Annotated in this window: 42 protein-coding genes and 1 pseudogene (1 of these 43 cut by a window edge); 16 read left to right on the top strand and 27 right to left on the bottom strand. The window is 73.5% G+C overall.

Annotation, left to right across the window (positions count from 1 at the left end; genetic code table 11):
• The 9 genes from ACFWTC_RS24325 to sbnA all read right to left on the bottom strand — a co-directional run.
• Positions 1-300 carry the 5' end (the start) of a hypothetical protein gene (locus tag ACFWTC_RS24325; protein WP_384028410.1) on the bottom strand. Its footprint begins 879 nt before the window's first position, so only the first 300 of its 1,179 coding nucleotides appear in the window; it begins with the start codon at positions 298-300; the stop codon falls past the left edge of the window.
• A gap of 49 nt (positions 301-349) precedes the next feature.
• Positions 350-2,608: a pyridoxal-phosphate dependent enzyme gene (locus ACFWTC_RS24320; RefSeq protein WP_384028409.1), complete on the bottom strand. Its 2,259-nt coding sequence runs from the start codon at positions 2,606-2,608 to the stop codon at positions 350-352.
• A gap of 2 nt (positions 2,609-2,610) precedes the next feature.
• Positions 2,611-3,561, bottom strand: a complete 951-nt coding sequence (locus tag ACFWTC_RS24315) for a kinase (RefSeq protein WP_384028407.1) — start codon at positions 3,559-3,561, stop codon at positions 2,611-2,613.
• Positions 3,558-5,105: an argininosuccinate lyase gene (locus ACFWTC_RS24310; RefSeq protein ID WP_383922919.1), complete on the bottom strand. Its 1,548-nt coding sequence runs from the start codon at positions 5,103-5,105 to the stop codon at positions 3,558-3,560. The genes ACFWTC_RS24315 and ACFWTC_RS24310 overlap by 4 nt, the downstream gene beginning before the upstream one ends.
• A 106-nt stretch (positions 5,106-5,211) precedes the next feature.
• Positions 5,212-11,745, bottom strand: a complete 6,534-nt coding sequence (locus tag ACFWTC_RS24305) for an amino acid adenylation domain-containing protein (protein WP_384028405.1) — start codon at positions 11,743-11,745, stop codon at positions 5,212-5,214.
• Between the two features lie 119 nt (positions 11,746-11,864).
• Positions 11,865-12,752 carry an AzlC family ABC transporter permease gene (locus tag ACFWTC_RS24300; protein ID WP_383922914.1) on the bottom strand — a complete coding sequence of 296 codons (888 nt, stop codon included), beginning with the start codon at positions 12,750-12,752 and terminating at the stop codon, positions 11,865-11,867.
• Between the two features lie 37 nt (positions 12,753-12,789).
• On the bottom strand, positions 12,790-13,104 hold the full coding sequence (locus tag ACFWTC_RS24295; RefSeq protein ID WP_383922911.1) for an AzlD domain-containing protein: 315 nt from the start codon (positions 13,102-13,104) through the stop codon (positions 12,790-12,792).
• A 16-nt stretch (positions 13,105-13,120) separates the two neighbouring features.
• Positions 13,121-16,249, bottom strand: a complete 3,129-nt coding sequence (locus tag ACFWTC_RS24290; RefSeq protein ID WP_383922909.1) for an amino acid adenylation domain-containing protein — start codon at positions 16,247-16,249, stop codon at positions 13,121-13,123.
• Between the two features lie 10 nt (positions 16,250-16,259).
• Positions 16,260-17,288, bottom strand: a complete 1,029-nt coding sequence (gene sbnA, locus ACFWTC_RS24285; RefSeq protein WP_383922907.1) for a 2,3-diaminopropionate biosynthesis protein SbnA — start codon at positions 17,286-17,288, stop codon at positions 16,260-16,262.
• 892 nt (positions 17,289-18,180) lie between these two features.
• Here sbnA and ACFWTC_RS24280 point away from each other — a divergent pair.
• Both ACFWTC_RS24280 and ACFWTC_RS24275 read left to right on the top strand, forming a co-directional pair.
• Entirely contained in the window at positions 18,181-18,486 is a 306-nt protein-coding gene (locus tag ACFWTC_RS24280; protein ID WP_383922904.1) for a DUF2087 domain-containing protein, read from the top strand.
• A gap of 257 nt (positions 18,487-18,743) precedes the next feature.
• A complete protein-coding gene (locus tag ACFWTC_RS24275) occupies positions 18,744-20,627 on the top strand; it encodes a PAS domain S-box protein (RefSeq protein WP_383922901.1) in 1,884 nt (627 codons plus the stop codon).
• 48 nt (positions 20,628-20,675) lie between these two features.
• On the opposite strand, the gene ACFWTC_RS24270 is transcribed toward ACFWTC_RS24275, so the two are convergent.
• The 5 genes from ACFWTC_RS24270 to ACFWTC_RS24250 all read right to left on the bottom strand — a co-directional run bounded on the left by ACFWTC_RS24270 (position 20,676) and on the right by ACFWTC_RS24250 (position 26,838).
• Positions 20,676-22,106: a dihydrolipoyl dehydrogenase family protein gene (locus tag ACFWTC_RS24270; RefSeq protein ID WP_383922899.1), complete on the bottom strand. Its 1,431-nt coding sequence runs from the start codon at positions 22,104-22,106 to the stop codon at positions 20,676-20,678.
• Positions 22,107-22,147: 41 nt separating this feature from the next.
• Entirely contained in the window at positions 22,148-22,564 is a 417-nt protein-coding gene (locus ACFWTC_RS24265; RefSeq protein ID WP_383922896.1) for a thioredoxin family protein, read from the bottom strand.
• 84 nt (positions 22,565-22,648) lie between these two features.
• Positions 22,649-24,088, bottom strand: a complete 1,440-nt coding sequence (locus tag ACFWTC_RS24260; protein ID WP_383922894.1) for an aldehyde dehydrogenase family protein — start codon at positions 24,086-24,088, stop codon at positions 22,649-22,651.
• 214 nt (positions 24,089-24,302) lie between these two features.
• A complete protein-coding gene (locus ACFWTC_RS24255) occupies positions 24,303-25,502 on the bottom strand; it encodes a thiolase family protein (RefSeq protein WP_383922891.1) in 1,200 nt (399 codons plus the stop codon).
• Positions 25,503-25,788: 286 nt separating this feature from the next.
• Positions 25,789-26,838 (bottom strand): LacI family DNA-binding transcriptional regulator, encoded by a 1,050-nt coding sequence (locus tag ACFWTC_RS24250; RefSeq protein ID WP_383922888.1) that lies wholly within the window; start codon positions 26,836-26,838, stop codon positions 25,789-25,791.
• Between the two features lie 351 nt (positions 26,839-27,189).
• Between ACFWTC_RS24250 and ACFWTC_RS24245 the strand changes: the two genes are divergently transcribed.
• Positions 27,190-28,434, top strand: coding sequence for an amidase family protein (locus ACFWTC_RS24245; protein WP_384028403.1), 1,245 nt, complete (start codon positions 27,190-27,192; stop codon positions 28,432-28,434).
• Positions 28,435-28,537: 103 nt separating this feature from the next.
• Positions 28,538-29,002: a type II toxin-antitoxin system PemK/MazF family toxin gene (locus ACFWTC_RS24240; protein ID WP_383922882.1), complete on the top strand. Its 465-nt coding sequence runs from the start codon at positions 28,538-28,540 to the stop codon at positions 29,000-29,002.
• Between the two features lie 108 nt (positions 29,003-29,110).
• Here ACFWTC_RS24240 and ACFWTC_RS24235 read toward each other — a convergent pair whose 3' ends face one another.
• Positions 29,111-29,935 (bottom strand): TIGR02452 family protein, encoded by an 825-nt coding sequence (locus ACFWTC_RS24235; RefSeq protein ID WP_383922879.1) that lies wholly within the window; start codon positions 29,933-29,935, stop codon positions 29,111-29,113.
• Positions 29,936-30,041: 106 nt separating this feature from the next.
• Between ACFWTC_RS24235 and egtA the strand changes: the two genes are divergently transcribed.
• From egtA to egtD, 4 genes are read left to right on the top strand one after another with little or no spacing between them, the layout of a single operon-like run.
• Positions 30,042-31,370, top strand: coding sequence for an ergothioneine biosynthesis glutamate--cysteine ligase EgtA (gene egtA / locus ACFWTC_RS24230; RefSeq protein WP_383922876.1), 1,329 nt, complete (start codon positions 30,042-30,044; stop codon positions 31,368-31,370).
• Positions 31,367-32,689, top strand: a complete 1,323-nt coding sequence (gene egtB, locus ACFWTC_RS24225) for an ergothioneine biosynthesis protein EgtB (RefSeq protein WP_383922873.1) — start codon at positions 31,367-31,369, stop codon at positions 32,687-32,689. Before egtA ends, egtB begins: the two co-directional genes overlap by 4 nt.
• Positions 32,689-33,465 (top strand): ergothioneine biosynthesis protein EgtC, encoded by a 777-nt coding sequence (gene egtC, locus ACFWTC_RS24220; protein WP_383922870.1) that lies wholly within the window; start codon positions 32,689-32,691, stop codon positions 33,463-33,465. The genes egtB and egtC overlap by 1 nt, the downstream gene beginning before the upstream one ends.
• Positions 33,462-34,436 (top strand): L-histidine N(alpha)-methyltransferase, encoded by a 975-nt coding sequence (gene egtD / locus ACFWTC_RS24215; RefSeq protein ID WP_383922867.1) that lies wholly within the window; start codon positions 33,462-33,464, stop codon positions 34,434-34,436. Before egtC ends, egtD begins: the two co-directional genes overlap by 4 nt.
• On the opposite strand, the gene ACFWTC_RS24210 is transcribed toward egtD, so the two are convergent.
• The 3 genes from ACFWTC_RS24210 to ACFWTC_RS24200 form a co-directional block, all read right to left on the bottom strand.
• Positions 34,319-35,257, bottom strand: coding sequence for a lysophospholipid acyltransferase family protein (locus ACFWTC_RS24210; protein WP_384028401.1), 939 nt, complete (start codon positions 35,255-35,257; stop codon positions 34,319-34,321). The genes egtD and ACFWTC_RS24210 overlap by 118 nt on opposite strands.
• Positions 35,254-36,111, bottom strand: a complete 858-nt coding sequence (locus ACFWTC_RS24205; protein WP_383922861.1) for a GNAT family N-acetyltransferase — start codon at positions 36,109-36,111, stop codon at positions 35,254-35,256. The genes ACFWTC_RS24210 and ACFWTC_RS24205 overlap by 4 nt, the downstream gene beginning before the upstream one ends.
• Positions 36,112-36,309: 198 nt before the next feature.
• The gene (locus ACFWTC_RS24200; RefSeq protein WP_384028399.1) at positions 36,310-37,572 is read right to left on the bottom strand and encodes an extracellular solute-binding protein; all 1,263 of its coding nucleotides are present in this window, start codon (positions 37,570-37,572) and stop codon (positions 36,310-36,312) included.
• 166 nt (positions 37,573-37,738) lie between these two features.
• Here ACFWTC_RS24200 and ACFWTC_RS24195 point away from each other — a divergent pair, with 166 nt between their 5' ends.
• Positions 37,739-37,954, top strand: a complete 216-nt coding sequence (locus ACFWTC_RS24195; protein WP_383922856.1) for a dodecin — start codon at positions 37,739-37,741, stop codon at positions 37,952-37,954.
• A gap of 189 nt (positions 37,955-38,143) precedes the next feature.
• On the opposite strand, the gene ACFWTC_RS24190 is transcribed toward ACFWTC_RS24195, so the two are convergent.
• Positions 38,144-38,635: a hypothetical protein gene (locus ACFWTC_RS24190; RefSeq protein WP_383922853.1), complete on the bottom strand. Its 492-nt coding sequence runs from the start codon at positions 38,633-38,635 to the stop codon at positions 38,144-38,146.
• Between the two features lie 111 nt (positions 38,636-38,746).
• Between ACFWTC_RS24190 and ACFWTC_RS24185 the strand changes: the two genes are divergently transcribed.
• Positions 38,747-39,736, top strand: coding sequence for an MsnO8 family LLM class oxidoreductase (locus ACFWTC_RS24185; RefSeq protein ID WP_383922850.1), 990 nt, complete (start codon positions 38,747-38,749; stop codon positions 39,734-39,736).
• 10 nt (positions 39,737-39,746) lie between these two features.
• A pseudogene (locus ACFWTC_RS24180) lies at positions 39,747-42,325 on the top strand (ABC transporter).
• Positions 42,326-42,351: 26 nt separating this feature from the next.
• On the opposite strand, the gene ACFWTC_RS24175 reads toward ACFWTC_RS24180, so the two are convergent.
• The 5 genes from ACFWTC_RS24175 to ACFWTC_RS24155 form a co-directional block, all read right to left on the bottom strand.
• Entirely contained in the window at positions 42,352-42,999 is a 648-nt protein-coding gene (locus ACFWTC_RS24175; RefSeq protein ID WP_384028397.1) for a hypothetical protein, read from the bottom strand.
• A 63-nt stretch (positions 43,000-43,062) separates the two neighbouring features.
• Complete coding sequence (locus ACFWTC_RS24170; protein ID WP_384028395.1) at positions 43,063-44,949, bottom strand: stealth conserved region 3 domain-containing protein; 1,887 nt, start codon at positions 44,947-44,949, stop codon at positions 43,063-43,065.
• A gap of 202 nt (positions 44,950-45,151) precedes the next feature.
• A complete protein-coding gene (locus ACFWTC_RS24165; RefSeq protein WP_383922838.1) occupies positions 45,152-45,898 on the bottom strand; it encodes a succinate dehydrogenase/fumarate reductase iron-sulfur subunit in 747 nt (248 codons plus the stop codon).
• Positions 45,895-47,850 carry a fumarate reductase/succinate dehydrogenase flavoprotein subunit gene (locus ACFWTC_RS24160; RefSeq protein ID WP_383922835.1) on the bottom strand — a complete coding sequence of 652 codons (1,956 nt, stop codon included), beginning with the start codon at positions 47,848-47,850 and terminating at the stop codon, positions 45,895-45,897. The genes ACFWTC_RS24165 and ACFWTC_RS24160 overlap by 4 nt, the downstream gene beginning before the upstream one ends.
• Positions 47,851-47,852: 2 nt before the next feature.
• Entirely contained in the window at positions 47,853-48,557 is a 705-nt protein-coding gene (locus tag ACFWTC_RS24155; RefSeq protein WP_383922833.1) for a succinate dehydrogenase, read from the bottom strand.
• Between the two features lie 95 nt (positions 48,558-48,652).
• Between ACFWTC_RS24155 and ACFWTC_RS24150 the strand changes: the two genes are divergently transcribed.
• The gene (locus ACFWTC_RS24150; RefSeq protein WP_384028393.1) at positions 48,653-49,540 is read left to right on the top strand and encodes a LysR family transcriptional regulator; all 888 of its coding nucleotides are present in this window, start codon (positions 48,653-48,655) and stop codon (positions 49,538-49,540) included.
• Positions 49,541-49,583: 43 nt separating this feature from the next.
• On the opposite strand, the gene ACFWTC_RS24145 is transcribed toward ACFWTC_RS24150, so the two are convergent.
• The gene (locus ACFWTC_RS24145) at positions 49,584-50,228 is read right to left on the bottom strand and encodes a TetR/AcrR family transcriptional regulator (RefSeq protein WP_383922828.1); all 645 of its coding nucleotides are present in this window, start codon (positions 50,226-50,228) and stop codon (positions 49,584-49,586) included.
• Positions 50,229-50,384: 156 nt separating this feature from the next.
• Between ACFWTC_RS24145 and ACFWTC_RS24140 the strand changes: the two genes are divergently transcribed.
• Positions 50,385-51,461, top strand: a complete 1,077-nt coding sequence (locus ACFWTC_RS24140) for an FAD-dependent monooxygenase (RefSeq protein ID WP_384028391.1) — start codon at positions 50,385-50,387, stop codon at positions 51,459-51,461.
• A 238-nt stretch (positions 51,462-51,699) separates the two neighbouring features.
• Here the strand turns inward: ACFWTC_RS24140 and ACFWTC_RS24135 are convergent, their stop codons facing one another.
• A complete protein-coding gene (locus ACFWTC_RS24135) occupies positions 51,700-53,865 on the bottom strand; it encodes a putative bifunctional diguanylate cyclase/phosphodiesterase (protein WP_383922942.1) in 2,166 nt (721 codons plus the stop codon).
• Between the two features lie 107 nt (positions 53,866-53,972).
• Positions 53,973-54,803: an SAM-dependent methyltransferase gene (locus ACFWTC_RS24130; protein WP_383922939.1), complete on the bottom strand. Its 831-nt coding sequence runs from the start codon at positions 54,801-54,803 to the stop codon at positions 53,973-53,975.
• A gap of 881 nt (positions 54,804-55,684) precedes the next feature.
• Between ACFWTC_RS24130 and ACFWTC_RS24125 the strand changes: the two genes are divergently transcribed.
• The 3 genes from ACFWTC_RS24125 to ACFWTC_RS24115 all read left to right on the top strand — a co-directional run bounded on the left by ACFWTC_RS24125 (position 55,685) and on the right by ACFWTC_RS24115 (position 57,612).
• Complete coding sequence (locus ACFWTC_RS24125; protein WP_383904245.1) at positions 55,685-55,840, top strand: hypothetical protein; 156 nt, start codon at positions 55,685-55,687, stop codon at positions 55,838-55,840.
• A 37-nt stretch (positions 55,841-55,877) separates the two neighbouring features.
• Positions 55,878-56,648 (top strand): hypothetical protein, encoded by a 771-nt coding sequence (locus tag ACFWTC_RS24120; RefSeq protein ID WP_383922822.1) that lies wholly within the window; start codon positions 55,878-55,880, stop codon positions 56,646-56,648.
• A 226-nt stretch (positions 56,649-56,874) separates the two neighbouring features.
• Complete coding sequence (locus ACFWTC_RS24115; RefSeq protein ID WP_384028389.1) at positions 56,875-57,612, top strand: hypothetical protein; 738 nt, start codon at positions 56,875-56,877, stop codon at positions 57,610-57,612.
• Positions 57,613-57,671: the final 59 nt, after the last annotated feature.

The following is a 57,671-nucleotide window of genomic DNA, read 5'->3' as shown; positions in this document are numbered from 1 at the left end:
CTTGCGCACCGCGTTGACGGTGACGAGCCAGGTGAGCGGCAGGACGGCCGCGGCGTACCAGTCGAGGAACCGGACGGCGTACACGCTGGCGAGGACGGCGGCGGCCAACTGGGCCAGCGTGAGGAACCAGTTGACCAGCGGAGGCGTGATCCAGCGGGGGGCGCGCTGTCCGGGCGCGGCCTTGCCGGAGAAGATCGTGACGAGCTGCTGGGTCCAGTCCGGGAACCGCTCGGCGTAGTCGAGGCGCAGTTGTTCCATGGAAGCCGATATGCGGGCGGGCGAGGGCGTTTCCTGCGGCACGGTGACTCCTTGCGGATCGGTGGGGCCCTGTCTCTGCCACATGGGTGCGTCAGGCCCCTTCGAGGCGTACGGTCAGCAGCCGGCCGGCCTCGTCCAGGCTCTTGACGACGTTCTCCGGCAGGCTTCCCTCGGCGATCACGTATCCCAGCCGGTCGTAGGCGTTCTGCGGGGCCCGGACCGGGCGGCCCGGCGCCGCGGTGAGGTGGACCCGCTCCACGCCCGGTACCTCGGCGGCCTCGGCCGCGCCGTCGACGGCGGCGAGCACTCCGTCGCGGTCGGCCGTCAGGAAGCGGATGCCGGCCGTCGTCTCCCGGGTCCCCTCCAGGTCGGGGGCCAGGCCGCAGGCGGCGCGGAGCTGCTGTTCCAGGAGCTCGACGCCGGTGGCCAGCCGGATCAGCTCCGGGATCATGCCTCCGGCGAGCCGGGGGTTGACCTCGACGATCAGCGGGCCCCGGTCGGACATCCGGACCTCGGTGTGCGTGGGGCCGGTCAGGACGCCCAGTGCGGTGAGGGCGGCCGTCACGGCTGCGCGCAGCGCGGTGGCGTCGTCCTCGGCGAGCGGGGCCGGGAAGACGTGCTGCCGCTCCACGAAGTGGGGTCCGCCCGAGACCGTCTTGGCGGTGATGCCTGCGCACACGGGCACGCCGTCCGTGCTGAACATCTCGACGCTGTACTCGGGCCCCTCGACGTACTCCTCGACGAGGACGGTGCGGGCCGTCGGCAGCCCGCGGACGTTGGTCTCGACGGCCAGCACCCGCTCGGTGTGTGCGTGGGCCTCGGCGTGGGACCGGCACAGGAGCACGTCGTTGGAGCCCGAGTCGTCGGCGGGCTTGACGACGCACGGCAGGCCCACCCGGTCCACCGCCGCGCCGAGTTCGGCGGTGGAGCGGACGGCGGCGAAGCGCGGCTGGACGATGCCCGCGGCCTCGAGGAGGGTGCGTACGGTGGCCTTGTTCCGGCTGTCGGCCATGGCCTGCGGGGGGTTGCCGGGCAGGCCCAGCCAGTCGGCCAGTGCGGCGACGACCGGTACGTAGAAGTCGCTGGTGGTGGTGATGCCGGCGATCTCCCGGCGGGGGAAGCGCTCGCCGACGGCGGCTCTGAGGCCGCGTTCGGTGGCGGTGTCGCAGACCACGATCTCGCAGTCGGTGTCCCGGGCGCCCGCGTACCGTTCGGGGGCGTTCGTCAGCAGGACGGGCTCCAGGCCGAGCCGGCGGGCCAGGTCGAGGGCGAGGACGCCCGTACCCGAGGTGTTGGCCTCGACGAACAGGAGCTTGCGCGGTCCGGCGGGCCGCTCGCCGAGGGCGGCGTACGACCAGGCGGTGACCTCGGTGCCCGGGCCGACCTCGGCCGGTGTGCGGGAGACGGGCTGGTCGGTCACCGCGCGGTCGGTCCAGTAGGCGTCGCTGTAGACGTTGTCGGCGTAGCGGTCGCCCCGGTCGGGGAAGATGCCGACGATCCTGGTGCCGGGGGCGGACCGGCGGGCGACGTCCTGGAGGACGCGGTAGACGGAGCCGGAGGTGTTCCCGGCGAAGATCTGCTGCTCCAGCGCCAGCGCGCGGGTCGCCTCGAACGCCTCGTGGTCGTTCAGCCAGTGGATCTCGTCGATGAGGCCGCGGTCCAGGTTCGCCGGTACGAGGCTGTTGCCGAGGCCGCCCTGGAGCCGTCCGGGGTTGTCGGGCTGGTCGAAGACGACGCTGCCCACGCAGTCGACGGCGACCACGCGCAGGTCGGGGAGGAACCGGCGCAGGGCGCGGGCGGAGCCGGACAGGGATCCCCCGCTGCCGACCGAGCCGACGAGGACGTCGAACGGGCCGAGGTCGGAGATCAGTTCCTCGGCGAGGAAGCGGTAGGCGCCCGGGTTGTCGGGGTTGCTGTACTGGCGGGGCCAGAAGGCGCCCGGCAGGTCCCGGATGAGCGTGGCGAGGCGTTCCAGCCGGGCGCTCTGCCAGCCGGCGCCCGACATGGCCTCCACGACGTGCACGGTGCAGCCCAGGGCGTGCAGCTTGGCGTGGGTGACCGGGTCGATGCGGGGGTCGGTGACGATGTGCACGGGATGCCCGAGGCGCGCGCCGACGAGGGCGACGCCGAGGGCCATGGTGCCCGAGGAGCTCTCGATGACGGGGGCGCCCTCGGCGAGCTCCCCGGTCCGGCGGGCCTGGAGGATGGTCTGCCGGGCGACGCGGTCCTTCATTCCGTACAGGTTCTGCAGTTCCAGCTTGGCGTAGACCTCGACCGGGTCGGGGAGGTCCAGCGCGAGTCTGACCAGCGGGGTGTGGCCGATGGCGTCGACGATGCTCTGGTAGGGCATGTTCACCTCCGGGGTGAGGAGTGGTCGGGGGCCGGCTGGCCGCAGGAGTGGAACACGGTGGCGCTGCCCGCGAGTTCGGTGGCGCGGGCCCGGGCCTCGGCGATCTTGCGCGCGTACTCCGGGTCGGACCGGGAGACCAGCACGCCGAGGGCGGTGCCGCTGTGCGCGACGGCGACGCCGAGGGCGTCGAGGTCCCGGGAGAGGTCGATCATCCGTTGGAGCAGGCGCTTGGGACGCAGCCGCTGGTTCATCACGGCGCTGCGGGTGGCCACGCGGCCCACCGACCGCAGGTCGCCGCTGCGCACGGCGTGGCCGATCTCCTCCAGCAGGCCGTCGTACTCGCGCCGTTCGGCCAACGAGAAGTCCTTGGGCCGCCGGTTGAACTCGATGGTGTCGACCACGCCGCCCTCCTCGACGCCGACGACGGACAGGGGGCTCAGCGCGCCGAACCGCTCCCGCAGTCGGACCTCGCGGTGGTAGAAGGCGACGACACCGGGGTACATCACGCCGTCGGTGGGTTCGATCCGGCGCAGGAAGAACTCGATGGTCCCGCAGTCCGCCGTGCGCCCGAGGGCGTCGGCGACCGCGCGGGCGGTGGCGACCAGGTCCGCGGAGGAGCTGGCCAGCCCCTTGCCCTCGGGCAGTTCTCCGCGGAGGTCGAGGTGGCCGCCGCCCGGGACGCCGTACTCGCGCAGCATGAGCTGGACGAGCCGGCGGGAGCGGTGCTTGCGCGGCGGGAACACCGAGACGTCCGTGGCGTCCGGGTCGGCCGCGAAGACGGCCGCCGCACCCCGGTCGATGGGCAGGGTCACGAGGAAGTCGAGCTGCTCGGCCGACGTGGCCCCCTGGAGCAGCTCGCCGAAGGTGCCCGGGGCCCGGCCCGTGCCGACCCGTGCCGGGTCGGCGGCCCGGACGGCCCGGACGGCCGGGGCCGTACTGTCGGCGCGGGTCATTCCGGGGCCTCCTCGCGGACCGCCGTGCCGCCGAGGCCGAGGAGGGCGTCGACGCGCCTCAGGCCGGTGTCGACGGTGCCCCGGCGCGTGGACCAGGCGGTGTCGAGGGACCGGTGCAGGGCGTCCTGGTCGTCGAGCAGGGCGCGCACCCGGTCGGGGTGGGCCGATCCGTCGGACGTCTTGCGGTACAGCTCGCCGTCCCCCTGGAAGGCCGTCGCGAGCAGTTCCTCGGGGGCCTCCAGGGTGAAGCCCTGCTCGGCCGCCGCGGTCCGCAGCAGTTCCGGTGCGCACCGGCGGGGCGGCAGGCCGGCGGCGTCGGCCGCCACGACGTAGCGGCCGGCGATGACCTGAGCCTTGCGCCAGGGCACCGACTCCCGGAGGGTCAGCTCGTTGGCGAGGGTGAATCCGCCGAGGAACTCCCGGTCGACGGCCTCGCGCATCCGCTTCCCGTCGAAGTCGAGGTTCTCGACCACCGCGGTGAACAGCCGCAGCGTGGTGCCCAGGGTGGTGAACATCGGCAGCAGGTTGGCCCCGGCCTCCTTGGACACCTCGACCATGTTGCTGAAGGGCGTGGCGCGTTGGGCGAGGAGCATGTCGAAGTAGTAGGCGCTCAGGTGCGCGGACTTGCCCCGGATCCGTTCCAGGACCGGGTAGTTCTTCTTCTGCGGCATGGCCGCCGAGATCCCGGACAGTTCGTCGGGCAGCACGATGAAGCCGTACGGGCCGCTGCCCCAGGTCATCAGGTCGCTGATGAACCGGCTCAGCGAGGAGCCGAGGAGGGACAGTTCGGCGGCGGTCTCCAGGACCCAGGCCCGCGAGGCCACGCCGGTCAGCGCGTGCGGCTGGGGGGCCGAGCACCCGAGGAGCCCGGCCATCCCGTCGCGGTCCCAGGGGAGGTCCTGTCCCGTCATGGCGCCGGAGCCGAGCGGGCAGAGGTTGATCCCGTCGTACGTGGACAGCAGCCGGCCCAGGGTGTGCAGCATCTGCTGGGAGACGGCCGCCAGGTAGAAGCCGGGGGTGATGGTCTGGGCCGCCTGGAGGTGCGTCTGCCCGACCATCGGCAGGTCGGCGGTGCGTGCGGCGAGCCGGTGGACGGCCCGGGTGAAGGTGAGGAGGGCGCGGGCTCCGTCGTGCAGCAGCCGCCGTCCGAACAGGAGTTGGGCGGTGGCCTGCATGTCGTTGCGGCTGCGGTCGACGTGCCAGGCGGTGACGGGCCGGCTCAGGCCCTGCTCGACGTACTGCTCCAGGGCGAACGCGATGTCGGACATGTTGGTCCGCGCGTCCGCGGTGATGCGGTCGCGGGTCGCCTGGTGCAGCAGCCTGCCTATCTCGGCGGCCTGGGGCTCCGTGATCAGCCCCATGCGCCGGTACTCGATCGCGAAGACCTTCTCGATCGTGGTGTACCAGGGCAGGAGGTGCTCGGCCTCGTAGCGGAACTGGGGCTCCAGCACCTCCTCGTGGAGCAGCAGGCTGGGGGTGCCGCTGATCCTGCCCGTGAGCCGGTCGGCCTCTCCCACCGGCGCCTGGTCGTGGGAAGGACTCATGTCTTCTCTCCGGTTTCTCAGGTGGGGGTCCCGTTCGGGCGGTCGGACAGGATCCCCTGCCGCCGGGCGGGGCGGCGGGCTCCGCGGAGCCCGCCGCCCCGTGCGTTCAGCTGGTGCTCTCCAGTGCGGCCAGGTCCTGGCGGACCGTCTCGGCGAGGAGTTCGGGGCGGCTGGTGTTGAGGTAGTGGCCGCCGTGGTCGGTGACGACGAGGCGGCACTGCGGCACGAACCGCTCCCAGTTGCCGACGGCCGCGGTGTGGTCGCCCATCAGCGCGTCGTCGGTGGACAGGACCACGGTGGCGGGCGCCTTGAGGGCGGCGCGGCCGGGGTCCGAGAGCGCGAGGTGGAACCCGTGGGTGGCCTCGACCGTGTCGTAGCGGAACGACCTGGCGAGGTCGGTGCGCTCGGTCGCGGACAGCCGGTGGACCTCGTCGAGTCCGGTGTTGTCCGCCATCCAGTCCATGATCTGCTGCTCGCTCATGTGCACCACCTCGTTGGCGGCGTGGTCGGCCGGGTCCGTCGACCGCAGCAGCTTCGCCACGATCAGCAGCCGGCCGACGTGGTGGCCCTGCCCCTCCAGGGTCCGGATGAGGTGCATCGCCAGCGAGGCGCCGGCGCAGTGGCCCAGGACCAGCACGGGTCGGCCGGCGGCCTCTCGGGCCACTTCGTCGGCGAGCTGCTCGGCGAGGACGTCCACGGCGACCATCGGGCGGTCGTCGCCGACCGTGCGGCCCGGCAGTTCCGTACCCATGACCCGGGCGGTGACGCCGTCGTCGGCGAGCTGCCGGGCCAGCGGTACGTAGCTGACCGCGCTGCCGCCCGCGAAGGGGATGCAGACGAGGAGGGCGTCGGTGGTGTCGAGGCGTGCCCCGGCGGCCGCGGTGAGGTCGACCAGGAGGTCGCGGCGCGCGCCGTCGCGCTGGGCGAAGCTCGCCGCGATCAGTCTCGCGGTGGGCCTGACCAGCAGGTCGCGCAGCGCGATGCGGCCCTGAGAGGAGGCCGCGACCTTCATCGCGGCGATCGAGTGGCCGCCGATCTCGAAGAAGTTGTCGGTGACCCCGATCTCGGAGGGGTCCGCGCCGAGCACGGAGGCGAACAGGTCGCGGACGAACTCCTCGTCCGGGGTGGCGGGCTGCTCGCGCGCGGCGTCGTGCCCGGTGCTCAGCGGCCGGGCGGCCAGCACCTTGCGGTCGGTCTTCCCGTTGGAGTTCAGCGGGAAGGCGTCGAGGTGCACGAGGATCTCGGGGTGCATGTAGTCCGGGATGATCTCGGCGAGCTGCCGCTTGAACTCGGTGCGGTCGGGTTCGGCCGTGCCCGTGTAGAAGGTCACCAGCCGCTTCTCGCCGACGACCTCGCGGGCCAGGGTCACCGCGGTCTCCACGCCGGGCAGCCGGTTGACCGCTCCGTCCACCTCGGAGAGCTCGATGCGGTACCCGCGGATCTTCACCTGGCCGTCGCGGCGGCCGGCGCAGTCGAGCAGCCCGCCGGGGAGCCACCGGCCGACGTCGCCGGTGCGGTACAGCAGGGCCGACCGTCCGTCGAGCGTGTTGGGCTCGAACGCCGCGGCGGTGCGCTCGGCGTCGTTGACGTATCCCAGGCCGACACCGGCGCCGGTCACGCAGATCTCGCCGTAGCTGCCGACGGGGCGCGGCCGGCCGTCGGCGCCCACGACGTGCAGGCTGGTGTTGATGATCGGCCGCCCGATCGGGACCCGGACGCCGTCGAAACCGCTGTCCATGAAGTGGTGGGTCACGTCGTCGGAGCACTCGGTCGGGCCGTAGGCGTTGATCACCGGAATCCGGTAGCTCGCGAACCAGCGCCGGGTCAGCGCGGGCGGCAGCGTCTCGCCGTTGATGATGTTGAAGCGCAGGGCCGGCAGCGGCGCGGGGCGCTGCTCGACCTCCGTGAGCAGCGCGTCGGTGTACGAGGGCACCGTCTCCAGGATGGTGATGCCGTCCTCGGCCAGCGCGGTGAGGAAGGCGGGCAGGTCCACGACGGTTTCGTGGTCGTAGATGACGGTGCGTCCGCCCACCAGCCAGACGACGAGCAGCTGCCAGACGGAGATGTCGAAGCACTGGGTGCTGAGCTGGGCGACCCGGTCCTCGGCGGTCAGCTTGAGGTCGACGACCTTGGACAGCAGGTGGTTGAGCATGCCGGAGTGGCGCACCGTGGCGCCCTTGGGGTCGCCGGTGGATCCCGAGGTGAAGATGATGTAGGCGGTGTCCGCCGGCGCCGGCCGGGCGGGGAGCGCGGCCGGGACGCCCTCGCCGGGGGCCCGGAGCGTCACCACGGTGAGTCCGTCGACGCGTGCGCGCAGGTCCGCGCCGATCCCCGGGGCGTCCCCGGCCTCGGCGACCAGGAAACGCGAGCCGCTGCGCCGCAGCACGGCGGCGATCCGCTCGGCCGGGAAGCCGCGGTCCTGGGGGAGGTAGACCGCGCCGATCTTGAGCAGGGCCAGCATCGTGAGCGACCAGTCGATGCCCCGCGGCAGCACGGTGGTGACCACGTCGCCGGGGGTCACGCCGGCCGCCAGCAGCTGCGCCGCGTACCGGTCGGAGGCGAGGTCGAGTGCGGCGTAGTCGAGCCGCTCGGCGCCGTGCTCCAGGGCGATCGCGGCCGGGGTCCGGCGGACCTGCTCGGCGAAGGCGTCGAGGAAGGTCCCGTCCGGCAGCGGGTACGCGGGGCCCTCGGACATCGACGTCAGCTGGGCCTGCTCCCGGGCGCCGATCAGCGGGGTCGCGGCCCGGTCCGCCGCCGGGTCGGCCACCAGCGCCCGCAGGGCGTCGAGGTAGTAGCCGCCGACGCGCTCGACCTGCTCGTCCTCGTAGACCGCGTGGTGGAAGTGCAGGCTCAGCAGCACCTCGTCGCTGACCGCGTCCTGGGAGAACTCGGCGCGGAAGGGGAACTCGCTCTGCACGTTGACGATCGACCGGACCAGCTCGAAGCCGTCGCGGGCGGTGAGGTCCTTGAGCACGTGGAAGTGAGTGAAGTTGAAGACGGTCTCGAACAACGTCTCGCGGCTGCCGACGGCGCGCTTGATCTCGGCCATCGGGAACCGCCGGTGCGGCAGCAGGCCGGCCTCGGCCGCGTAGACGGCGTTGACCAGGTCCTCCCAGCTCGTGCCGAGGTCGCGGACGCGGAACGGCAGGGTGTTGAGGAACAGCCCGGCGATGTCCTGTCCGCCTTCGACCTCCGGGCGGCCCGAGTGCTCGTAGCCGGTGATGACGTCCGAGGTTCCGGCGACGAAGGCCAGTACCCCGACGTGGGCGGCCAGCAGCACCGCCTTCACCGGGACCCGCAGGTCGCGGGCGGTCGCGAGGACGGCGTCGGAGAGGTCCTCGGGGAAGACGACGTCGTGGATGCCCACGCCGGTGCGCCGGGGGTCCGGCTCGGTGTACGGGGTGATCCGGGTGCTTTCGGCACCCTCCATCACCTCCAGCCAGAACCCGCGCTGCTCGGGCGAGCCGACGGCGGCCTGCTCCAGGGCCACGTACTGGCGGTGCGACATGACCTGCCGGGAGCCGCCGTGCGGCTCCTCGCCGTCCAGGATCGCGAAGTACGCGGAGAAGACGTCGCGGTGGACGGTGTTGACGCTCCAGCCGTCCAGCGCGGCGTCGTGGTAGCTCAGCGAGTACTGGTACTCGTCGTCGGACAGCAGGTGGAGGTGGACGCGGACGAGGTCGGTGCTGCCGTAGTGGAAGCCGCCGCGGAGTTCGAGTTCGGCGTACCGGCGCAGGTCCTCCTCCTGCTCCCCGGCCGACCGGCCGCGCAGGTCGAAGACGCGCAGCGGGGACGGGGCGGTCGCGTGAACCAGCTGCAGCGGCGTGCTGAAGCCGTTCAGGTGGAAGGAGGTGCGCAGCAGGGAGTGCCGGCGTACGACCGAGGCGACCGCCCGCTCGAAGAGGTCGGTGTCCACGGTGCCGCGGATCCGGTAGCTGAGGATGTCGTGGTACATCCCCTCGGTGCCGCCGCGCAGGGCCTCGTAGATCAGGCCGACCTGGAGCTGCGACATGGGGTAGGCGTCGACGATGTCCGCGGGGAGCAGCGCCCGGTCCTCGGCGCCGACCAGCGCGAAGGGCTCGACGTCGGGCTCGGGCGCGTCGGGCCGGGCGGCGACGACGCGGCCGGCGAGCTCCGCGATGGTGGGGTGGCCGAAGAGTTCCTGGAAGGTGAAGTCCAGACCGGCGGCCCGGGAGCGGGCGAGCACCGTGATGAACTTGATGGAGTCCCCGCCGAGGGAGAAGAAGTTGTCGTCCACGCCGACCGTGTCGAGGCCGAGGACCTTGGCCCAGATCTCGGCGAGCTGCTGCTCGGCCGGTGTCCGCGGGGCCCGGTGGGCGGCGACGGGTCCCCCGTCGAGCAGCGGCGCGGGCAGCCCGGAGACGTCGCGCTTGCCGTTGTGGCTGGTGGGGATCGCGGGGACCTCGATGATGTGCTGCGGGACCATGTAGGAGGGGAGTTCGGCCTCCAGGGCGGCGCGCAGGGCGGTCGCGTCGAAGTCGTCGCCCGCCACGACGTAGGCCACCAGGAGGCTGTCGCCGGCGTCGGTGGGCCGTGCGACGACCGCGCTCTGGCGGACTCCGGCGGTCCGCTGGGCGACGTGCTCGATCTCGCCGGGTTCGATGCGGTAGCCGCGGATCTTCACCTGGGTGTCGAGGCGGCCGAGGTACTCCACGGTGCCGTCGGCAAGCCACCGGGCCAGGTCGCCGGTGCGGTAGCGGCGCTCGCCGTCCTCGCCCGTGACGAAGCGCTCGGCGGTGAGCTCGGGGGCGTGCAGGTAGCCGCGCGCGAGTCCCGTGCCGGCGATGCACAGTTCGCCGGGGGTGCCGATCGGGGCGTGGTCGCCGGACCGGGTCCTGACGCTGAGCCGGATGTTGCTGATCGGGCGGCCGATCGGCACGGACCGGGTGCTGTCGAGGTCGGCGCAGGGCTGGTGGGTGACGTCCACGGCGGCCTCGGTGGGGCCGTAGAGGTTGACTAGCTCGCGCCCGTCGCCCAGGAGCTCGTCGAACTGCCGCACCTGGTCGACGGCGAGGGCCTCGCCGCTGGCGAAGATCCGGCGTACGCGGGAGAGCCGCTCCCGTTCGCCCGTCGCGCCGACGAAGCCGAGGAAGGCGTGGAGCATCGAGGGGACGAAGTGCAGGGTGGTGGCCCCGGTCTCCTCGATCCGGCGGATGATCCGCTCCGGGTCGCGCTCGTCGCCGTTGGGCAGGGTGGCCACCGCCGCACCGGCGAGGGACCACCAGAAGATCTCCCAGACGGACACGTCGAAGGTGAACGGCGTCTTGTGGAGGATCACGTCGCCGTCGTGCAGCGGGTACGCGCTCTGCATCCACCAGAGGCGGTTGACGATCGCCCGGTGCTCGACCATCACGCCCTTGGGGCGGCCGGTCGACCCCGAGGTGTAGATGACGTACGCGACGTCGTCGGGACCGGTGACGGGCTCCAGATCCCCGTCGGGCTGCGCGGCGACGGCGGGGTCGCCGAGCAGCAGCACCCGCTGCCCCCCGGCCACGGCGGCCGTGTCCGGGGTGGCGACGACGAGGGTCGCCCGGCTGTGTTCCAGCAGGTACGCGATGCGGTTGGGCGGCAGCGTCGGGTCGACCGGCAGGTAGGCGCCGCCGGCCTTCAGGACGGCGAAGATGGCCGTCAGGAGCTCGGTGGAGCGCGGGACGCACACGGCGACCGGGCTGCCCGGCTCCACCCCGGAGGCGCGCAGGGTGCGGGCCAGACGGTTCGCGGCGGCGTTGAGCGCGCCGTACGTGGTGCCGTCGTCGACGACGGCGACGCGGTCCGGCTCGGCCGCGGCGCGCTCCTCCAGGAAGCTGTGCAGGAGGCGGTGGTCGGGGAAGGGCGCCGCGGTGTCGTTGAACGCCCCCTCGATCTGCTCCAGCTCGGCGGCGTCCGGGCGGAGCAGCGGTCCGACGGCGAGCGAGGGGTCGCCGACCAGGCCGGCGAGGGTCCGGGCGTAGGCGGCGGCGAGGCGGCGGCCGGTGGCGTCGGTGAAGTGGGCCGGGTCGTAGTCGAGTTCGACGCGGGGCGCGAGCCCGTCGGCCGGCAGGTGGAGGTCGAAGAGCAGCGGGCTCCCGGTCGCCCGCGCGTCCTCGGCGGTGAGCTGCCCGTCGAGCGAGACGACGAGGTCGCTCGGCCGTGCGTCGAGCTGGTCGAGCAGCTGCCGGACGGGGATGTCCAGGTTGGCCGAGGCCGCCAGGTAGGCCGCGCGGACGGCGGTGAGCAGCTCGCGGCCGGACTCGGCACCGGTCAGCGCGAGGCTCACCGGGACGGTCCGGTTGAGGCCTTGGTCCCGGCTCTGGTCCTGGCCTTGGTCCGGATCCTGCCGCAGGGGGGCGGGAGCGAAGACCGTGACGGAGGGGAGGTCAGTGCTGCGGACCGCGAGGAGCGCGAGGGCGCTCGCGCCGATGACGGCCTTCAGGACGGCGTCGCCCTGGGTGATCCGGGCGACGGCCCGTGCGGCGTCGGGGTCCAGTGCGACCGTGACGCGCTCGGCGGGCCGGGCGCCGTGGTGGGCGTGGTCGCGTATGAGCACGGTGGGTTCGGCCCAGGCGCTCTGCTGTGCGTCCCAGAACTCCGCCTGGGCGGGGTGGGCGGTGCGGGCCTGCTGCAGTTGGAAGATGCTCATCTCGAAAGTTCCGGTCTCGACCGGGGGCACGGCTGGGGGCGGCCCAGCCCGCCCCGCTGCTGCGGATGGGGAAGGGTGGAGAAGTGGCCCGGCGGGGCCCCGGTGGCGGCGCGGGGCCCTCAGCGCGGACTGCTGCCGATCTCTCGGTCCGGTGCTTCCTCGCACGTCGCCCCGGCGGGCTGCGAGCCCGCGCGCTGCGGCGCTGTCGGTTGTGCCGCTGTCGGTTGTGCCGCTGCAGGCTGTGGCCGCGGCGGTGTCCGTACGGGGGGCGGCTCCGCCGCCTTCGCCTCGGGGGCGGGGACGACGCGCGCCTTGCTCTCCAGGAAGGCCGCCACCGAGGTGCCGACGAGCGTGGCGAGGAACAGGCCGCTCTGGTAAGGCAGATGGCTCAGCAGGAGGCCGCCGGCGCCCGCGATGAGTCCGATGAGCAGCGCGCGGCGGGTGGTGAAGGAGGAGACGACCAGGCCGATGTACGAGGCGTAGACCGCGAAGTCCAGCCCCCAGGAACTCAGATCGGCGAGGGTCTGGCCGAAGATCCAGCCGCAGAGCGTGGCGAGGTTCCAGGCGATGTAGATGGCGACGGCGTTGCTCAGCACGTACCAGCGCCGGTTGTCCTGCTCGGGCGCGGGTTCGCTGAACCGCTTCGCCGCGAGGGCGTAGACGGCGTCGGTCATGCCGAAGGCGATGGCCGCGCGCCAGAACACGGGCATGGGCCGTACGTACGGCGACAGCGCGGCGGAGTAGAAGACGTGCCGCAGGTTGATCAGCAGGACCGTCATGACGGTCAGCGGCCATGCGGCGCCCGAGGTGATCATGCCGAGGCCGATCATCTGGGCGGAACCGGAGTTGACCACCAGGCTCATCAGCATGGTGTTGACCACGTCCAGGCCCTGCGCCTCGGCGAGCGCGCCGAACAGCAGGCCGAACGGTACCGCGCCGATGATGACGGGGACGGCGGCCAGGGCGCCTTGCAGTGCCTCACCCCCGCGGCTGTGTCGGGGCAACATCAATTCAACCTCGTTCCGGAGGGAGGGCGGAGCTGGTTCACAGCGCGAACTTGGTGACCATGAAGCCGGCCATGGCGACCGCGAACACCAGGAAGAAGGCGTCCCGCTTGAACGCACCCACAGTGAACCCGCAGACGGCCCCCACCAGGTACGGGGCGACCGTCTTCGGGTCGCCGGCGTCCCCGGCCAGCACCACCGACGGCACGATGATCGCCATCAGCACCGCCGGCATCACGTAGGGCAGGGTGCTGCGGATACGGGTGGGCAGGTGCTCGGGGCCGATCGGTCCGAAGAGTGCGTAGCGGAGGGCGAACGTCACCGCCCCGCAGAGGATGATGGTCAAGGGGGTCATCAAAATCTCGCCTTGGTCAGAAGGAGAAGTCGGCGGCTTCGAGGACCCGCCCGGGTCCTTCGGCCGCCTCCGGCAGGACCGGAGCATGCGGGTCGAGCGACAGCTCGCGGAGCGCGTCGAGGACACGGTCCAGGAGGAAGGCGGCGGAGGTCCGTTCGAAGAGCGCCGTGGAGTACTCCAGTTCCAGCGTGAAGCGGTCCGGCTTCTGCCAGGCCTGGAGGTTGAGGTCGAAGCGGCAGGTCCCCGGGTGCGGCAGCGAGAGCATCGCTCTCCGGCCGTGCTTGCGGAAGCTGTGGAAGTCGATGTCCTGCAGGGCGAAGAACACGTCGAACAGGGCGTTGCGGCTCAAATCCCGCGGAAGGTCGAGCCGTTGGACGAGGTCGACGAACGGGTACTCCTGGTGGTCAAGGGCGGCCCGGTGTTCCGCCCCCAGGTCCCGCAGCAGATCGCCCAGTCCGGCGCCCGCGCGCGGTCTGGCGCGCAGGACCACGGTGTTGACGAACATGCCGACCACGGATTCGAGGTCCGGGTGCGGCCGGCCGCCCATGGGGCTTCCGACGGCGATGTCCCGTTGCCCGCTCAGGCGGGCGAGGGCGGCGGTCCAGGCGGTCAGCAGCACGGCGAAGGGGGTCAGCGACTCCCGGGCCGCCACCGCCCGTACGTGCGCGGTGTCCTCGGGAGACAGGTCCACCGTCAGCACGGCGCCCGCCGTGGACCGCAGCGCGGGGCGCGGCCGGTCCGTCGGCAGCTCCAGCGGCGGCGCCGGGTCGGCGAACTTCGCCAGCCAGTACCGTTCGGCCTCCTCCGCCTCCGGGGTGGCCGTGCGGGCGTCGGCCCATTCGGCCGCGGCGGCGTAGTCCACCGCCGGGGCGTCCGGCTCGAAGCCCGCGTAGAGCTCGAACAGCTCGTCCACCAGGAGCCGCAGCGAGATCCCGTCGAAGACGATGTGGTGGACGTCGAGGTGGAGCACGTCCTCGCCGGAGCGATGCCGTTCGAGGAGCGCCCGCAGCAGCGGCGGTTCGCCGAGGTCGAAGGGCCTGATCCAGTCGGGAGCCGCACCGTCGACGACGGTGAGTTCGACGGTCGCGGCGTCCTCCGCCCGCCGCACGACTCCTCCGCCGTCGGTCGCGAACCGGCTCCGCAGGGCGTCGTGCCGGGCGATCAGCCGGTCGAGCGTCGCGCGCAGGCGGTCCGGATCGAGCGGGCCCCCCGCTTCCACACGGACCGGGATGTTGTAGACGAGGCTGTCCGGATCGAGCTGCCAGAGCGCGTGGAGGGCCCGCTGCTGCGGGTGGAGCACGCCGCTTCCGGTGGCCGCCGGGATCGGCGCCAGCCCGGTGGCGGCGGCCCCCGCCACCGCACGGGCCATGGCGCCGAGGGTCCGGGCGGTGAAGAGGTCGCCGAACCCGAGCCGTACGCCGGGGTCCCGGGCGAGCCGGCCGATGAGGGCGCCGGTGGCGATGGAGTTCCCGCCGAGTTCGTAGAAGTCGTCGTCCAGGCCGAACCCTTCCGCGTCCAGGCCCAGTACGTCGGCCCAGTGGCGGGCCAGCGTCAGCTCGTCGGGGGTGGCCGGGGCCGCTCCGGCCCCGCTCCGCAGGGGCGGCGGGGGCAGGAGGGCGCGGTCGACCTTGCCGTTGGCGTTCAGGGGCAGCCGGTCCACCGGCACCAGGTGGGCCGGGCACATGTACGACGGGAGCCGCCTGCGCAGCACGTCCAGGACGTCCTGCTCGTCATGTCCGGGAGCGAGCACCACGTGGCTGATGAGCTGTTTGGCGCCGCCGGGGCCGTCGTCGACGCTGGTGTGGCTGTCGGTGAGACCGGGGATCTCCAGCAGCGCGTTGTCGATGTCGCCGAGTTCGATGCGGTGTCCGCGGATCTTGACCTGGCTGTCCGTCCGGCCGTGGAAGGAGAGGACGCCGTGGGCGTCGCAGCTCACGAGGTCGCCCGTGCGGTAGTGCCGTACGCCGTCCACCAGGACGAACTTCTCGGCCGTCAGCTCGGGGTTGTCGAGGTAGCCCCGGGCCAGGCCGGTGCCCGCCGTGTAGAGCTCGCCGATCTCGCCGGCGGGCACGGGCCTGCGGTCGGCGTCGAGGACGGCGACGGTCGTCCCGCTGATGGGGCGCCCGATCGGGATGGACGTCTCGTAAGTCCGCTCGACGGGGAAGACGGTGGTGAAGGTGGTGTTCTCGGTGGGGCCGTAGCCGTTCAGCACGCGCAGGGCCGGATGGGCCCGGCGGACGAGGTTGACGTGCCGGCAGGAGAGCACGTCACCGCCGACCAGGAGGGTCCGCAGCCCGGCGAAGAGGCTGACGTCCTCGTCCACGAGCTGGTTGAACAGCGGGGAGGTGAGCCACAGGACGGTGGTGCCGGCGTCGTGCAGGGCCGCCTTGAGGAGCGCGGGCGTCAGCAGCACGTCCTGGTCCACGATCTGCAGGACGGCGCCGTTGAGCAGCGCTCCCCAGACCTCGAAGGTGGCGGCGTCGAATTCGAGGGCGCCGGTCTGCAGGAACCGCTCGTCCTCGGAGAAGGTGAAGTAGTCCGCGTCCCGGACCAGGCGTACGACACCTGCGTGCTCGACCATCACGCCCTTGGGGCGGCCGGTGCTGCCCGAGGTGTACATCACGTAGGCCAGCGGCGAGCCGGTGACACCGGCGGGCCGGTGGGCCGCGGAAGTACGGGCCGGGGAGGCGGGCGTGCCCGGGGCCGGGGAGGCGGACGCACCCGGGGCCGGGGAGGCGAGCTCTCCGAGTTCGCGCACGGCGGTTCCGTCCGGCGCGACCCGCGCCAGGGATTCCCGCAGTCCGGCGCCGCACAGCACGACGGGGGCCCGGGAGTCCCCGAGTATGCGTGCGATGCGCTCTTCGGGGTAGGCAGGGCTCACGGGCAGGTACGCGGCTCCGGCCAGCACCGTCCCGAGCATGGCGACGACGGCGTCGGCGGAGCGGTGGAAGGCGATGGCGACGAGCGCCTCCTCGCCGACACCGAGCGCGGCGAGACCGGCGGCCACCGCTGCGGCACGCATGTGGAGTTGGCGGTAGGTGAGCCGTTCGGCGCCGTGGGCGAGGGCCGGCGAATCCGGCGTGCGCTCGACCTGGGCAAGGAACAACTCGTCAAGTCGGGATGGAGAGTTCGAACTGGCGGGCATTCTCGACTCCTTACCCCTGGGCGAATTCGGCGACGGGGGTGGCCACTTCCGGCAGCGGCTCGAACGTTCCGATGTCGCCGTAGTGCATGCGGACCCAGCCCTCGTCGTAGACGGTGTCGAGGTACCGCTCACCGAAGTCCGGCGATATGGCGACCGCGCAGGTGTCGGGGCGTTCGGTGCGGAGCCGCTGCCAGGCGCCGTGGAGCACGGTGCCGGTCGACCCGCCGAAGAGGAAGCCCCGGCCGGCGAGATAGCGGCACATCCGGATCGTGTCCGCCTCGTCGACCATCACGACTTCGTCGATGACGCGCCTGTCGGCGATGGCGGGCGGCTGGCTCGACCCAAGGCCGGGGATGAGCCTGCGTCCGGGCGGGCCGCCGAACGTGATGGATCCGGTGCTGTCGACGGCGACCACCCGGGCGGGGTGGCCGATCGCCTTGAGGTAGCGGGCGCAGCCGACGAGGGTCCCGGTGGTGCCGGCGCCGACGAACAGGTACTCCAGGTGCGGGTAGTTCCGGATGATCGCCGGGGCGGTGGTGTTGTAGTGGGCGCGCCAGTTGTTCTCGTTGGAGTACTGGTTGAGCCAGACGAGGTCCGGGTCGGCGGCGCAGGCGTCCCGGACGTACCGGATCCTGCTGCCCAGGAAGCCGCCGTTCTCGTCCGGGTCCGAGACCAGGACGACCTCGGCACCGAGCGAGCGCATGAGGTGGACGTTCCGCTCGTTGCACCGGATGTCGGTGACACAGACGAACCGGTATCCACGGTCGGCGGCGATCGCGCTGACGGCGATGCCGAGACTGCCGGAAGAGGATTCGATAATCGTGGAACCCGGCTTCAGCCTGCCTTCTCGTTCGGCCGCCGCTATCATCGCCGCCGCCGCTTTGGCTTTGACCGATCCGAAGAAATTGAACCCTTCGCACTTCAGTGAAAGGTTGCGCCCCAGAGCGGGGTGAAGGTCGACGAATATCTCATCCAGAATGAGGTCCTGCGGCGCTCTGACCTCAACGCCGGAATAGCTCTGCTGAGCCTGTGAAATCATAGAGTGATTCCTAAAGATATCTACCGATATCACTCGGCAGACGACAGTCCTGCGCCATTATTCGAGGAAAATCACTACTGGAATGCAATGACGGGGTGAAACTGGCCTCATGGCCGATCGCGGGTACTGCGATGCGGATGAGCACACCGCGCCGTGACGGTCGTGGGACACGTGGAGAGACGTTAGCGGACCGAAGACACAAAGGCCAGCGCGGACTATTGGAGGAACATCCAAGGACGGAGCGGTAGAGCTCACGACCCCAAATGCCCGGGATCCTGGTTTTGAGATTTTTATGCCACTTACGCCGCTATTGCCGCTGGAGAGAACGAGCACGCCCGGCTTGAAATCACCCCCCGCACACACGGGCCCACCCCGGGGCATCTGTGGCAGATCGACCGTCGGCACGACTGGTCTACGCGAGTAGTTTCATGCCGAAACTAACGCCAAAACGGACTTCCGTGACGAGTGGGTCGGGAGGATCCTGCGGTCGCGTCGCGCGCCGTGTGGCGAATACGAGCCATCGGCTGGTCTCATTTTCGGCGGCGTGAATTGAGCGCTCCTTCGCTCGTCTGAGAACGCTGTGTTTCTTATCGGAACCGTAGGTTCCGAGTCCAGGAATCTCCGGCTTTGCCCGCGTGGCGGGGAACCCGCCACGGGCGACGCGCACGTCCGTCCCCCGGGCCCGTTTGCGGATCCCGGCGCGCAGCCGCGAGGGCGGTGCGCGGCTGGCGACCGACCCGCACAGCAGGTGGAGTCGGCCGTACCGGGGGCCTCACCGGCCCCCGTCCGGGACCGGATCGGGCCCGCCCCCGACAGCGTCCGGGATTCGGCGCCCGTCCCCGCCGGGAAAAGCCATTGCTCCGGGATCCCGCGCCGGGAGAGGGTCGCCACCATGGCACAGAGCACCGAACACCCACCGCACGCATCCCGCGCACCGCGCGGAGTCCGCGACCTCTTCTCCGCCGACGGCCGCCTCATCGCGATTCCCCGCAAGGTCGCGCGCCGCGAACAGGTACTGACGCACCTCACGGAGACCCTCTTCACGGTCGGACGGGAGTACACGGAGCCGGAGGTGAACGACGCGCTGCGCACCGTGCACGAGGACTGCCCGGCGCTCCGGCGCTACCTGATCACCGCAGGCCTGCTCACCCGAACCCGCGACGGCAGCAGCTACCGCCGGGCCGAGACGGCCCGCTAGCCGTCCGGCGGCCGCGGGCCGCCACCCCGGGCCGCGCCCCGGCCCCGCGACGCCCTCGCACCACCCACCTGCTCGTACGCCAAGTCCGTTGCGCGATTGCGGAGTTGTCGGAGGCTGACATGAGCCCCCGGGCGCGGCATCTCGCGTCTGCTCACACCCGGTCATTTGGGCGCGGATTCCGGACAAACCGCGGACCGGGAAGGGAGGACGTGGTCGGATGTTCGCTTCGGTGGCATTCGGCGAGTGCGAGGCGCGACATGACGACCACGACCGAGGAGCCCTTCCGCGCCCTCCTGGAGGCGGCGCCGGACGCGATGGTGATCGTGGACGACGCCGGCACGATCCGGCTGGTGAACGCGCAGACGGAAGCCCTGTTCGGCTACTCCCGGCAGGAGCTTCTGGGCCGGCCCATCGACATCCTCGTCCCCGAGCGCTTCCGGGGACACCACCCGCAGCACCGGACCGGGTACGCGGCCAGCCGCCAAGTACGCCCCATGGGGGCCGGACTGGAGCTGTACGGGCTGCGCCGCGACGGGCGCGAGTTCCCGGTCGAGATCAGCCTCAGCCCCCTGGAGACCCCCGACGGCCTGCTCATCTCGGCGGCCGTGCGCGACGTCAGCGACCGCCGGGCGGCGGAGGAACTGTTCCGCGCGCTCCTGGAGGCCGCGCCCGACGCGATGGTGATCGTGGACGACCGGGGCACGATCCGGCTCGTCAACGCCCAGACGGAGGCGCTGTTCGGCCACACCAGGGCCGATCTCCTGGGGCGGCCCGTCGAGGTGCTCGTACCGGAGCGGTTCCGTGGGCACCACTCCGCGTTCCGGCAGGGCTACTTCGTCAACCGCCAGGTCAGACCCATGGGGGCCGGGCTGGAACTGCACGGCCTGTGCCGCGACGGGCGCGAGTTCCCCGTCGAGATCAGCCTCAGCCCCCTGGAGACCCCCGACGGCACGCTCGTCTCCGCGGCCATCCGCGACGTCAGCGACCGCAAGGCCGCCGAGGAGAAGCTCGCCGAACTGTACGAACAGCAGCGGCACGTGGCCCTCACCCTGCAGCGCAGCCTCATGGGCTCGCCGCCCGAGGTCCCCGGCATGCCGACGGCCAGCCGGTACTTCCCGGCCCGGCAGGGCGCGGGGGTGGGCGGCGACTGGTTCGACCTGATCCCGCTGGGCGGCGGCCGCGTGGGCGTCATGATCGGCGACGTGATGGGACGCGGGCTGGAAGCCGCCGCCGTCATGGGACAGCTCCGCTCCGCGTCGCACGCCCTGGCCAAGACCGGGATGCCGCCCTGGCAGCTGATGCGCGCCCTCGACGCCGTGGTCAGCGAACTCCCGGACCAGTTCGTCACCTGCTGCTACCTGGTGGTCGACGCGGACGCCGCGGAGCTGACCGTGTGCTCGGCCGGACACCTGCCGGTCCTCATGGCCACCCCGGACGGGCACGTGAACAGGCTCCCGGTGGACGTCAGCGTGCCGCTCGGCGTCGGCGAGGTACCGCACGACGAGAGCCGACACACCGTGGAACCCGGCTCGGTGCTCGCCCTCTACACGGACGGGCTGGTCGAAACGCCGGGCAGCGACATTGAGGAGCAACTCGACATCCTCACCGCCGCGTTCGGCAAGGCGCTCGCCAACGCCGACGGTCTCGGAGCGATGGCCGACGCCCTCCTCGGCGAGATGCTGCCGGACGCGGACGAGAACACCGACGACGTCACCCTGCTGCTCGTGCGCATCCCCGACTCGCCGGTGACCTCGCAGACCGTGGTGCTGGCCCCGCGGCCGAGCAGCGTCGGCGAGGGGCGGCGGTTCCTGCGCTCCACCCTCGCCGCGTGGGGCACCGGGGACGACCAGTTGTGCGAAACGGCGTGCCTGCTCGCGTCCGAGCTCCTCTCCAACGCGGTGAGCCACGGCTTCGGACCGGTCCGGCTGCGGCTGCGCCAGGCGGGCCGGGAACTCAGCGTCGAGGTGTGCGACGGCAGCCCCGTCCTCCCCCAGGCGCGCTTCGCACCCCCGGACGCCGAATCCGGCCGGGGCCTGCTCCTCGTCGACTCCCTCGCCGAGTCCTGGGGCACGCTGCCGACGGCGGAGGGCAAGGCCGTCTGGTTCTCCCTGCCCCTGCCCGCCCCGCGCCGGACCACGTGACGGGGCGGGGCGGGGACGGGCGAGAACGGGACAGCGGGCCGCCGGGGTTCAGCCCCGGTACGTCTCCAGCAGGCGCAGCCAGACCTCGCTGATCGTGGGGAAGGCCGGAACCGCGTGCCACAGGCGCTCGATCGGGACCTCCGCCGTGACCGCGATCGTCGCCGCGTGGAGCAGTTCGGCCGCTCCCGGGCCGACGAAGGTGGCGCCCAGGAGGACCTCGCGGTCCAGATCGACGATCATCCGGGCCCGGCCGCGGTAGCCGTCCGCGTACAACCCCGCGCCGGAGACCTTCGACAGGTCGTAGTCGACGGCGCGCACCCGGTGGCCCGCCCGCTCCGCGTCGGCCAGGGAGAGGCCCACGGCCGCGGCCTCCGGGTCGGTGAAGACCACCTGCGGCAGCGCCTGCGTGTCGGCGGTCGCCACGTGCGCGCCCCAGCGGCCGGTGTCCAGCGGGACGTCGCCCGCCGCACGGGCCGCGATCGCGGCACCCGCGATCCTGGCCTGGTACTTGCCCTGGTGGGTCAGCAGCGCTCGGTGGTTGATGTCCCCGACGGCATACAGCCAGTCGTGGCCCGGGACCCGGCAGCCGTCGTCGACCCCGATCCACCCCCCGGCGGGCAGGCCCACCGTGTCCAGGCCGATGTCCTCGGTCCGCGGCGCACGTCCCGTCGCCACCAGGAGCTCGTCGCCCTCCAGCCTCTCGCCGCCCTCCAGGACGACGGTGACGGGCCCGGTCGAGCCGTCCCGTACGACCGACTCGACGGACACGCCCGTACGGACCTCCGCGCCCGCCTCGCGCAGCGCGTCGGCGACCAGCTCACCGGCGAAGGGCTCCATCCGCGGCAGCAGCCCCGACCCGCGCACCAGCACGGTCACCCGGGATCCGAGCGCCTGCCAGGCGGTGGCCATCTCGGCGGCCACCACCGACCCGCCCACGATCAGCAGCCGGCCGGGCACCTCCCGCGCCGAGGTCGCCTCGCGGGAGGTCCAGGGACGCGCCCCGGCCATCCCCGGCAGGTCGGGGACGAGCGCCCGGGTGCCGGTGGCGACGACCACCGCGTGCTTGGCGGAGAGCACGTGGTGCTCGCCCTCCGGGCTGGTGACGGCGACCTTGCGGACCCCGTAGAGCCGGCCGTGGCCCCGGTACACGTGCGCCCCGATGGAATCGAGCCAGTCGATCTGGCCCTCGTCCTTCCAGTCTCCCGTCCAGTAGTCGCGGTGCGCGAACACCGCCGCCGCGTCCAGCGGCCCCTGCACGGCCCCGGCCAGCCCCGGCACCCGGCGGGCGTCCGCCCGGGCCAGCGCCGGGCGCAGCAGGGCCTTGCTCGGGACGCACGCCCAGTACGAGCACTCCCCGCCCACGAGCTCGCTCTCCACCAGCGCCGTGCTCAGCCCGGCGGCGCGGGTACGGTCGGCGACATTCTCGCCGGCCGGGCCCCCGCCGAGAACCACGACGTCGTACTCCACCGCTTCAGTCATACGGGCCAGTGTCACCGCTGGTCGGGCGCCACGTCACGCACTCAGGCCTCCGGCGTGCCGGACCCCTCGGCGTCCGCGGTGCCCGTGCCCCGGGCGGCCTGCTGCTCCTCGGCGATCTTGGCCCGTACCTCGTCCATGTCGAGCGCGCGCGCCTGCCCGATGACGTCGGTGAGGGCCGCCTCCGGCAGGGCGCCGGGCTGCGCGAAGATCGCCACCTGGTCGCGGACGATCATCAGGGTCGGGATCGAGGTGATGTCGAACGCGGCGGCCAGCTCTTGCTGCGCCTCGGTGTCGACCTTGGCGAAGACCAGGTCGGGGTGGGCCTCGGAGGCCTTCTCGTAGACCGGGGCGAACGCCAGGCACGGCCGGCACCAGCCCGCCCAGAAGTCGATCAGCAGGAACGGGTTCTCGCTGACCGTCTGGTCGAAGTTTTCCTTGGTGAGCTCGACTGTAGCCACGGTGTCCAAACCTCCTGATGAGAGCCGTCTGCCTGCTTGAACGAACGACCCGCCCGCATCATTCCGCCCGGGACGGCCGCCGCGCTAGAACGGGTGGCCGGCCGGACTCGTGCGGGCCGTGGTCCAGCGCAGTTCCGTGAAGGCGTCCAGGTTCGCCTCGCCGCCGAAGCGGGCGCCGGTCCCCGACGCGCCGACCCCGCCGAAGGGCGCCACGGCCTCATCGTTCACCGTCTGGTCGTTGACGTGCGCGATCCCGGTCGGGATCCGGCCGGCCAGCTCCAGCCCGCGCCCCGCGTCGCGGGTCACGATGCCGAGGGAGAGTCCGTACGGACCGGCCGAGGCCAGCTCCACCGCCTCCTCCTCGGTCGCGAAGGACCGCACGGGCGCGACGGGGCCGAAGACCTCCTCGGCGTACGCGGGGGTGTCGTCCCCGACCCCCGCCAGCACGGTGGGCCGGTAGAAGAGCTCCCGGTGGGCGCCGCCCGCGACGAGTTTGGCCCCCTGGGCGGTGCTCGCCTCCACCAGGGCGTGTACGCGTTCCACCTGGCGCCGGTCGATCAGCGGGCCGAGGTGCACCTGCTCGCGGTACGGGTCGCCCACCGCCAGGGCCTCGGCGCGCGCCGCGAGCCGCTCGACGTACTCGTCGTACAGCGAGGCGTGGACGAGGTGGCGTCCGGCGGTCATGCAGATCTGGCCCTGGTGGAAGAAGGAGCCCCAGGAAGCCTGCGCCACGGCCGCCTCGACATCGGCGTCGCGCAGCACGACGAGGGCGGAGTTGCCGCCCAACTCCAGGTGTGCGCGCTTGAGGTGACGCCCCGCCAGCTCCCCCACGGTGCGCCCGGCCGCGGTGGACCCGGTGAACGACACCACCCGCACCCGGGGGTCGGCGACGACTGCGGCGCCGGTCTCGGCGCCTCCGGGCAGGACGTGCAGCAGCCCGCCCGGCAGGCCGGCGGCGGCGAAGACCGCGGCGAGGGCCAGACCACCCGACACGGCCGTGCGGCGGTCCGGCTTGAGCAGGACGGCGTTGCCGAGCGCCAGCGCGGGCGCGACCGAACGGATCGACAGGATCAGCGGAGCGTTGAACGGCGCCACGACCCCGACCACCCCGGCCGGCACCCGGCGGGTGAAGGACAGCCGGGGCGCCTCGCTCGGCAGCACCTGCCCGGTCGGGCGCGAAGCCAGGGCGGCGGCCTCGTAGCACTCCTGGGCGGCGACGTGCAGTTCGAAGGCCGCCTTACCGGGTATCGACCCCGATTCCCGTACCAGCCACTCCCCCAGCTCGTCGGCGTGGGCGGCGAACAGGTCCCCGGCGCGGCGCAGTACGGCGGCCCGCTCCAGGTGGGTGGTGCGGGACCAGTCCCGCTGTGCGACCCCGGCCCGCACGGCGGCCTCGGCCACGTCGGCCGGGGCGGCGAGCTCGAAGGTGGCGAGGGTGCGGCCCGTGGCGGGTTCCACGACGGGGGCGGCGCCGCCGGTCAGGGTGGGTCCGTCCTGCCAGAGCGTCGGATCGAGGAGCGGCATGGCGCGGGGCCTCCGGTGGGGATGGTCGGGGCGGGGGGCGGCAGCACGCGCCATCGTGCCAGACCCTGGGCCCCACTTCTGTTCAGTTATTGGGCAGTTGACCCGGGCACGTGACCGGAAACGATCGAGACCCGCGACCTCGGCGCCGGCTTGAGGGGCCCGGCGCCGGTTCGGTGCCCCGGCGCCGGTGGCTGCCCCGTGTTCCCGGAGCGGCTCAGCGTTCCAGGACCAGGGCGATCCCCTGGCCGACGCCGATGCACAGGGCCGCCATGCCCGTACCCGACCCGGCCGCCGCCAGCTGGTGGGCGACCGAACCGGCCAGCCGGGCCCCCGAGGCGCCGAGCGGGTGGCCGATCGCGATGGCCCCGCCGCGCGGGTTGACGACAGCGGGGTCCAGCTCGGGCCACTCGGCGAGGCAGCCCAGCGCCTGCGCCGCGAAGGCCTCGTTCAGCTCCAGGACGGAGAGGTCCGCCAGACCGCGGCCGGCCTTGTCCAGGGCCCGCCGGACGGCCTCCACGGGGCCGAGCCCGAAGAGCTGGGGCTCGATCCCGGTGACCGCGGACGCGCTGATCCGGGCGAGCGGTTCGCGCCCGGTGGCCGCGAGGCCCGCCTCGTCGGTCAGCAGCAGGGCGGCCGCGCCGTCGTTGAGCGGCGAGGCGTTGGCGGCGGTGACCGTGCCGGAGCCGTCCGTCCGGAAGGCGGGCCCCAGCCGGGCCAGCGCCTCCGGCGTGGAACCCTCCCGTACGCACTCGTCGCGCGCCAGGTCCACCCCCGCGTACGGGACGACCTCCCCGTCGTACAGCCCGCCGGCCCAGGCCGCCGCGGCCTTGCGGTGGCTCTCCAGGGCGAAGGCGTCCTGCGCCTCGCGGGTGATGCCGTACTTCTCGGCGATGAGTTCGGCGCCCTCGCCGAGCGAACCGGTCCACTCGGCGGGCATGCGCGGGTTCGTCATCCGCCAGCCGAGGGTGGTGGACCACAGCTGCTGGTGGCCGGCGGGGAAGGCCCGCTCGGGCTTCTGGACCACCCAGGGGGCCCGGCTCATCGACTCGACGCCGCCGGCGATGGCGACGGAGGCGTCACCGAGGGCGATCGCGCGGGCGGCCTGGATCACGGCTTCGAGACCGGATCCGCAGAGCCGGTTGACGGTGACGCCGGGGACGGTCACGGGTAGCCCCGCGAGCAGCACCGCCATCCGGGCGACGTCGCGGTTGTCCTCGCCCGCGCCGTTGGCGTCGCCGAAGACCACGTCGTCGATGCGGGCCGGGTCGAGGTCGGGCGTACGGTCCACCAGGGCCCGGACCACGTGTGCGGCGAGGTCGTCCGGCCGGACTCCGGCGAGGGCCCCGCCGAACTTGCCGATCGGGGTGCGGACGGCGTCGACCACGTAGACGTCGCGGACGGTGCGGCTGCTCATGGGGTCTCTCCTGGGCGGATCCGTACGGGCAGGCGGGTGGAGCGGGGCCGGAGCCGGGCGGCGTGGCGCGCGGTGCCTTCGTGGGTACCGGGGCGCACGGCCGGGTGCGCCCGGTGGGGCGCGCCCGCAGTCTCCGTCCGCACGTCACCGCCTGTCAACGACCTCCGGGCGGGCGGGCGCGCGGGGGCCGGGCCCGCGGGGCCCGCGGGGCGTACGGGCGTACGAGGCGCGCCAGCGGCTCGGGCGGGCCCGTGCACGCCTCGGGCGGACGCGCGTGGCGTGCGGATCAGGTCGACTCGCGCCGGATGGCCTGGGCGGCCATCAGGTCGTGCCGCTGCGTCACCTCCGACGCCTCGCGCACCGCGCGGTCCACGAGCGACGCGAGGTGGTCGCCGGTCGGCATCTCGATCTGGACCGTGCTCAGCCGGGGCCGCAGCAGCCTGCCGATGAGCAGGTCGTCGGCCCCGATGACGGCGACGTCCTCGGGGATGCGCAGCCCCTCGTCCTGGAAGGCCCGCATCAGCAGCATCGCGTACTCGTCGTTGTAGGCGAAGGCCGCGTCCCTGCCGAGCCCGCGCCAGCGGGCCGCGAGGGCCGCCGCGGATTCCTCCGAGTACGACATCGGGAAGGCCTCGATCTCCGCGCCTGCCACGGACCGCGCGCCCTCCAGCCGGGGCCCGGAGAACAGTTCCAGCCCTTCCTCCTCCGGCACGACCACGCCGATCCGCCGCCGCCCGCGCTCCACGAGGTGGGCGGCGGCGCGGGCGCCGACCTCACGCTGGTCCATGACGAGCGCGTGCGCCCCCGGCACGCCGACCGGGCCCATCGTTATCACCGCACGGGCACCGGCGCGCTTCAGGGTGGCGACGTTGTGCGCGGAAAGCGTGATCTCGCCCATGGAGATCACCGCCACGGGGCGCAGTTCCGCCCACGCGCGGGCGGCCTCGTCGCCGGTGAGGCCGAGGCTCCCGTACTGGACCACGGTGTAGTCGAGGCGGCGCAGGGCCCACTGGAGCTCGTTCAGGAAGGTGCTGTACAGCGGGCCGACCGGTACGTGCGAGGTCGGCAGCAGGACGAGCCGCGTGTGCCCGGCGCGCAGGCTGCGGGCGGCCGCGTGCGGGACGTAGCCGAGCTCCTCGGCGGCCCGGCGGACCTTGACGCGGGTGGGCTCGCTGATGCGGACGGCTTCCGCGTTGTTCAGCACGTACGAGACGGTGGCGCGCGACACGCCGGCGAGGCGGGCCACGTCGGCGCTGGTCGGAACGGGAGGCGGCGGCGTGGGAGCCGGCCCGGCGGCCGGTGCCGGCTGCTTCGGCGAATTCGGTGACTGAGACATTGCCTTGGCATCCTTCCAGACCGGTCGCACCGGTCGCACCGGGGGCCCGGCGGATGGCCTGAAAGGCATGCTACACAGCGATGACACGAGTCATCGGTGCGCGGCGCCCGCCCGCGCCGCGACGCACCTCGGGGGCCGCACCACCCGCCCTCCCCGGACCCACGCCCGGCACGGCCCCCCCAGCCCCCTCCCACCCGGCGCGGCAGCTCAACTCCGTTTCGACGCAGGGACGTCGACCCGCGGCACCGCCCACGGCCAAGCCCACACCGGCACCCGAGCCCGCCGCCAGGGCCCGGAGCCTACGACAACCAAGGCCCCGGGCGTACGAGAACCAGGGCCGCGGATGGTCGGATGCCGAACGGAAGTCGGGGGGCAGCACCGCCCCGCCCCGCCCCGCCCCGCCCCGACAGCCCGAACACACACCCGGGCATGTCCGTCGGGTCGGGCGGAGCCGGTACCGCTCCCCTCCGGCGGCATGACCCGCCCCGCTCGCAGGGTGCCCCGAGCCGTCCGGCGGACGGCCGCGCCCGTGAGCCGTGGTGCGCCGACAGCGGATCCGGCCAACCGGGCCTGCCGCGGGGGCCCGTGGGTGTGGAGGGAGGACTCCCGCGCACGGCGCCGACCCCGCCACCGGCGCCGTGCGCGCGGGCGGCAGCCTTCGGGTCAAACACCGCCCGTCGGCGCCCACACCGGCTGGTCCCGGCGGCGCTCGGCTCCGACGGAGCGGGCTCGGTACGGATCCCCGCGGCCTGGACCCACCTCATCGGCGTGAAGCCGCAGCGCGGGCGGATCTCCACCTGGCCGGAGCCCGAGTCCTTCAACGGGCTCACTGTCAACGGCGTGCTGGCCCGCACGGTCGCCGACGCGGCGCTGCTGCTGGACGCCGCCGCCGGCCAGCACGCCGAGGACCTGCACCGCCCCGCCGGGATCCGCGCCGTCGAGGCGGCCGGGCGTACGCCGCGGCGGCTGCGGATCGCCCTCTCGTTCAGGATGCCGTTCACGGCGACGCCCAAGTCGCTTGACCCCGAGGTTCGTTCGGCGGTGGAGCGGCTGGCCGGGCGGCTGGAGTCGCTGGGCCACGAGGTGGTGCCGGAAGACCCCCGGTACGGCCCGATCGGCCTGACCTTCGTGCCCCGCGCGACCGCGGGCGTACGGGACTGGGCGGCGCGGGTGCCGGACCGCGCACTGCTGGACCGGCGTACGCACGAGGCCGTCCGCACGGGCCGGATCCTGGGCGGTCTGCCCCTGCGGCTCTCCCGCCGGGCCGAGGCGGGCCTGCGCTGGCGGGTGGGTGAGATGTTCGGCCGCTACGACGTGGTCATGACCCCGACGACGGCCACACCGCCGCTGCGGGTCGGCGCGTTGGAGGGCCTGGGCGCGATGGCGACGGACCGGGCGATGATCGCCGCCTGCCCGTACGCCTGGACGTGGAACGTCCTGGGCTGGCCGGGGGTGAACGTCCCGGCGGGCTTCACCCGGACCGGCCTGCCCCTCGGCGCCCAACTCCTGGGCCCGGCCCACTCGGAGCCGCTGCTCCTGTCCCTGGCCGCCCAGGCGGAGGCTGCCGCCGCCTGGTCACCCGCCCGCCCGTCCTGAACCCGCGGTACGGAGCCGGCGGGGCGGCGACGCGGTCCCCCGGCCGGGCCGGGCCGCCGATCGGCCGAGCGACCGGGCCGCGAAGGCGGGTACCCTCCGCGCCATGACGGCACTTTCACCTCACGGCGGCAGCCACCTCGACCAGCCCGGCCGCGACGGGCACACCGCGACGGCCGAGGCCGATCCGTGCGGCATCGGCCCCGTGCGCACCGAGTACGCGCCCGACCCCGACGGGGATCCCGACCCGGGCGAGATCGTGTGGACCTGGGTCCCGTACGAGGAGAACGACGGGCGCGGCAAGGACCGCCCGGTGCTGGTCGTGGCCCGGGAGCCGGGCGGGCGGACCCTGCTCGCCGTCCAGCTGTCCAGCAAGCGGCACGACCACGACCGGGAGTGGGTGCCGATCGGCACGGGCCCCTGGGACAACGCGGGGCGGGAGTCCTGGGTGGCCGTGGACCGGGTGCTGCGCGTGCACGAGTCCGGGATGCGGCGCGAGGCCTGCGCCCTGGAGCGGGCGAGGTTCCAGCTCGTCGTCGACCGGCTGCGCGAGCGCTACGGCTGGCAGTAGCGCGCACGGGCGGCGACGTCGTCCCGCCCGCACGGCGCCGCGCACGCCCGCCGCCGCCCGCCCTCCCGCCCGGACCTGCGCCCTCCGCTGTCCGGGCGGGCGCGGCGCTCAGGCCGGGAAGGCCCGGTCGAAGGTGGCGCGGGGCCCGGGGTCCCGGTCGAGGATGCCGAAGACGACCCGTTCGAATGTGCCCGCGAACCGTCCGGTCAGGAGGGTCCGGAAGGCATCGGCCACCTGCCCGGGGTCGTTCTGGAACACCCCGCACCCCCACGCCCCCAGCACCAGCCGCCGGTATCCGTGCAGCGCGGCGACCTCCAGGACGCGCTCCCCGCGCCGCAGCAGGGCGCCGGGGATCTCGGCGGCCCGCTCGGGCTCTTGGCGGCGGATCGTGCCCGCGTTCGGTGCCGGAGAGGTGAGGAAGCCGGCCCGGAAGGGGACCTCCAGCAGCGCGCCCCGGTCGTCGCGGAAGACGGGGACCCCGGGCGAGTGAATCACCCGGTCGGTGTAGAACGTGCTGCGCTCCGCCCGGTGCGCCGCGTAGTACTCCGGCGCCTCCAGCAGGGTCTCGTACAGGGCGGAGGCGCGGCACAGGGCCTCCTCCTGGGCCTTGGCCCCGCGGACGTAGCCGCCCCCGGGATTCCGGGCCGAGGCGAAGTTCAGGACCGCCACGGAAGCGGCCTGGGAGCCCTCCGTCGCGAGCCTGCGGGCCGCCACCGTGCTGCTCTCCCCCGTGACCTCGAACGCCGTCGGGCCGCCTCCACCCCGTGGCAGTTCACCAGGAATGACAGGGTTCGGTCCATATATTCTGGTTCCTGCCCTGGCTTCCGCCAGGGCGGTGGCCAGGGAAACCTGCCGTCCCGACCGCGCCCGGTAGCCGCCGGCCGCCAGGACCTCGGAGTTCTCCCGCGCGATCGCGCGCAATCTGCTGCTCACACCTCATCCTGGGCATCGCGGCCCCTGGAAACAAAGGAATTTGTGCCCCGGGGGCGGGTAGGCACCGGTGATGTCACGGCCGACGACAGGAGACGAGGACCCGTTCATGTCGCACGACTCAGCCGTTCCCGCACCCGCACCACAGGCCCCGCACACCGCCGCGCCGCCCCCCGGCGCGCCCCTCACCGAGACGGAGGCCGAGGACCTGCTCCACGGCATCTGTTTCAAGACCGGCCCGCCCCGGCTCATCGGCGCCGAGCTCGAATGGCTCGTCGTGGACGCCGAGCGTCCCGGGCTGCCCGTGCCGCCCGAGCGGCTGCGCTCCGCGCACGCCGCCGCCCGCGCCCTGCCCCTGCACTCCTCGGTGACCGTCGAGCCCGGCGGCCAGCTGGAGCTCAGCTCCGTCCCCTCGGCCTCCCTCACCGGGTGCGTGGACGACCTCCAGTCCGACCTCACCGCCGTCCGGGCCGCGCTGCTCTCCCGCGGCCTGGTCCTGCGCGGCCTCGGCCAGGACCCGCGCCGCCCCTACCACCGGCTGCTGCGCAGCCCGCGCTACGAGGCCATGGAGGCCCACTTCGACCGCACCGGCCCGGCCGGCCGCGCCATGATGTGCGGCTCCGCGTCCGTACAGGTCTGCGTGGACGCCGGTCAGGAGGAGCCCGGCCTGTTCGGCCTCGGCCGCCGCTGGCGCCTCGCCCACCTGCTCGGCGCGGTGCTGGTGGCCGCGTTCGCCAACTCCCCCGGCCTGGAGGCCCCGTACGCCGGCTGGCGCTGTGCCCGCCAGGGGAACTGGGCCGACATCGACAGCCGGCGCGCCCTCGCCCCGCCGATGGACGCCGCGCCCCGCTCCGGGTGGGTGCGGCAGGCGCTGGACACCGAGCTGATGTGCGTGCGGTCCTACGACGGCGACCCGTGGTCGGTGCCCCGCGGGATGACCTTCCGGGACTGGCTGCGCGGCGGCGGGCTGCCCGGGCTGCGGCCGCCGGACGCCGGCGACCTCGACTACCACCTCAGCACGCTGTTCCCGCCCGTCCGGCCCCGCGGCCACCTCGAACTGCGGATGATCGACGCCCAGCCCGGCGACGACGGCTGGCTGGTGCCCCTGGCCGTGGTCCACGCGCTGTTCGACGACCCGGAGGCGGCGGAGACGGCGTACCGGGTGGCGAAGGCGCTGGCGGACTCCTACGGCCACGGGCCCGCGCCCCGCAACCCGCTCTGGAGGTCGGCCGCCCGGCACGGCCTGGCCGACCCCGAACTGCGGAGCGCCGCCACCGCGTGCTTCCGGGCCGCCGCCGAGGCGCTGCCGCGGCTCGGCGCGAGCACGGGCGTACGGGACACCGTCGCGGCCTTCGCCGACCGGTACGTCCTGCGCGGCCGATGTCCCGCCGACGACCCGGCCGGGCAGCGGCTCGCCGGAGCGGAGGTCCGCCCGTGACCACCGACGCACCCCGCACGCCCCCCGTGGACCTGCGGGAGCGGGCGGCCGCCGCACTGACCGCCGCCCGCGCCCGTACGGCCGCGCTCACCGATCCCGTCAGCGAGCCGGACCTGGTCGCGCAGCACTCGCCCCTGATGTCGCCGCTGGTCTGGGACCTGGCGCACATCGGGAACATGGAGGAGCTGTGGCTCCTGCGCAACGTCGCGGGCCGCCCCTCCATGCACCCCGAGATCGACCCCCTGTACGACGCCTTCGAGCATCCGCGGGCCGAACGGCCGAAGCTGCCGCTGCTGGCCCCCGAGGAGGCCCGCCGGTACGCGGCCGAGGTGCGGGGCCGCGTCTTCGACCTGCTGGAGCACACTCCCTTCGAGGGCACGGCGCTGCTGGACTCCGGCTACGTCTTCGGCATGATCGCCCAGCACGAACAGCAGCACGACGAAACGATGCTGATTACCCATCAGCTGAGGGCGGGCGCCCCCGTCCTGACGGCCCCCGAGCCCGACGCCCCGTTCGATCCTCCGGTCGCCGCCGAAGTCCTCGTACCCGGCGGCCCCTTCACGATGGGCACCTCCGCCGAGCCCTGGTCGCTCGACAACGAACGCCCCGCCCACACCCGGGACACCGTGCCGTTCTGGATCGACACGGCTCCGGTGACCAACGCCGCGTACGAGGCGTTCATCGCGGACGGCGGCTACGGCGACCCCCGCTGGTGGGCCCCGGCTGGGTGGGAGCAGATCCGCGCGCACGGCATCGGTGCCCCGCTGTTCTGGCGCCGGGAGGACGGCCGGTGGCTGCGCCGCCGCTTCGGGGTGACCGAGCCGGTACCGGCCGACGAGCCGGTGCTGCACGTCAGCTGGTACGAGGCGGACGCCTACGCCCGCTGGGCGGGACGCCGACTGCCCACGGAGGAGGAGTGGGAGAAGGCCGCCCGGCACGATCCGGCGACCGGCCGCTCGACCCGCTACCCCTGGGGCGACGCCGACCCGACCCCCGCCCACGCCAACCTCGGCCAGCGCCACCTGCGCCCGGCCCGGGCGGGCAGCTACCCCGCCGGGGCCTCCGCCCTCGGGGTGCGCCAGCTGATCGGCGACGTGTGGGAGTGGACGGCCTCCGACTTCCTGCCGTACCCGGGGTTCCGGGCCTTCCCGTACCGGGAGTACTCGGAGGTGTTCTTCGGACCGGAGCACAAGGTGCTGCGCGGCGGCTCCTTCGCGGTCGACGCGGTCGCCTGCCGCGGCACGTTCCGCAACTGGGACCTCCCGGTGCGCCGGCAGATCTTCTCCGGGTTCCGCACCGCGCGGGACGGTGGCGCCTGATGTGCCGTCACCTCGCCTACCTGGGGCCCGTGGTGGCCCTCGGGCGGCTGCTGAGCGAGCCCGCGCACTCCCTGGTGCGCCAGTCCTGGGAGCCGCGCCGGCAGCGCAACGGCACGGTCAACGCCGACGGCTTCGGCGTCGGCTGGTACGCAGAGGGCGACCCGGTACCGGGTCGCTACCGCCGGTCCGGGCCCGTGTGGGGCGACGAGACCTTCACCGACCTCGCGCGCGTGGTGCGCAGCGGGGGCCTGCTGGCCGCCGTACGGGACGCCACCCTGGCCGGGGCCGACGGCGAGGCCGCGGCGGCGCCGTTCGCGGACGGGCCGTGGCTGTTCAGCCACAACGGCGCGGTGCGGAACTGGCCGGACGCGGTGGCGCCGCTCGCGGCCTGTCTGCCGCCCCGGGAGCTGCTCCAGCTGTCCGCGCGGACGGATTCGGCGTTCGTGTGGGCGCTGGTCCTGCGCCGGCTGCGCGCCGGGGACGACCTGGGCACGGCGCTCGCCGAGCCGGTCCGGGAGGTGGCGTCGGCCGCGCCCGGCTCCCGGCTGAACCTCCTGCTGACCGACGGGGCGGCCATCGCCGCGACGGCCTGGGGCGATTCGCTCTGGTACCTGGCCGACCCGGGGGCCCGCCGCACGGTGGTGGCCTCCGAACCGTACGACGACGACACCCGCTGGTGCGAGGTGCCCGACCGGACCTTGCTGACCGCCACCCGCACCCGGGTCGAACTGACCCCTCTCAAGGAGTCCCCGCTCGGGGAGAAGGAGCGCTCGTGAGTGACTTCCAGTTGACCCGGACCCTCGACGAGAACGCCGCGGAGGCCGCGCTGCGCACGGACGTCCGGCACGGGCTGACGGGCACCCCCAAGGCGCTGCCGCCCAAGTGGTTCTACGACGCGCGGGGCAGCGAGCTGTTCGAGGAGATCACCCGGCTGCCCGAGTACTACCCGACGCGGGCGGAGCGGGAGATCCTGCTGGAACGGGCAGGTGAGATCGCCTCGGCGAGCGGCGCCCGGACCCTGGTGGAGCTGGGCTCCGGGTCCTCCGAGAAGACCCGGCACCTCATCGAGGCGATGCCCGGGCTGGACACGTACGTACCGGTGGACGTGAGCGAGAGCGCCCTGAGGGGGGCCGCGGAGTCCCTCCTGGAGGAGCATCCGCGGCTGCGGGTGCACGCACTGCTGGCGGACTTCACGCGGGCCCTGCGCCTTCCGGAGTCACCCGGGCCGCGGCTGGTGGTGTTCCTCGGCGGCACGATCGGGAACCTGCTGCCGCCGGAGCGGGCGCTGTTCCTGGCCTCCGTACGGGCGATGCTCTCACCGGGGGACGCGCTGCTGATGGGGACGGACCTGGTGAAGGACGAGGCCGTGCTGGTGGCGGCGTACGACGACGGGCAGGGGGTCACGGCGGAGTTCAACAAGAACGTCCTGTCCGTCGTCAACCGGGAGTTGAACGCGGACTTCCACACCGCCGACTTCGAGCACGTGGCGGTGTGGAACCGGGAGCAGGAGTGGATCGAGATGCGGCTGCGGGCCCGGTCGGACCTGTTGGTGAAGATCCGGGCGCTGGACCTGGTCGTGCCGTTCACGGCGGGCGAGGAGATCCTGACGGAGATCTCCGCGAAGTTCCGTCAGGAGGGCGTGCGCAAGGAACTGGGCGCCGTGGGGCTGGAGTTGACCCAGTGGTGGACGGACGCGGCGGGCCGCTTCGCGCTGTCCCTGTCGGTCGCCCACGCCCCGGCCGGCTGAGCGGGGATCCCCGGTAGCAGCGCCGGGCCCGCGGCGGCGGCGACGGCCGCCTGAGCCGCGGCCGCGAGGTCCCGCCGGTCCGCGTACCGGCCCGGCGGGATCCGCGGCAGCAGCCCGACCTCGGCCCGTACGCCGCGGGCCCGGGCGATCCGCCACAGGGAGGCGGTCAGCGGATCGTCGCCGACGAAGGCGGGCTCCCCGGCCGGCGTCCCGTCGCCCCGCAGGTAGGCGAGGTGCACGGGCTGTACGGGGACCCGCGCGTCCAGGGCTGCCTGGAAGGCGGCCCTGCGGAAGGGCCCCCGGGCGCGCCCGCACCAGGTGGACCCCTCGGGGAAGACGGTGACCCGGTCTCCGGCCAGCAGGGCCCGGGTGACGTCCCCGATGGCGGCGGGCAGGGTGCGCAGCCGGTCGCGTTCGATGAACAGGGTTCGGGCGCGCCGGGCGAGGCGGCCGATGACCGGCCACGCCCGGAGGTCGCTCTTGGCCAGCATCCGGGAGGGCAGGACGGCCAGCACGAGCGGGATGTCCAGCCAGGAGATGTGGTTGGCGACGATCAGGCGCCCGCCGTCCGGGCCGGGGCTGCCGTACGGGGTGACGCGTATTCCGAAGGCCCGTACGAGAGCGGTGGCCCAGGCCCGCACCGCCGCGTCCCGGGACCCTGCGGGCAGCAGCCGGACCGCCGGGGCGCACAGGACGCCGGCGAGGACCAGGGCCGCGGCCCCGGCCAGCCGGAGCACCGCGCGCGGCAGCCCCGCGGTGCGCCCCTGGTGGCCGGCGCAGGCCTCGGGGGTGCACGGCGAGGTGGGCAGCCAGGCGCTCATGCGGCCGGGGCGAGCGAGAGGAAGTGCCTGAGGTAGCGCGGGTTGGTGCGGCGCAGGGAGAGCAGGACGTACAGGTCGGCGCAGCCGAACTCGGCGTCGAGGGCCGGCTCGCCGCAGACCCAGGCGCCCAGGCGCAGGTAGCCGCGGAGCAGCGGGGGCACCTCCATCCGGTCGGGGTGGGCGATGCCCGCGGGGTTCCAGGGGAGGTGCGGGGTGACGCGGTACTCCTCGGGGGCGAGGTGGCGGGCCAGGGTGGTCTCGCGGGTGGCGGCGGCCAGGATCCCGCCGTCGGCGAGGGGGATCGAGCAGCAGCCGGCGAGCCAGTTGTGCCCGGAGCGGTCCATGTAGCGGGCGAGGCCGGCCCAGATGAGGGCGATCACGGCGCCGTTGCGGTGGTCGGGGTGGACGCAGGAGCGGCCGACCTCGACCAGGTCGGGGCGGATCGGGCCGAGGGCGGAGAGGTCGAACTCGCCCTCCGAGTAGAGGCGTCCGGCGATCGCGGCTCGTTCCGGGGGCAGCAGCCGGTAGGTGCCGACGACCTGGCCGGTCTCCTGGTCGAGGACGAGGAGGTGGTCGCAGTACGCGTCGAAGGCGTCGGCGTCGAGACCCGGCTCCGGGCCGTCGAGGCGGGCGCCGAGCTCTCCGGCGAACACCTGGTGGCGCAGGCGCTGGGCCGCGCGCACCTCGTTCTCGTCGCGGGCGAGGCGGACGGCGTAGCGGGGGGCGGGGGCGACGGGGCCGGGGGCCGAGGGCGCGGGGAGGGCGGCCGGGACGGCGACGCGGGCGGCCGGGGCCGCGGGGAGGGCGGCCGGGGCGCCGGTGAGGGGGGACGGGGACAGGGGTGCGATGGTCATGGCGACTCCTGAGCCGGGCACGGAGAGCCGGGCCGGCGGTTGTGCGGCCTGGCTCCTTACTTCTTCCGTGGCGGGCTGGATTCGACATGGCCGCGCCGAGGCCCCTGGATGTGCGGACGCTGAACTCGGCGGTGGGCGGCGTCCCCGGGGTGCCGACGGGCACCCGGGGACGCCGCACCGGTCGCGGCGGCGCGGTCCTCAGCGGTCGGAGCTGAGGAGCCGGCCGATGGTGTCGGAGGCCGACCTGGCGGCCTGCTTGGGGTCCTGGCCGGTGAGGACGGCCGTCATGAAGGGCTTGATCGGGTTGTCGGCCTCGACCTCGGCCCACCGGGCGGAGTTCGGCGTGGCCCGGCCCTGGGCCGCCCCGGGGGCCATGGCCACCGCTCCCTCGTTGCCCTCGACGACGTGGGCCAGGGTCGTCCGGTTCGGCACGTAGCTCATGGTGCGGGCGAGCTCGGTCTGCCACTTCTCGCTGACCAGGGCGGTGATCACGTCCACCGCGCGGGCCCGCTGCCCGGTGTTCTCCGGGATGATCAGGTCGGAGCCGCCGGTGAAGACGGCGCCCGCCTTCTCGGAGGTCTTGCCGGGGATCGGGAAGAAGCCGAGCTTGTCCTTGAGGGCGGGGTTGGCCGCCTCGATCTCCTTGACCTGGCTCGGCGGGGCGATGATCTGGGCGACCTGGCCGCGGGCGAAGACCTCCGACTGCGGGGGCGTCTCCTCGTCCGCGTCCTTGGGGCCGTCGCCGAGCGCCTGGAGCTGCTTGTAGAACTCCATCCCGGCCAGGGCCTTGTCGTCGTGGAGCGCGCCCGTCCACGTGCCGCTGTTCTCGACGGCGAGCTCGCCGCCCTCGTCCCAGACGAACCCGGCGAGGACGTACCAGTTCTGGCCCGCGAGGTAGATGCCCTGCTGGTCCCCCTTGTCGAGCCGCTGGGTGGTCTGGATCCACTCCTGGCGGTTCTTGGGCACCGCCTTGACGCCGGCGTCCGCGAAGAGGTCCTTGTTGTAGATGACCACCCGGTTGGCGGCGTACCAGGGGATGCCGTACTGGGCGCCGTTGACGCTGCCGGGGTCGGAGAGGCCCTTGAGCCAGTCCTTGTTGCCCCATTCGCGCAGGCCCTCCAGGGTGAGTTCGGAGAGCCCGCCGACCTCGATGTACCGGGCCACCTGGGTGTTGCCCACCTCGATGACGTCGGCTCTCTCCTTGCTCTTGCCGGAGAGGACGCCGCTCACCTTGTCGCCGATGCCGGTCCAGTCCTGGATCTTCACCTCCAGGTCGACATCGGGATGCTCCTGTTCGAACGAGGCGGTGAACTTGCCGATGAAGTCGTCCGAGGCGCTGCCCTTCATCAGCCAGAGCGTCACCTTCTGGGGCCCTCCGGCCGAGTCGGCCAACTGGCTGCAGCCCGTGAGGGCGGTCGCGGCCGCGAGGGCGGTGCACACGGCAAGGAAGCGCATCTTCACGAAGGTCCACCTTCTGGGAACGGGGCTCAGATGGCTTGAAATTGGCATAGACCAATAGGCGGGTCAAGGGGGTTTGGCCCGGGACTCTTCACACAAAGTTCGCGGAGAATGACGAACTGGGGCACCGTGGAACAAGGCAACAGCCACCCAGTGTCGGGAGACCCCCATGTCCAATCACACGTACCGGGTGACCGAGATCGTCGGCACTTCCCCCGAGGGCATCGATCAGGCCATCCGCAACGGGATCAGCCGGGCGGGGCAGCACCTGCGCAATCTGGACTGGTTCGAAGTCGTCCAGGTGCGCGGGCACATCGAGAACGGCGAGGTCGCGCACTACCAGGTGGGCCTGAAGGTCGGCTTCCGCCTCGACGAAGACGCCTGAGGCCCTGGCGCGGCCGCCCGGACCCGACGCCCGGGGCACGCGAGCGGCCCGGACCCGACCGCCCGGGCGGCGCCCTTCGGGTGCGGCCGCTCAGGTGCGGCCGCTCAGGTGCGGCCGCTCAGGTCCGCGCCTTGAGGTGCGGCCGCGCTCGGGTGCGGGCCCTCGGCTGCGGCCGCTCAGGTGCGGGCCTCAGGTGCGGCCCTCGACCTCCTGGGCCGCCTTGAGTTCCGGCGCGTCCGCCGCCCAGTCCGCCAGGACCACCCGGAAGCCCGCGGCGCGCGCCGCCCCGCACACCAGCTCGTCGTCGTCGACGAGCATCCGCACCTCACGGTCCCGGGCGACCCGCTTCAGCACCTCCAGCTTCGTCGTCCGGGCCGGCCGGCGGTCCTGGTTCCCGCGCATCCACAGCGTCCCCCCGGGCAGGCCGTGCCGGGCGAGCCAGTCGGCCGTGTCCTTCCGGCACCGCTCGGGGCGGCCCGTCAGGTACACCACCTCGCACTCCTCCGCGCTCTCCCGCGCCAGCGCCACCCCGCGCGCGAGCGGCGGATCGGCCGGGGCCGCGCCGAAGAAGCCGTTCCAGTCCCGCGGCCGGCCCTCCAGGAAGTGCTGGCGGTGGCCGGTGTCGGCCAGGGTGTTGTCGATGTCGAAGACGGCCAGCGGCCGCGCGGTGCTCTCGGTCATCCCGCCAGCCTAGGGCGCGCCCCGGGGAAGCCGGCCGGGAGGGCGAACGGCCCGCGACCGGGCATCGCGACGGCCCGGGAATCCCCGCGGCCGCCCAACGTTGACACGGGTGTGATCCGAAAACTCTCGATACTCGACCGGTCCCGCACCCGCGAGGGCCACCCCGCCCCGCAGGCGCTGCGCGACACCGTGGACCTGGCCCGCACGGCCGAGGAGCTCGGATACCACCGCTTCTGGGTCTCGGAGCACCACAGCGTGCCCGGCGTGGCGGGTTCCGCCCCCACCGTGCTCGCGGCCGCCGTCGCCGGCGCGACCCGGCGGATCCGGGTCGGCACGGGCGGGGTCATGCTGCCCAACCACCAGCCGATGGTGGTCGCCGAGCAGTTCGGGGTGCTGGAGTCCCTCTTCCCCGGCCGGATCGACATGGGTCTCGGCCGCTCCGTCGGCTTCACCGACGGGATCCGGCGCGCCCTGGGCCGCGACACCGGGGACGCCGACCGGTTCGAGGAGCAGCTGGCCGAGCTGCTGGGCTGGCTCGACGGCAGCCAGGAGACCCACCCCGAGGTCCACGCGCGCCCCGCCGAGGGGCTGCGGATCCCCGCCTTCGTACTGGCCACCGGCGCCGGGGCCGGGATCGCCGCCCGGGCCGGGCTGCCGCTGGTCGTGGGCGACCTGCGCTCCCGCGACCGGGTCGCGCGGGCCGTCGCGACGTACCGCGGGGAGTTCCGGCCCTCCGCGTGGGGCCCGGAGCCGTACGTCGTGGTCTCCGGGACGGTCGCGGTGGCCGCCACCGCGGAGGCGGCCCGCCAGATCCTCGTGCCGGAGGCGTGGTCCGTGGCGTACTCCCGCACCCGGGGGAGCTTCCCGCCGCTCCGGCCGTCCGAGGAGGTCGAGGCGCTGGAGATGTCCCCCAGGGAGCGGGAGCTGTACGAGGGCGCCCTCGCGGGGCACGTCCACGGCACCGAGGAGCAGGTGGCGGCGGAGCTCTCCGAGGTGGCCGCCCTGACCGGCGCGGACGAGCTGCTGGTCACCACGTCCACGTACGACCGGACGGCGCTGCTGGACTCCTACCGCGGGCTGGCCCGGATCGCGGGCCTCTAAACTGGGACGAATGCACCAGCCCGCGTCCGCGCCCCTCCCCGCCGGCCCCCCTGCCCGCGATCAGCGCGGCCTAGATCTGCGCGGCCTAGATCTGCGCGGCCTCGACCCGTACGTCCGCGTCCGGGGCGCCCGGGAGCACAATCTGCGCGGTGTCGACGTGGACGTCCCGCGCGACGCGCTGACCGTGTTCACGGGCGTCTCCGGCTCCGGCAAGAGCTCGCTCGCCTTCGGCACGCTCTACGCGGAGGCCCAGCGCCGGTACTTCGAGTCGGTGGCCCCGTACGCCCGGCGCCTCATCCACCAGATCGGCGCACCGAAGGTCGACTCCGTCACCGGACTGCCGCCCGCCGTCTCGCTGGAACAGCGCCGCTCCTCCCCCGGTTCGCGCTCCTCTGTGGGGACGGTGACCCTGCTGTCGAACTCGCTGCGGATGCTGTTCTCCCGGGCCGGCGCCTATCCCGCGGGCGCGGAACGCCTCGACTCCGACGCCTTCTCCCCCAACACAGCCGCCGGCGCCTGCCCTTCGTGCCACGGGATCGGCCGGATCCACCGCACGAGCGAGGAACTGCTCGTCCCTGATCCAGGTCTGTCGATCCGTCAGGGTGCCATCGCCGCCTGGCCGGGCGCCTGGCAGGGCAAGAACCTGCGGGACGTCTTGGAGGCGCTGGGGCACGACGTGGACCGGCCCTGGCGGGAGCTGCCCGCGAAGGACCGCGAGTGGATCCTGTTCACCGAGGAGCAGCCGGTCGTGACCGTGCACCCGGTGCGCGACGCCGACCGGATCCAACGGCCCTACCAGGGCACATACATGAGTGCCCACCGCTATGTCATGCGGACGTACGCGGACAGCAAGAGCGCCGCCCTGCGGGCGCGCGCGGAGAAGTTCCTGACCGACTCGCCGTTCCCCGCGTGCGCGGGGCGCCGGCTGCGGCCGGAGGCGCTGGCCGTCACCTTCGCGGGGTACGGCATCGCGGACCTCGCGGGGATGGCACTGTCCGAGCTGGACGCCGTGCTGGCCGCCGTCCCCGGCTCCGCGGGCGCGGGCGCGGGCTCCGAGCCCGTAGCCGGGGCCGGGACCGCGGCGGGGGCGGGGGCGGGGGCGGGGGCGGGGGCGGGGGCCGCGGCGGGGGCGGGCGCCGGAGAGGCTGCGCGGGTGCTCGCGGAGGACCTGCGCTCGCGGATCGGACCCGTCACGGAACTCGGGCTGGGCTACCTGAGCCTGGACCGCACCGCGCCCACCCTGTCGGTGGGCGAACTGCAGCGGCTGCGGCTGGCGACCCAGCTGCGCTCGGGGCTGTTCGGGGTGGTGTACGTGCTGGACGAGCCCTCGGCCGGGCTGCACCCCGCCGACGCGGAGGCCCTCCTCGGCGTACTGGACCGGCTCAAGGAGGCCGGGAACACGGTGTTCGTCGTGGAGCACCACCTGGACGTGGTGCGGCACGCGGACTGGCTGGTGGACGTGGGGCCGCTGGCCGGGGAGCACGGCGGGCAGGTGCTGTACAGCGGGCCGCCCGCGGGCCTGGCGGGCGTACCGGGGTCCGCCACGGCGCCGTACCTGTCCGGGACGGCCCCGGTGGACCGGGCGCGGCGACCGGTGCGCACGGCGACCGGGTCCGTGCACCTGAGCGGGGTCGACCGGCACAACCTGCGCGGTGTGGAGGCCCGGTTCCCGCTGGGGGTGTTCACGGCGGTGACCGGGGTGTCGGGGTCGGGGAAATCCACGCTGGTGGGCCAGGTACTGGCCCGGGAGGTCGGCGAGCGGCTGGCCGACCCGGACTTCCCCGTACGGCGGCTGGTGGCCGTCGACCAGAAGCCGATCGGGCGCACCCCGCGGTCCAACCTGGCCACGTACACGGGCCTGTTAGACGTCGTGCGCAGGCTCTTCGCCGCGGCGCCGGAGGCACGGGCGCGCGGCTGGAAGGTGGCCGGTTCTCCTTCAACGTGCCGGGCGGACGGTGCGAGACCTGCCAGGGCGAGGGTTTCGTCTCGGTGGAGCTGCTGTTCCTGCCGAGTACGTACGCCCCGTGCCCCGCCTGCGCCGGAGCCCGGTACAACCCCGAGACCCTGGAGGTCCGGTACGGGGGGCTGGACATCGCGGAGGTCCTCGGCCTGACGGTGGAGGCGGCGGCGGCCTTCTTCGCGGAGGCGCCGGCGGCCGCGCGCAGCCTGCGGGCCCTGGAGGACATCGGGCTGGGCTACCTGCGGCTAGGGCAGCCCGCGACGGAGCTGTCGGGCGGCGAGGCCCAGCGGATCAAGCTGGCCACGGAGCTGCAGCGACTGCGCCACGACCACACCCTGTACGTACTGGACGAGCCGACGACGGGCCTGCACCCGGCCGGCGTACGGGTACTGCTGCGGCAGTTGCACGGTCTCGTCGACGCCGGGCACTCGGTGGTCGTCGTCGAGCACGACATGGCGGTGGTGGCGGGCGCGGACTGGGTGCTCGACCTGGGCCCGGGCGGCGGTACCGAGGGCGGCCGCATCGTGGCGTCGGGCACCCCGGCGGAGGTGGCCGCGGCCGGGGTGGGCCGCACGGCACCGTACCTGGCGCGGGCGCTGGCGGAGGACGGCGGCCGGAACGCTCCGTGACGGCCCCGCGCGGCCCGGCACCGGCGCTACGCGTCGCCGGGCAGCAGGTTCTGGGGCAGCTCGCGGAAGCTCCACAGGCCCCGGCGGCGGGTGAACATCCAGACGAGGTCGTAGCGGTCGGGCCAGGCGGCTGGGACGCCGACGACCTGGTGGGCGCCGAGGGCCCGGACCAGGCGGGGGATGCCGGCCGGTTCCCAGCAGACCAGTGCGGGCATCGGCGCGGCCAGCACGGCCCGGGCGAGCACGGGCTCGGCGCCGACGGCGAACTCGGCGCGCACCGGCGTGCGCAGCGCGGCGGCGAGGGCCGTCACCGTCTGCCGGCACCGCTCGGGGGCCGCCTTGCCGCCGGCCGCGAAGACGGCGGCGGGACGGGGCAGGAAGGAACGGGCCGACGGCGGGAAGAGGCGGGGCAGTTCCTCGGCGCGGCGCTGACCGCGGCCGGACAGGGAGCCGGGATGCTCGATGCCCTCGTCGTCCTCGGCGGTGTCACCGGCGAACGGCTTCTCCGCGTGCCGGATGACCATGACCAGGGCGTCCCGCGGTCCGGCCGGCGGGCCGGGAGCCGGGCCGCCGGGGTGCTCCTCGGACGTGCAGCCGGCCGCGGCCAGCGGGGCGAGGGCGGCGGCCAGCACGGTTCGGCGGCGCGGTCCGGACCCGGTGGGGGCATGTGGCATGGGGCCCACTGTCGCCCATGGCCGGAGGTCCGCCGGGGCGCGGCGCGGCGCGGGCGGCCCCGGTCAGCCGATCGGCGCAGGCGGGAGCGGGGGCGTCTCGGGGGCGGCGGCGGGGGCGGCCTCGGGTGTCGCCGGTTCGGCCGGTCTCTCGTACGGGGACGGCACGGGGAAGTAGGCCTCCAGGAACGCGGCGACCGCGCGCTGCTGTACCTGGGGGGAGAGCCCCGTACCGGCGTCGTCGGCGAGGCAGAAGGCGTCGGCCCCGCGGTGGTGGACCAGGTCGCCCAGGCGTTCCAGCTCGTCGGCCTGCCCCGTGGACACGTACTCGGTGGCCAGCTCGCCCTCGACCGCGTGGCCGTCCGCGAGGGCCAGGTGGACCGCCAGGGTGACGGGGGCGATGTCGGTGGCGCTGCGGAACACGGACCGGCTGGTGGCGGTGAGGCCGCCGGGCAGGCGTTCTTCGAGGTGGTCGAAGAGGGAGCGGCTGAGGGGGTAGGGGGTGTGGGCCAGGATCCGCGGATAGGTGCGGCCCACGGCGGATTCCACGGCCCGGCGGGTGGCGCGCTGGGAGAGGGTGAAGACGTCGTCCTCGGCGTCCGGGGAGCTGGGCGGGACGGCGCGGTCGTCGTGGAAGACCTTGGGGAGGCCGGAGGGGAGGAAGAAGTTCTGCGGCCGCTGCGAACGGCCGAGGAAGATGTCGTCGTTGAAGTAGACGAAGTGCTCGGCAAGGCCGGGTATCCGGTGCAGCTGGGTCTCGATGGCGTGCGAGTTGAAGACCGGCAGGACGTCGGGCTCGGCGAACAGGTCGCGGTGGTCGACGACCGTGATGCCCGGGTGGTCGGCGGCCAGCCACGCGGGGACCTGGTCGTCGGTGACCAGGAAGACGTGCCGGATCCAGGGTGCGTGTGCGGCGATCGACCGCAGGCAGTAGCGCAACTCGCCGCGGTCGCGGTAGCGGTGCTCGCCGCGGTCCACGGCGGGAGCGGGGGCGTCCCGGGCACGGGTGTCGGTGTCGGCGGCACGGGTGTCGGTGTCGGCGGCACGCGTGTCCGTGTCGGGGGCTCCGTCGCCGGTCGGGGCCTGCGCCGCGGCTGCGGCCGCCTGCTCGCGGCGGCGCCAGACGGGGTCGGAGGCGTCCACCCAGGTGATGACGGCGTCGATCGGGAAGTCGATGTCGTCGGGGAAGCGCCGGGCGAGGGCGTCCACGACGGGGTACTCCCGGTCTCCGACGCGGCGGGTGCCGGTGGCGGCCAGGGAGGGCACCCACCAGCCGAACGGCGTCTCACGCAGGGAGGCGACCCCGCCCGCGCCGGAGTCCGAGGGGTCCCAGAACTCCAGCTCGCAGCCGTGGTCGGAGCCGAGGTGGAGGGTGCGGCCGGAGGTCACCACCGGCTGATGGAGGCGGATGCCCTTGATCCGGGGGCGCGGTGCGCCGTTCTGCGGGGCGGCTTCCGCGGAGGCGACGGCCGTGGAGAGCGATTCGGCGAGAACGGTGGCGAGCGTCCCGCCGTCGCCGAGCAGATCGGCGTAGAGGGGCCGGCCGACGAAGGCCTCGGCGCACGCCTTGAGGGCCGCGTCACGGGAGCCGGGGGCGATGGCGACCCGGTGGCTCAGTCCCCCGTCGGGGACGAGGCCGTAGCCGATGTCCGCCGCTTCCAGTGCCTTGGCGGCGGCCCGGAGGTTCGCAGCGCGCAGCCCGGCCGGCAGCAGGTCGTCGCGTACGACGGCGAGGCGGCCCCGATAGCGGACGACGCCCTCACTGTCCGCGAGTTCGGCCAGGATCTCGTCCTCGCGTCCGGACTGGCGGGGCGACAGGACGGCCCCGGTCACGGGCCCGGTCCGCTCGCGCTCGTGAGCGGCGGGCTGACGCGGGACGCCGCCGGGCTGCCCCAGTACGCGGCCGAGGCTCCGGAGCCCCGGCCATTTGAGGTACCGGCGGATACCACTCATCTTCTACACCTCGGGTTCGCGGACACGACAAGCCTTCTGCCGGATCCGGCAGGCCCCCCCGAATAGCCAACGTCAGCATAAGCCGACGCCTACGGCGGATGAACGTCGCTCCCGCCTCGGGGTCGTTTCTCATCCGACTCTCATGCCCGCTGCCACCGGAATCACCGTGCTCCCACGACCGCACGGGCACCGTGCGGGGGGATCAGCGCGGCCCCTTGCGGAGCGCCCGCAGCCACTCCTTGTTCATCGCGGCGATCGAGGGCAGGGGAATGCCCTTGGGGCAGGCGGTGGCGCACTCCCCCGCCAGGGTGCAGCCGCCGAACCCCTCCTCGTCCATCGTGGCCACCATGTCCAGGACGCGGGTCTCCCGCTCGGGCGAGCCCTGCGGGAGGACGTTGAGGTGGTTGATCTTGGCGGAGGTGAAGAGCATCGCCGATCCGTTGGGGCAGGCCGCCACGCACGCGCCGCAGCCGATGCACTCGGCGTGCTCGAAGGCGAGGTCGGCGTCGTGCTTGGGCACGGCGGTGGCGTGCGCCTCGGGGGCGGCGCCGGTGGGGGCGGTGATGTAGCCGCCGGCCTGGATGATGCGGTCGAAGGAGCCGCGGTCGACGACGAGGTCCTTGACCACCGGGAAGGCGGCCGCCCGCCAGGGTTCGACGTCGATGGTGTCGCCGTCGGCGAAGGACCGCATGTGGAGCTGGCAGGTGGTGGTGCGCTCGGGGCCGTGGGCGTCGCCGTTGATGACGAGGCTGCACGCGCCGCAGATGCCCTCGCGGCAGTCGTGGTCGAAGGCGACCGGGTCCTCGCCGCGCAGGATGAGGTCCTCGTTGAGGGTGTCGAGCATCTCCAGGAAGGACATGTCCTTCGAGATGCCGTCGACCGCGTAGGAGGCCATGGCGCCGGGGGCGTCGGGGTTCTGCTGGCGCCAGACGCGCAGGGTGAGCTTCATGCGTAGCTCCGCTGGGTGGGGTGGACGTACTCGAAGACGAGGTCTTCCTTGTGCAGGACGGGGGCGCTGCCGGTGAACTCCCAGGCCGCTGCGTACGAGAACTCCTCGTCGCGGCGCTCGGCCTCGCCCTCCGCGGTCTGGGACTCCCCGCGGAAGTGGCCGCCGCAGGATTCAGCGCGGTGCAGGGCGTCGAGGCACATCAGCTCGGCGAGCTCCAGGTAGTCGACGATGCGGTTGGCCTTCTCCAGCGACTGGTTGAACTCCTCGCCGCGGCCGGGGACCTTGATCCGCCGCCAGAACTCCTCCCGGATCTCCGGGATCCGCTGGAGCGCCTTGCGCAGGCCCTCCTCCGTGCGGGCCATGCCGCAGTACTCCCACATCAGCTCGCCGATCTCCCGGTGGAAGGAGTCCGGGGTGCGGTCGCCGTCGACGGCGAGCAGCTTCGCCAGGCGCTCGCGGGTCTCGCGGACGGCGGCCGCGGTCTCGGGGTGCGTGTCGTCGACGGCTTGCCGGTGGGGGTGGCGGGCCAGGTAGTCGTTGATGGTGGAGGGCAGGACGAAGTAGCCGTCGGCCAGTCCCTGCATCAGGGCGGACGCGCCGAGCCGGTTGGCGCCGTGGTCGGAGAAGTTGGCCTCGCCGATGGCGAAGAGGCCCGGGACGGTGGTCTGGAGGTCGTAGTCGACCCAGAGGCCGCCCATCGTGTAGTGGACGGCGGGGTAGATCCGCATGGGGACCTCGTACGGGTTCTCCGCGGTGATCCGCTCGTACATCTCGAAGAGGTTGCCGTACTTCTCGGCGACCTTGTCCCGGCCCATGCGGCGGATGGCGTCGGCGAAGTCGAGGTAGACGCCCTGCCCTCCGGGGCCGACGCCGCGGCCCTCGTCGCAGACGTTCTTGGCGGCGCGGGAGGCGATGTCGCGGGGGACGAGGTTGCCGAAGGAGGGGTAGATCCGCTCCAGGTAGTAGTCGCGCTCGGACTCGGGGATGTCCGCGGCGGGGCGGTCGTCGCCCTCGGCCTTGGGGACCCAGATGCGGCCGTCGTTGCGCAGGGACTCGCTCATCAGGGTGAGCTTGGACTGGTGGTCGCCGGTGCGCGGGATGCAGGTGGGGTGGATCTGGGTGAAGCAGGGGTTGGCGAAGTACGCGCCGCGCCGGTGCGCCCGCCAGACGGCCGTGGCGTTGGAGTTCATGGCGTTGGTGGAGAGGTAGAAGACGTTGCCGTAGCCGCCGCTCGCCAGCACCACCGCGTCGGCGTAGTAGGTGGTGATCTCGCCGGAGACCAGGTCGCGGGCCACGATGCCGCGGGCCGCTCCGTCGACAACGATCAGGTCGAGCATCTCGGTGCGCGCGTGCATCTCGACGTTGCCCGCGGCGATCTGGCGGGAGAGCGCCTGGTAGGCGCCGAGGAGGAGCTGCTGTCCGGTCTGGCCGCGGGCGTAGAAGGTGCGGGAGACCTGGACTCCGCCGAAGGATCGGGTGTCGAGGAGGCCGCCGTACTCGCGGGCGAAGGGGACGCCCTGGGCCACGCACTGGTCGATGATCTCGACGGAGATCTGGGCGAGGCGGTGCACGTTGGACTCGCGGGCGCGGAAGTCCCCTCCCTTGACGGTGTCGTAGAAGAGGCGGTGCACCGAGTCGCCGTCGTTGCGGTAGTTCTTGGCCGCGTTGATGCCGCCCTGGGCGGCGATGGAGTGGGCCCGGCGGGGGGAGTCGGAGAAGCAGAACTGGACCACGTGGTAGCCCTGTTCGGCGAGGGTGGCGCCGGCGGCGCCGCCCGCCAGGCCGGTGCCGACGACGATGACGGTGTGCTTGCGGCGGTTGGCCGGGTTGACCAGCTTGGCCTCGAAACGGCGCCGGTCCCAGCGTTCCGCGATCGGGCCGTCGGGGGCCTTGGCGTCGACCAGGGGGGCGCCGGTGGTGTAGTGGGCGAAGCTGCTGTCGTAGGGGCTCATGGTCAGCTCACCACTCCGGTCATGACGGCGACGGGGACGGACACGAAGCCCGCGAAGAGGACGAGGGCCAGGGCGTTGGCCAGGAACTTCAGCGCCCGGTCGCGCCGCGCGCTGCCCGCGCCGAGGGTCTGTGCGGCACTCCAGAAGCCGTGGCGGACGTGCAGGCCCAGGGCGGCCACCGCCACGATGTACACGGTGTTGCCGTACCAGGTGGAGAAGGTGGAGAGGACGTTCTCGTAGGGGTGGCCGGCCCACGCGCGCTCGTTGACGGTGAGCGTGGTGAGGTCGAGCAGGTGCCAGACGATGAACAGGGCCAGGATGATGCCGCCCCAGCGCATGGTGCGGGTGGCGTAGCTCGCGCGGCGGCGCTTGTGGGCGTACTTGACCGGGCGGGCCTTGATGTCCCGCCGGCTGAGCTGGTATGCGGACACGGCGTGGGCCACGACCGCCGCCACCAGCACGACCCGGACGATCCACAGCGCCCACTCGTAGTGCAGGAACGGCGCTCCGAGGGTGCGCAGCCAGTGGGCGTAGCCGTTGAACTCGTCCGCGCCGAAGAAGATCTTGAGGTTGCCGAGCATGTGCACGACGAGGTAGCCGAGCACGACGAGGCCGGAGACCGCCATGACGGTCTTCTTGCCGACCGACGAGTCCCAGATGGTGCGCGTGGTGGACGGCCGTCGGCCCGTCCGCGTTGCCAGAGCCATGCCACCGACGGTAAGGACCTAAGTCCTGAAAGGTCCAAGACATGATAGAGCTACTCTCGATAGTCTTTTGCTATGGATGGGCGTAACCTGGGCGGATGCAGTTCCAGCAGCTCCTGTACTTCGTGGCCGTGGCGGAGACCCGGCACTTCACCCGGGCCGCGGAGCGGGTGCACGTGGCCCAGCCCTCGCTCTCCCAGCAGATCAAGGCGCTCGAGCGGGAGCTGGGGGCGGAGCTGTTCAGCCGGGCCCGGGGCAACATCGCGCTCACCGACGCGGGTGAGGCCCTGCTGCCGCTGGCGCGGCGGATCCTGGCCGACGCGGACACGGCCCGGCAGGAGGTGCAGGAGCTGGCGCAGCTGCGGCGCGGCCGGGTCCGGCTGGGCGCCACCCCGAGCGTGTGCACGGGCCTGCTGCCGGACGTACTGCGCGCGTTCCACGCGGCGCATCCGGGGATCGAGCTGCTGATCGAGGAGAGCGGCTCCCTCGACCTCGTACGGGAGCTGGCGCGCGGGGCACTGGACCTGGCCCTGATCGCACTGCCCCTGCCACCCTCGGCCCCGGCACTGACCACCGTGGAGCTGCTGACGGAGGACCTGGTGGTGGTGTCCTCGTCCGAGCTGCCGGCGCCCGGCGGAGGCGGCGAGCTGACCATTTCCGGGCTGCGGGACGAGCCGATGGTGATGTTCCGGCACGGCTACGACCTGCGGGAGATGACGGTGACGGCCTGCCGGGCGGAGGGCTTCGAGCCGGTGTTCACCGTGGAGGGCGGCGAGATGGACGCGGTGCTCGGATTCGTCCGGGCCGGCCTGGGCCTGGCGGTGGTCCCGGCGATGGTGGTCGACCGGGCGGGCCCGGGCCTGCGGGCGACCCCGCTGGCCGGCTCGCCCCTGCGCCGCACGATTGCCCTGGCGCACCGCACGGACGTGGCTCCTCCGCGCGCCGCCCGCGAACTGAAGCGCATCCTGATCGACCGACCCGACTGACCCGGCAGCCCGCAGATCGAATCCTGCGGGTCGGACCCGCGGATCAGGCCCCGCGTATGGGCAGGACCCGGTCGAGCCCGCCGGCCAGCATTCCGAACGCCTGGTCGGCCTCGGCCACGGCCTCCGGGTGGGCCTCGTCGGCGCTCCTGCCGGCGTCGATCCGGCGGTAGTTCGCCCGGCCCAGCTCCTGACGGGCGGTCACCAGGTTCAGGGCCGCCAACCGGGCGACGAGCGGCGGAACCGACTCGGCTTCGAGCACGTAGGCGAGCAGTTCCACCTCCCGGGCGCTGTAGTGGGCCAGCCGCGTCTCGAGGCCAGCGGTGGAGTAGACGAGCCTCTGGAAGGCCAGGACGTCGGGGTGGTCGCACAGGCCGGTGATCGGATCCCGCTCCGCGAGGGCCGCGACGAAGTGCTCGTGCAGGGCGCCGACGGGACTCCGCCCCGGCACCCGGTCCCCCACGATGCGCGCGGCTTCGTCCTGATGGTCGGCGAACCGGTCCAGCACCAGATCCTCCTTGCTCGGGAAGTACCGGAACAGCGTGGGCTTGGACACCTCCGCCGCCGCGGCGACGTCCGCCACGGAGACGGCGTCGAAGCCGCGTTCCAGAAACAGTTCGAGCGCCGTGGCCGCCAGCTGGCGGCGCGTACGCAGCTTCTTGTTCTCACGGAGACCCGTCGTGTTTTCCATGCGTACACCGTAGCACAAATGCGTGACCAAGTAAATTTTTTAACTGGGTTGCCTTTTCCTTCGGTAGGGGGTTTCCTTGAGACATCGGCAGGACGCCGACACCGATACGACGTCGACCGGGATCACTCGGACGACGCACGGACGAGAGGACTTGCGATGACCGACGTACTGATCGCCGGAGCCGGCCCCACCGGGCTGACCCTGGCGTGCGAGCTGGCCCGGCGCGGTGCGCAGGTGCGGATCCTCGACCGGCGCACCGCGCCGCACCGCGAATCCCGCGGCAAGACGCTCCACCCCGACACCCTGGAACTCCTCGAAGGGCCGGACGTCGCCGGGCGGCTCGCGGGCATCGGCAGCCGCGGGATCGTCTTCCGCAAGTATTTCGACGGGGTCCACGTCAGCGACACCCCTTACGACGGCGCCCTCTTCATGGGGCAGTGGCAGATCGAGGAGGTGCTGCGCGAGCGGCTCGCAGAACTGGGTGTGTCCGTGGAGTACGGGTCCCGCATCACCGGGATCCGACAGGACGGGGCGGGAGTCGACGCGGAACTGGCGGACGGCCGCGCCGTCCGGAGCCGATACCTGGCCGGGTGCGACGGCGGCCGCAGCACGACCCGCAGGCTGCTCGGCATCCCCTTCGAGGGGAGCACGGAGCGGGCGCCGACTATGGTGCTGGGGGACGTGTCGGCACCGGGCCTGAGCCGGGACCACTGGCACCAGTGGTTCTCTTCGGACGGCGGCGCCGTGCTGCTCTGCCCCCTACCGGGAACCGGCAGCTTCCAGCTACAGGCCTCGCCCGAGCCGGACGAACGCGGCGATCCGCTGCCCCCGTCGCTGGAGGGCTTCCAACGGCTCTTCGAACGGCACGCCCGGATGCCGGGGATACGACCGGTGGAAGCGACCTGGCTCGCAGCCTGGCGCGTGAACGTCCGGATGGCCGCGCGGATGCGGGAGGGCCGAGCCCTCCTCGCCGGGGACGCCGCTCACGTCCACCCGATAGCCGGAGGTCGGGGCATGAACGCGGGCATCCACGACGCCGCCGCCCTCGGCCGGATCCTGGCCACCGCACTCACCGCTCCGGCCGGCGCCGCCGGGGCGGGTGCCCTCGACGCGTACGAGGCGGAGCGGCTGCCGTTCGCCGCCGATCTGCTGGCCGACACGAACCGGCGGCACGAACGGGTCCTGGCCGCCGTCCGCGAGCCCGGCAACGGGACGGAGGCCGGACTGGGCTGACCCTCCGCCAGGCGTCCTGGGCTCTGCCCCGAGCCCCGTCACCAAGCCCCGCCCCCGACCGCGGGCCACGGGACCCCGCCCACCGCCCAGACCACCGGGCTCGGGACCCGGCCACCGGCCGCGACCCGCCGGCCTCGGCCTCGGTGACCTTCCGCGGCAACCGCCGCCCCCTCCGCCGGCCCGACCCCGGCCGTCGGCCCGACCGCGGCTCCGGCCCGGCCCGCCCCCGGGCTCGCGCCTAGGAGAAGGTGGAGCTGGGTGCGGTGGGCACGGCGTCCGAGAGGGACAGCGTGTGGATGCGGTCCGGGGCGCCGGGGCGCGCGTAGTACCAGCCCTGCGCGGTGTCACAGCCGAGGGCGCGCAACTGGGCCGCCTGGGCGCCGGTCTCCACGCCCTCGACGGTGACGGCCAGGTCGAGGCTGTGGGCCAGCGCGACGATCCCCTCCACGATCTTGACGTCGACCGGGTTGGCCGGGCTCTGCTGCATCCCCTGGGTGAAGGAGCGGTCCAGCTTCAGGACGCTGACCGGCAGGCGGCGCAGGTTCGCCAGGTTCGAGTAGCCCGTGCCGAAGTCGTCGAGGGCGATGTCCACGCCCAGGGCGGCGAGCCGGCGCAGCGGTTCGAGGAGCTCGTCGTCGGCGCCGATCAGCGCCGATTCGGTGACCTCCAGGCACAGCGCCCCGGGGGCCAGGCCCGACTTCTCCAGCACCGCGATGGTGTCGGCGACCAGGCCGGGGTGGTGCAGCTGGGTCGGCGAGAGGTTGACGTTGATCCGCAGGGACGCGCCGCCCAGCTGGTTCTGCCAGTTGCGGGCCTGGCGGACGGACTCCTCCAGGACCCAGCGGCCGAGCGGGATGATCAGCCCGGTCCGCTCCGCGAGCGGAATGAACCGGTCCGGCCCGAGTACGCCGTACTGCGGGTGCGACCAGCGCACCAGCGCCTCGGCGCCGTGGACGCTGCCGTCGTGCATGTGCACCAGCGGCTGGTACTCGATGAAGAACTCGCCGCGCTCCAGGGCCGCCGGCAGGGCGTTGGTCAGCCCGTGCCGGGTGATGGCCCGGGCGTCGGCCTCGGCGTCCGCGAACTCGAAGCGGTTCCCGCCGGCCGCCTTGGCCCGGTACATGGTGATGTCGGCGCTGCGCAACACCTCCGCCGGGGTGCGCTCCCTGGCGCGGCCCTCGACGATGCCGATGCTGCCCCGGACGGTCAGCTCCCGGCCCTCGATGCGGATCGGCGTCGACAGCGCGGACAGGATGCGGACGGCGAGGTCGGTCACCTTCTCCTCGGTGTCGGAGCCGGTGGTCAGCGCGACGAACTCGTCACCGCCGAGCCGGGCGACCACCTCTCCGGGGCCGGTCGCGCAGCTCTGCAGCCGGTCGGCGACCTCCACCAGGAGCCGGTCCCCCGCCGAGTGGCCGAGGCTGTCGTTGACCGCCTTGAACCCGTCGAGGTCCAGGTAGCAGAGGCCGAAGCGGCTGCCGCCGGCTCCGCTCAGGGCCTTCTCCAGCCGCTCGAAGAACAGCGTCCGGTTGGGCAGCCCGGTGAGGGCGTCGTGGGTGGCCTCGTAGCGCAGGCGCAGGTTCAGCAACCGCCGCTCGGTGGTGTCCTCCATCAGTGCCAGCTGGTACTGCGGCACCCCCTCGGCGTCGCGCAGCAGCGACACCGTCAGGTTGGTCCAGAGCACCGTGCCGTCGTGCCGGTAGTACGGCTTCTCCACGCGGTAGCTCTCGCGCTCGCCGCGGACCAGTTCGCCGTACATCCGCCAGACGTGCGGCGTGTCGTCCGGGTGGCCCCACTCGCTGACCTTACGGCCGCGGACGTGGCCCTCCAGGCCGCCGAACATCTGCAGGAGCGCGTCGTTGGCCTCCAGCACGTTGCCGTCCAGGTCGGCGATGCCGATGCCGACGGCCGCCCCCTCGAACACGGCCCGGAAGCGCGCCTCGCTGGCGTGCAGCGCCTGCTGGGCGTCGGTGCGGGCGGTCAGCGCGGAACGGGCGATGGCCTCCTGCTCCATGAGCGTGCGCTCGCGCAGGGCCCGGGCGAAGCCGGCCGCGATCCCGTGCTGGAGCCGGGCGCAGCGGGCCCGGTACTCCTCGGTGCCGTCCGTGCCGGAGGCGACGGGCCCGGACGGGGAACCGGAGCCGCAGTACAGGACCAGGTACGACTCGATGACGCCGAGGGTGCCCGCCAGGGCCTCGGGGTCGGTGCAGTGCACCGCGACGAGTTCCGCCCCGACGCGCTGGGCCACGCCGGCGTCGAAGGGCCGGGCGTGCAGGGCCTCGGCGAGCGTCCGGGTGAGCGGCAGGAGGTGCCGCTCGAACTCGGGGCGGGTCAGCGAGGTCGCTGTGACCGGGAAGATCGCCCGGCCCCAGATGGTCGCGAAGCGGGCGATCCGGTCCTCCAGACCGCCCCGCGGCCCCGCGGGCGTGGCGGGGGCGGCCGCCGCCGGTCCCGCGGACGCCGGGTACGCTGCGGCGGCCGCCCGGGTGCCCGCCGTCTGTGCCGGAAGTCTCACGCCTTGCGTCCCACGCCGGCGAAGCCCGAGAAGGCGTACGGGTCCTCCTCCGCCTCGAGGTCGTGGGCGCCCGTGGAGATCTCGGGGCGCCAGCCGGGCATCGACGTCAGTCCCGGCTCCACGAGGTCGAAGCCGTCGAAGAAGCGGGTGATCCGTTCCCCGCTGCGCATGATGAGGGGGCTGCGGATCTCGCGGTAGACGCCCACGGTTCCGCCCGCGACCTCCTCCGTGAGCGGGATGCCCTCGTAGGAGGCGTGGGTGAGGATCAGCAGGCTGCCGGGGGCCAGCGCGTCGCGCAGCCGGGCGACGGCGGCGTACGGCTCGTCCTCGTCCTCCAGGAAGTGCAGGACGGCGACGAGCAGCAGGGCCACCGGGCGGTCGAGGTCCAGCAGCCGGGTCACCTCGGGGGCCGCCAGGATGTCCTGCGGCTTGCGCAGGTCGGCGGCGACGATGCCGGTGCGCTCGTCCCCGTCGAGCACGGCCTGGCTGTGCGCCACGGCCACCGGGTCGTGGTCGACGTACACGACGCGGGACTCGGGGTCCGCGGCCTGGGCGATCTCGTGGACGTTGCCGAACGTGGGGATGCCGGAGCCGATGTCGAGGAACTGCGTGACGCCCTGGTCGACGGCGTAGCGCACGGCCCGGCGCATGAATGCCCGGTTCGCCTGCATGATCTTGGGCAGGCCCGGCATGAATTCCATGGCGCGTCGGGCGGCCTGGCGGTCGACCTCGAAATTGTGGGAGCCGCCCAGGTAGTAATCGTAGATACGGGACACGCTCGGCACCGAGATGTCGATGCCCGGCGGGGCCCAGGCGGGGCGCTCCATCGAGGTCTCCAAGCCTTGTTCCTGTGGCGGTCCGTCCGAGGTCGGACTCCTGTACGAGCCGAATGTACTGATCATTGCCCAACAGAGCGAGCAAAAGCGGAAATTGACGATCCGTTCTTCGTCACACACCAAAGGCTCTCGCGGGCCCTCCCCAGGGGAATGACCGTTACCGACAAATCCCTTTTGGGAATTGATCGTCGAACGATCGGGCTCGTTACACAGTATTCGCAAGCTGGCTCAAACCTCTACGGTCGACACTCCACCCGTTCAGGCGAACCGGGGCCGACCCTCGCGTGCGTGGGCACGCGCGGGCCCATGCTCCCCGGGTGAACAGAGCCTGTGCCCGGCGCCTGCTGGCGGTCCCGGTCCTGCTGTGGGCGGCCTTGGCCGTCACGCCGGCCGTGGCTGATAGCAGCGCCTACGCGACGACCGACTCGGGCGACGGCGCGCACGCCGCCGCCGCGGTCACGGCGGTCCTCGGCGGCAGCCGCGGCGGTGGTCCGGGTGGCGGACATCACGGATGCCACCACGGCGGCGGGCACGGACGGGGACATCACGGCGGCCATCACGGCGGGCATCACTGCCCGCCGCCGCCTCCCCCGCCGTGCCCCCCGAAGCCCACCCCCACGCCCACCCCGGCCCCCACGCCGACACCGCCGCCGAAGCCCACCCCGAAGCCCCCGCCGCCGCCCGAACCGACCCCGCCCCCCGTGCCCACACCGCCCCAGCCGCCTCCACCGCCGCCCGAACCCGCGCCGCCGAAGCCGGCACCCGAGCCGGTACCGAAGCCCCAGCCCCCGAAGCCGGCCCCCGTCCCGCCCCGGGCGGCCAAGGCCCCCGCACCGCCGCCCCCACCCCCGGCCCCTGCGCCGGCTCCCGTGGTGACCCCGCCGCCGGCGCCGCCGAAACCGGTGGCCCGTCCCTCGTACCACGCCCCGTCCCGCAAGCCGGTCGAGCACCACATCTCGCCGGTGACCTTCACCCTGCTGACCGCGGCTCCCGCGGTGCTCGCGATCGTCGCGCTGCGCCCCCGGTAGCCCCGAGGCGCCACCTGACAACCGATTGGGAGTCATCTTGTCGGAATGGCTCGTCCTGTCCCTCGCGATGGCCGCGGCGTGCGCCGTGGTGCTGTCCATCGCCTTCTTCAACCACCGCAGGATCGGCGAGGACGACGATCCGAACGAGACCCCGGACGTCATCGAGTACATGACGATGATGATCGGAGTGATCTACGCGATCGTGCTGGGCCTGGCGATCGCGGGCGTCTGGGAGGGCCGCGGAGCCGCCCAGGAGTACGTGCGCCAGGAGGCGCAGGCCCTGCACGAGGTAAACGTCCGCTCCGAGGTCTACCCGGCCGAGGTGCGCAAGAGGATCCGGTCCGACGTCGACGCGTACGTGACGTACGTGGTGGACACGGAGTGGAAGGCGATGGGCGAGACCGGCGAACTCACCGACCGCAGCGGGGAGCTGCTGGAACGTATCCGCCGTGACGTCACCGACTACGAGCCGCAGACCGACCACGAGGGGCAGGCGTACCAGCCGCTGGTGGACCAGGTCGCGGTGGCCGACGACGCCCGCAACGCGCGCGGTCAGAGCGCCGGGGCCACGATGCCCGGCGTCGTGTGGTTCGGGCTGATCGCCGGGGCCCTGGTGACGGTGGGCCTGATCTTCACCCTGCAGATCCGCCGGTCGTTCCGGGAGATGCTGCTGGCGGGGCTGTTCAGTGCGCTCATCGCGTTCCTGCTGTTCCTCATCTGGGACTTCGACGCCCCGTTCGGCCGGGGCATCTCGGCCACGGCCGAGCCGTTCTTCGCCCAGTTCCCCCACCTCGGGCTGGAGGACTGAGGCCGGGCCACGCCCCGTACGGGGCGTTCCCACCGCGCACCACCGGCGTCCGGTAAACCGGGGACGGGCCTCCCGTCCCCGGTTCGGCCTACGGCCGTGCCCCATTCGCCCGTTCCTGATCGCGGGTCACCGCACCCGCGCCTAGCGTGTCGGACATCGAGGCGCACGACCCCCCACGTGCGGAAACCGTTCCGCGGCTGCTCCTCGGGGATCCGGAGAATCAACCATGGGTGCGATACGTACCTCCGCCACAGCCCTGCTGAGCGCCGGTGCCACGGGTGCCGTACTCGCGCTCGGCGCCCTCGGAGCGCCCGCCGCGCACGCGGCCGAGGCGGCCCCCGTCACCTCGTTCGGTTTCACCCTCACCCCCTCCACGGTCGCCCCGGGAGGCCAGGTGGTCCTCGCGGTCACCGGCTGCGACGCCGCCTTCGCGACCTCCTCGTCCGGGGTCTTCGACACCGTGAGCATCGCGCGCGGCCGGACCGCACGGGTCACGGTGGACCGGGACGCGCGGCGCGGAGCCCAGTACTCCGTCTCCTTCACCTGCAACGGGGAGACCGGCTCGACCGACCTGACCATCACCGGCGGTACGAGCAGCCCCACCACCAGCTCCACCACCACGGCGACGGCGACGGCCACGGTGACCGCGACCGCGACGCCCCACGCCGCCCGCACCACCCCCGCCGCCACGCGCACCCCCACGCGCACCGCCCTGCCCACCGCCGCGGCCGGCACCGCCACCGGCAGCCCCGTCGGCACCAGGACGGCCGTCGCAACGGCCGTCCGCACGAGCACCTCGACCGGCACCCTCACCTCGGCCCGCGGTGTGCGCGGCGGGCTCGGCGGCAGCGTCGCCGGGCTGGACCCGGTGGAGCTCGGCGCGGGCGCCGGACTCCTCCTCGCCTCGGCCGGCGGGACGGCGTACGCGCTGCGCCGCCGCCGGGGCACCGGCAGGGGCCACTGACCGCGCAGCACGACAACGGAACCGCCGGTCGCCCCGAGTCCTGGCCAGGACTCGGGGCG

It is taken from the genome of Streptomyces sp. NPDC058619 (assembly GCF_042717785.1).
Classification (GTDB): Bacteria; Actinomycetota; Actinomycetes; order Streptomycetales; family Streptomycetaceae; genus Streptomyces.
Note: the sequence above shows the minus strand (reverse complement) of the source record. Positions and strands in the feature narration are given on the sequence as shown.

Bases quoted from the DNA above. Each gene is read 5' to 3' on its own strand.
- ACFWTC_RS24320 (WP_384028409.1), bottom strand. From the start codon at position 2,608: ATGCCCTACCAGAGCATCGTCGACGCCATCGGCCACACCCCGCTGGTC.
- ACFWTC_RS24315 (WP_384028407.1), bottom strand. From the start codon at position 3,561: ATGACCCGCGCCGACAGTACGGCCCCGGCCGTCCGGGCCGTCCGGGCC.
- ACFWTC_RS24310 (WP_383922919.1), bottom strand. From the start codon at position 5,105: ATGAGTCCTTCCCACGACCAGGCGCCGGTGGGAGAGGCCGACCGGCTC.
- ACFWTC_RS24305 (WP_384028405.1), bottom strand. From the start codon at position 11,745: ATGAGCATCTTCCAACTGCAGCAGGCCCGCACCGCCCACCCCGCCCAG.
- ACFWTC_RS24300 (WP_383922914.1), bottom strand. From the start codon at position 12,752: ATGTTGCCCCGACACAGCCGCGGGGGTGAGGCACTGCAAGGCGCCCTG.
- ACFWTC_RS24295 (WP_383922911.1), bottom strand. From the start codon at position 13,104: ATGACCCCCTTGACCATCATCCTCTGCGGGGCGGTGACGTTCGCCCTC.
- ACFWTC_RS24290 (WP_383922909.1), bottom strand. From the start codon at position 16,249: ATGCCCGCCAGTTCGAACTCTCCATCCCGACTTGACGAGTTGTTCCTT.
- sbnA (WP_383922907.1), bottom strand. From the start codon at position 17,288: ATGATTTCACAGGCTCAGCAGAGCTATTCCGGCGTTGAGGTCAGAGCG.
- ACFWTC_RS24280 (WP_383922904.1), top strand. From the start codon at position 18,181: ATGGCACAGAGCACCGAACACCCACCGCACGCATCCCGCGCACCGCGC.
- ACFWTC_RS24275 (WP_383922901.1), top strand. From the start codon at position 18,744: ATGACGACCACGACCGAGGAGCCCTTCCGCGCCCTCCTGGAGGCGGCG.
- ACFWTC_RS24270 (WP_383922899.1), bottom strand. From the start codon at position 22,106: ATGACTGAAGCGGTGGAGTACGACGTCGTGGTTCTCGGCGGGGGCCCG.
- ACFWTC_RS24260 (WP_383922894.1), bottom strand. From the start codon at position 24,088: ATGCCGCTCCTCGATCCGACGCTCTGGCAGGACGGACCCACCCTGACC.
- ACFWTC_RS24255 (WP_383922891.1), bottom strand. From the start codon at position 25,502: ATGAGCAGCCGCACCGTCCGCGACGTCTACGTGGTCGACGCCGTCCGC.
- ACFWTC_RS24250 (WP_383922888.1), bottom strand. From the start codon at position 26,838: ATGTCTCAGTCACCGAATTCGCCGAAGCAGCCGGCACCGGCCGCCGGG.
- ACFWTC_RS24245 (WP_384028403.1), top strand. From the start codon at position 27,190: ATGCCGAACGGAAGTCGGGGGGCAGCACCGCCCCGCCCCGCCCCGCCC.
- ACFWTC_RS24240 (WP_383922882.1), top strand. From the start codon at position 28,538: ATGACGGCACTTTCACCTCACGGCGGCAGCCACCTCGACCAGCCCGGC.
- egtA (WP_383922876.1), top strand. From the start codon at position 30,042: ATGTCGCACGACTCAGCCGTTCCCGCACCCGCACCACAGGCCCCGCAC.
- egtC (WP_383922870.1), top strand. From the start codon at position 32,689: ATGTGCCGTCACCTCGCCTACCTGGGGCCCGTGGTGGCCCTCGGGCGG.
- ACFWTC_RS24210 (WP_384028401.1), bottom strand. From the start codon at position 35,257: ATGAGCGCCTGGCTGCCCACCTCGCCGTGCACCCCCGAGGCCTGCGCC.
- ACFWTC_RS24205 (WP_383922861.1), bottom strand. From the start codon at position 36,111: ATGACCATCGCACCCCTGTCCCCGTCCCCCCTCACCGGCGCCCCGGCC.
- ACFWTC_RS24195 (WP_383922856.1), top strand. From the start codon at position 37,739: ATGTCCAATCACACGTACCGGGTGACCGAGATCGTCGGCACTTCCCCC.
- ACFWTC_RS24190 (WP_383922853.1), bottom strand. From the start codon at position 38,635: ATGACCGAGAGCACCGCGCGGCCGCTGGCCGTCTTCGACATCGACAAC.
- ACFWTC_RS24175 (WP_384028397.1), bottom strand. From the start codon at position 42,999: ATGCCACATGCCCCCACCGGGTCCGGACCGCGCCGCCGAACCGTGCTG.
- ACFWTC_RS24170 (WP_384028395.1), bottom strand. From the start codon at position 44,949: ATGAGTGGTATCCGCCGGTACCTCAAATGGCCGGGGCTCCGGAGCCTC.
- ACFWTC_RS24165 (WP_383922838.1), bottom strand. From the start codon at position 45,898: ATGAAGCTCACCCTGCGCGTCTGGCGCCAGCAGAACCCCGACGCCCCC.
- ACFWTC_RS24160 (WP_383922835.1), bottom strand. From the start codon at position 47,850: ATGAGCCCCTACGACAGCAGCTTCGCCCACTACACCACCGGCGCCCCC.
- ACFWTC_RS24155 (WP_383922833.1), bottom strand. From the start codon at position 48,557: ATGGCTCTGGCAACGCGGACGGGCCGACGGCCGTCCACCACGCGCACC.
- ACFWTC_RS24150 (WP_384028393.1), top strand. From the start codon at position 48,653: ATGCAGTTCCAGCAGCTCCTGTACTTCGTGGCCGTGGCGGAGACCCGG.
- ACFWTC_RS24145 (WP_383922828.1), bottom strand. From the start codon at position 50,228: ATGGAAAACACGACGGGTCTCCGTGAGAACAAGAAGCTGCGTACGCGC.
- ACFWTC_RS24140 (WP_384028391.1), top strand. From the start codon at position 50,385: ATGACCGACGTACTGATCGCCGGAGCCGGCCCCACCGGGCTGACCCTG.
- ACFWTC_RS24130 (WP_383922939.1), bottom strand. From the start codon at position 54,803: ATGGAGCGCCCCGCCTGGGCCCCGCCGGGCATCGACATCTCGGTGCCG.
- ACFWTC_RS24115 (WP_384028389.1), top strand. From the start codon at position 56,875: ATGGGTGCGATACGTACCTCCGCCACAGCCCTGCTGAGCGCCGGTGCC.